This is a genomic window from Methyloceanibacter sp. (assembly GCF_050726195.1).
Lineage (GTDB): Bacteria > Pseudomonadota > Alphaproteobacteria > Rhizobiales > Methyloligellaceae > Methyloceanibacter.
Genome location: NZ_JBOHJC010000013.1, coordinates 54,202 through 103,474 on the forward strand (window position 1 = coordinate 54,202; position 49,273 = coordinate 103,474).

Below are 49,273 nucleotides of genomic sequence, written 5' to 3' on the forward strand. Positions count from 1 at the left end.
CGATGTCCTCCGCCGAGGGCCCAGCCGTCTCCATCGGCGCCCGGCCGGAGCGTCCACGCGGCAGCGCCACCACCGAGCCTTCCGGCGCGCCGGCCTGCTCGGCGTCGGGCCGCGTATAGGGGTCGTAGGGCGGACGCTCGCTGCCCGTGCGGCGGCCGAGCACGCCGCGCAGCCGGATGAAGATCACGACCGCGAGCACCAGGAACAACAGGGTATAGATATCGAAAACGTCACTCATGCCTTGCCGCCACCCGCGTCTGGGAGTTTGCCCGCGATCGATGCGGAATGCTCTGGGCCGAATATCGTTGCGCGGCCAGAGATTTGCCAGCGGGAGCCTTATGACCGCAGATAGAAATTTCGCATTCCCAGCCGCAGCATTTCCGGCCCAACTTAAGGCATTCCCGTTTTGGACGCCAACCCTAAACGGCTTTGCGCTTAATTTAGGCTCAAGCGAGGCGTGGCGAGCCGAATTGCGGCCATGCTCCCGCCATGCTAGCCACGCTTCGAGAGTCATCGAGGACCCCGCCATGGCAAAGAAAGAGACCGACAAGCAGGCGAAAAAGACGAACGGCGACGGGCCAGTGCCCGAGCGCCCCGAGGAGGCCCCGGCAGCCGCCGCACCATCGCAGGCGGCGGGCACGGCCGCGCGGGCGCCCACCGAGGCACAGCTCGCGGTGCTCGCCCAATACGTCAAGGATCTGTCGTTCGAGAGCCCCGGCGCGCCCCAGACCCTGCAAGCGGCCGGTCAGAACCCGCAGCTCAAGGTCGGCGTCAATGTGAACGCGGGCCCTCGCGGCGAGGACGTCTACGAGGTCGCCCTCCACATCGAGGCGCATGCCAAGAGCGACGCCGGCGTGATCTACAACGTGGAGATCGCCTATGGCGGGCTGTTCCGCCTGCGCAACATCCCGCAGCACCTGCTCCAGCCGGTGCTGTTCGTCGACTGTCCGACGATCCTGTTTCCCTTCGTGCGGCGCGTGATCGCCGACGTGGTGCGCGATGGCGGCTTCCCGCCGCTGATGCTCGATCCCATCGATTTCGGACGGCTCTATACGCAGAATCTCGCGCGCGGCCAGCAGCCCGAGCAACCCCAAGCCAAGAACTAGACCCAATGGAGCAGCGCTCTCTTTTCACCTCCCCCCTTGAGGGGGCGGGGAGAGCGCGTGGCTGTCCTTGACCAGCAATATTGGCGTTACTCAAGCGTAGCGGTGCCACAACGCGCCGGTGCCGAGGCTCGCCACGAAGGCGCGATGCGCCTCGATCTCGACGGCGGTGAGTCGCGGGGCAAGTGCTTGCGGCCGCGGCCGGATGGCCAGCTCATGTCCGCGCAGCATCGCCGCCTGCACGCCGTTGGCGGCGAACTCGAGTCTGGCCTGATGGCCGCCCACCAGCTCCACATAGACCGAGGCCAGCAGCCGGCAATCGAGCAGCGCGTTGTGCGTCTCGCGCTCCGAAAGGTCGATGCCGTAACGCCGGCACAACGCATCGAGGCTGCACGGCGCGCCGGGATGCCGCCGTCGCGCCAAGGCCAAGGTGTCCACCACGCGGTCCCAGCGCAGCAATGGCCGCGCCACCCGCTCCAGCTCTGCATTGAGGAAGCCGAAATCGAAAGTGGCGTTGTGCATGACGAGCATGGCGCCTTCGATGAAGCCGAGCATGTCGTCGGCAAGTTCTAAGAAGCGCGGCTTGTCGCGGAGGAACTCGGTGGAGAGGCCGTGCACCTCGAACGCCTGGTAGGGTACGTCGCGCTCCGGGTTCACATGGCAATGCCAGGTCCGCCCCGTCGGGATGCAGTTTAATAGCTCGACGCAGCCGATCTCGACGATGCGATGACCGTCGAACGGATCGAGTCCCGTGGTCTCCGTATCGAGAATGATCTCGCGCAAAGATTGCCTCGACTAATCTGTGTCGTCATGCCCGGCCCTGTGCCGGGCAATGAGGCATTCCTATTTCTACTCTTGGTGACGCAACCGCTCCATCGCGCGGCCCTCGCGCGTTTTGAGCGACTCAATGAGTCTATCGATCTGCGCGTACATGTCCTCCAAAGTGGTTCCGCTGTCCACAACGTAGTCGGCGCGCGCGCGGCGTTCCGCGTCCGTCGCCTGCCGCGCCCGCAACGCCTCGAACTTCTCCGCCGTCATGCCGGGTCGCGCCAGCACCCGCGCCCGCTGCACCGCCTCCGGCGCGCTGAGCGCAATCGTGACGTCGGTGCGCGCTTCCGCGCCTGTCTCGAACAGGAGCGGGATGTCGAGCACCGCGAGCTTGGCGCCCTTCTTTTCCTCGGCGAGCAGGAAGTCGATCTCGGCCTTGATTACCAAGGGGTGCACGATGGCCTCGAGCGCGCGCAAGCGTTCCGGCGACACCGCCACCTGCTTGGCAAGGAGTGCGCGGTCCACCCGGCCCTCGCGCGCAACGCCCGGAAACGCCGCCTCGATCGCCGCGACCGCGTCCCCGTCATAGAGGCGATGCACGTAGGCGTCGGCGTCGAACATCGGGACGCCGCGGCGCGCGAAATGCACCGCCGCCGCCGACTTGCCCATGCCGATCCCGCCGGTAAGCCCGATGACCAGCATCAGCCGCTCCCAAGCGTTTTCACCACATACGCCCTAAGCTCCGGCGTCACATCCGGGCGCACGCCAAACCAGCGCTCGAATCCCGGGACCGCCTGATGCAGCAGCATGCCGAGTCCGTCGACGGTGACGTTGCCCCGTTTCGCCGCGGCGATTAGGAGCGGCGTCAACAGCGGGTTGTAGACGAGGTCGGCGACCACGGCGTCTCCGGGCAGCGCCGAAAGGTCGATATCGAGCGGTTCTTGGCCGGTCATGCCGAGGCTCGTGGTGTTGACGATGAGGCTGCAAGCTCCGAGCGCGCGGCTCCGCGTCTCCCAGCCGATGACCTCGATACGCGGGCCGAACGCCTGGGCCAAGGTCTCGGCGCGGCCGCGCGTGCGGTTGGCGAGGAGGATCTTGGCGGCGCCGGCGCGGATCAAGCCGTAGAGAATGGCGCGCGCCGCGCCGCCCGCACCGAGCACCACCACCGGCCCCAGTCCCTCGCTCCAGTGTGGGGCTTCCGCATCGAGATTGGTCACGAAGCCGTAGGCGTCCGTATTGCCGGCGTGGAGGCGCCCGTCAGGGTCGAGCCACAACGTGTTGGCCGCGCCGATGACGGCCGCGGCCTCGTCGGCGGACTCCGCGGCCCTCAGCGCCGCCTCCTTGTGGGGCAAGGTCACGTTGGCCCCCACATATCCCTTCGCCGCGAGAGAGCCGACGAACGCGGCGAAATCTTCCGGCCTCACCGCCTCCTTCTCGTAGGCACCGTCGATCCCGTATTTCTCGAGCCAGTAGCGGTGGATCACGGGCGAGCGCGAATGCTCCACCGGACAGCCGATGACGCAGGCACGTCTCATGGCGCTAGCTCTCGATCACGCCCTCGCGCCGCAACGTATCGAGCAGCGGCAGGAGGGGCAGGCCGAGAATGGAGAAGTAGTCGCCCTCGATCTTGTCGAAGAGCTGGATGCCGACCGACTCGATCTGGTAGGCGCCGACCGAGGTAAGCGCCGCTCCGCCTGCTGCCGCCAGATAGTGGCCGATGAATTCCGGCGACATCTTGCGCATCGTGAGCGTGGCGGTCTCGGTCATGGCCCAGATCGTCTCGCCGCCCGTGGCGACGGCCACCGCGGTATGGAGCGTGTGCGCCTTGCCGTTGAGGTCGAGCAGCTGGCGCCGCGCCGCCTCCATGCTGTCCGGCTTGGTCTCGATCTTGCCCGCGAAGGCGAGCACCTGGTCGGCACCGATGACATAGGCCTCGGCGGATGTATCGCTGATCGCTTCCGCCTTGGCGCGGGCCAGCACCTCGGCCACGTCGTGAGGATCGAGCGCCTTCTCGCCGCTGATCGCCTCGCGCATCGTGCCCTCGTCGAGCCCTGGTGCTTCGGTGGTGAAGCTGACCCCCGCCGCTTCGAGCAGCTTCGCCCGGATCTTGCTGGTGGAGGCGAGGACGAGCGGCGGGCGCCCGGATTGCAGCACACCGGTCATGCTTCGAGCGCCGGCGCTTCGCGGTCGTGATAGAGGCGGAGGATGGCCGCTGCGGTTTCCTCGATGGACCTTCGGGTCACGTCGATGATCGGCCAGCCATGCCGGGCGCAGAGCTGCCGCGTCTGCGCGATCTCGGCGGCGATGGCGTCGCGGTCGACATATTCCTCGAGATGGCCGTGTGCCTGCTCGATAACGCGATTCTGCCGGACCTGGGCGATGCGCTCCGGGCTTGCCACGAGTGCCACCACGAACGCATTGGTCTGCTGCTCGACCTGTGGGGGCAGCTTCATTCCGGGCACCAGCGGCACGTTGGCGGTCTTGAAGCCGCGATTGGCGAGATAGATGCTGGTCGGCGTCTTCGACGTCCGGCTGATGCCGACCAGGATGATATCGGCATCGTTCAGATTCTCAGGCAGATGCCCGTCGTCGTGCACCATGGTGAAGTTCAGCGCCTCGATACGGCGGAAATACTCGGCGTCGAGCACGTGCTGCCCGCCCACGGTCGGCGTCGCCGGCGTGCCGAGATAGGACTCGAACACCTGAAGAATCGGCTTCAGCGCCGCCACGCATGGCAGATTGAGTCGCTTGCAGGATTGCTCCAGCGCATCGGCCAGCTCACGATTGAACAGCGTGTAGAGCACGATGCCGGGCGCTGCCTCGACATCCTTTACCACCCGGTCGAGCTCGCGACGGCTGCGCACCAGCGGGTGGAGGTGCTCGATGGCGCGCACCTGCGCGTACTGCACTCCTACGGCCTTGGCGATCGTCGACAGCGTCTCGCCGGTGGCGTCGGAGATCATGTGCAGGTGAAACGTGCGCTGCTGGATATCCATGTATGGCCTTTGGATAACTGCCCTGGGTTAACGGAACAAGATCGCGAGCGCCCGCGGCGCTCCCCACTGACCCAAAAAAGCCAGTCCGGTTCTTCACAGATTCGCCTGTGTCGAAAAAATGACGCCAGGCGATAACAGCCCGACAATAGCTTTTTTGATCCCCAACTCCGAGGGGCAGATGCCAACAGGCCATTCCCGGCTTCGTCCAAAGCCCGGCAGGCTCCCGGGATGCCGTATTAAACAGGATTCCTTTGTCTTTTCGCGGGTGAACTGACCACAGCCCATCCGGTTTATCGTCAAAGTGTCAAACAGGCTGCGCAGACCCCTGTAGACAGGCTGGTGATGAGAAGGAATGTCCGCTATTCACGCTCCAATAGAAACAACAGAAACCTCTTTAGAGATTCTCTCTATTAGTAGTTAGAGAGCCCATGTTGCGGACCCCCTCCTCTCCAAGCCCCCTGCTTCAAGCCCTCGGCGGACACGTTACCTCGCCACCACCCGTCTGGCTGATGCGCCAGGCTGGGCGGTATTTGCCGGAATACCGCAGCGTGCGAAACCGGGTGCCGTCTTTCCTCGATCTTTGCCTCAACCCGGCGCTCGCCGCGGAGGTGACGCTTCAGCCGTTGCGGCGCTTCGCTTTCGACGCGGCCATTGTGTTCTCCGACATTCTCATCGTCCCCTACGCCTTGGGCCAGAAGGTCGAATTCAAGGAGGGTGAAGGTCCAAAGCTCGAGGCCATACGTGATGCTGATGCGGTCGCGAAGCTCGATACGGAAGGCGCCGGCGCCCGCCTCGCACCGGTCTACGAGACCGTAGAGCGTGCGACCGCCGAACTGCCAGAGACCGTTCCGCTCATCGGCTTCTGCGGCGCGCCATGGACGGTGGCCACCTACATGGTGGAGGGCGGCGGCAGCAAGGAGCATCTCGCGGCGCGGTTTCTCGCCTATCACCAGCCCGAGACGTTCCAGCGCCTGATTGATATCCTCGTCGAGATATCGGCGCACTATCTCGCCGGCCAAGCGAAGGCTGGCGCGCGTGTGTTGCAGATATTCGATAGCTGGGCAGGCGTCTTGTCAGAGGACGAGTTCACACGCTGGTGCATCGCCCCCACCAGACAGATCGTGCAACGGGTCAAGGCGGAAGTTCCCGGCACCCCCATCATCGGCTTCCCGCGCGGCGCCGGACTGCTTGCTGAACGCTATGCCAGAGACACGGGCATCGATGCGATCGGCTGCGATACGGCCATGCCTGTCGGCTGGATGCAAAGACTGCAGGTGCATATACCGGTGCAGGGCAATCTCGATCCGGTTCTACTCCTCGCCGGTGGCGCCGCGTTCGATGCCCGCGTCGAGGCGATTCTCGGCACGCTCGGTGCCGGCCCCTTCATCTTCAATCTCGGCCATGGCATCCTGCCCGACACACCTGTCGAAAATGTCGAGCGGCTGGTCAGCCTGGTGACGACCTGGCAGGCCTGACGCCCCGCCCCTGGCACTTTCCATGCTCCTCGCCTACATCAAGGCCTTCCACATCATCGCCGTGATCGCCTGGATGGCGGGGTTGCTCTATTTGCCGCGGCTTTTTGTCTACCATGCGGGAAGCAAGCCCGGCTCCGAGCAGTCGAAGACCTTCAAGGTCATGGAGCGGCGGCTGCTCCGGTTCATCACCACGCCGGCGATGCTGGCGGCCTGGGCTTTCGGGCTGATTCTCGCATTTTCCGGTGCGATCGACTGGTCCCGGGACGGCTGGTTTCACCTGAAGCTCGCCCTGGTCGTCCTGTTGTCGGGCTACAACGGCCTGCTTGCCATGTGGACAAAGGACTTCGCGATCGATCGGAACACGCGATCGCCGCGTTTCTACCGTATTGCCAACGAGGTCCCCACGCTTTTGATGATCGCCATCGTCATTCTCGCCGTCGTCCGCCCCTTCTAGAGGGCGAGTTCAAACCTGTTCCGCCCGCCGAAATGGTCTGCTATAAGATGAGTCGCATCCAATCCGGGACGCTGTCGCGGTCCGGCTTTTCCCCCAAAAAGATCGGGCACCCGGACTGGAGCAGGCGTCGCACTTCGCCTTCCCGCCAAGGCATATCCCTTCCCATCTGATGAACCCGCGCCTCCCAAGCGCGACAATCGAAACATTCAGGTTCATCCATTTCCGTTTGGAGTAGCAGCGCATGCAGGAAATGAAGCTGCAAGATTTGAAGACCAAGTCGCCGACGGAGCTGTTGAGCTTCGCCGAGGAGGTCGAGGTCGAGAACGCGAGCGCCATGCGCAAGCAGGAGCTCATGTTCGCGATCCTGAAACAACTCGCCGCCCGCGATGTCGACATCACGGGCACCGGCGTGGTCGAGGTGCTGCAAGACGGCTTCGGCTTCTTGCGCTCCCCCGACTCGAACTATCTCGCCGGCCCCGACGACATCTACGTCTCGCCGTCGCAGATCAGGCGCTTCGGCCTCAGGACCGGCGACACCGTCGAAGGCCAGATCCGGAGCCCGAAAGAGGGCGAGCGCTATTTCGCGCTCCTCAAGGTCAACACTATCAATTTCGAGGATCCGGAGAAGCAGCGCCACAAGATCCATTTCGACAATCTCACGCCGCTCTATCCCGACGAGTGGCTCGAGATGGAGACCGCCGATCCCACCCGCAAGGACAACACCGGCCGGGTCATCGACATCGTGTCGCCCATTGGCAAGGGCCAGCGCGGCCTCATCGTCGCCCAGCCGCGCACCGGCAAGACCGTCATCCTCCAGAACATCGCCCATGCGGTCACCGCCAATCATCCGGAGTGCTATCTCATCGTGCTGCTCATCGACGAGCGCCCCGAGGAGGTGACCGACATGCAGCGCTCGGTGAAGGGCGAGGTCGTGTCCTCGACCTTCGACGAGCCGGCGTCGCGCCATGTGCAGGTGGCCGAGATGGTCATCGAGAAGGCGAAGCGCCTCGTCGAGCACGGCCGCGACGTGGTGATCCTGCTCGATTCGATCACCCGGCTCGGCCGCGCCTACAACACCGTGGTGCCGTCCTCCGGCAAGGTGTTGACCGGCGGCGTGGACGCCAACGCGCTGCAGCGCCCGAAACGCTTCTTCGGCGCCGCGCGCAACATCGAGGAAGGCGGTTCGCTCACCATCATCGCCACCGCGCTGATCGACACCGGCAGCCGCATGGACGAGGTGATCTTCGAGGAGTTCAAGGGCACCGGTAACTCGGAGATCGTGCTCGACCGCAAGGTGGCCGACAAGCGCGTGTTCCCGGCCATCGACATCGCGCGGTCCGGCACCCGCAAGGAGGAACTCCTGGTTGCCGGCGATCAGCTCAAGAAGATGTACGTGCTCCGCCGCATCCTGAACCCCATGGGCACCATGGACGCCATCGAGTTCCTGATCGACAAGCTGAAGCAGACCAAGACCAATTCCGACTTCTTCGACTCGATGAACACGTAAACATTCATCATTTTCGAAGCAAGCCGGAGTCCGGACATTCCTCAATTCACTCCGTCATGGCCGGGCTTGTCCCGCCTGCGCGGGCCGAAGCTCAATGGCCGGACCTAGACCAATCGCTTCGGCGGGCGAAGGCCCGGCCATCAACGATTTGACGGGCGCATGGAGACCGCGGCCGCCTCATCGGCCGTCGCCCCTGTGCAAGGCCCGTTGGGGTCGAACGGCGCCATGAGCTGCTTCGCGTAGACTTGCGGGTAGTGCGGGCAGTCTTGAATGCCGACGTCTCCGCTGCGGGGCCTTCGCTCGCCCGGCAGCTTGAAGGTGCCGAGCAGCCGGTCCCACACAGTGAAGAACAGGCCGAAATTCACGTCGCCGTCGCCCGCCCAATTCACGTGGTGCAGCCGGTGCACCGGGCCGATGGCAAGCAGCTTCTGGAACGGCCCGAGCGTGTAGTCGACGTTGGAGTGCTGCACCATGAGCTGCACGGCGATGGCGAAGCCGAGTAGCACGGCGACGTCGACGGGCAAACCGATCAACACGAGCGGCAAAGTGCCGACGACGATGTCGAGCGCCTGGTGCAGAGGGTGGCGAACGAAACCGTTGAAGCCGTAAAGCCGCTGCATCCCGTGATGGATGGCGTGTAGGCGCCACAGCCAGTCCACCCGGTGGCTGAAATAATGCACAATCGTCATCGCGCAATCGACGACGACCACGGCAAGCAGGAACTGCAAGACGATCGGCAGCGATTGTGGCCAGAGCTTCCATTCGGGCAGGAGCAGTGCGCTGATGACGATGAAGACGAACAACGCGACGAGATTGGCGATCTCGTAGACGATGCCGTGGGCGAGATCCTTGGCCCCGTCGTCATGTGTCTGGTTCCAGTCATATTCGTACGGCAACACCCGCTCCATGACGAAGGAAAGGCCGATCGCGAGGCCCAGCAGGAGGCCGAGCCAAGCGTAGTAGTAGCCGGACGCGACGAGTAGGACGGCGAGCGCGTTGAGCCCAAGCAACATGGCCGGGACATAGAAGACGCGGGCGAAGACACGTAAGCCCCACATTGCCCTCTCCTGCGGGATGCTGGCACAGGCAGCTTGTGGCTTTGCAACGCAGACGGCCCACGCAGGGTTGCGCCGCGCGCTCGTTCTTCGACAGAGCCCCTGTTCCCTCAAGGGGTTGCATTTCAGGCGCAGACTTTCGGGGAGCCAGCGGCCCCAACCGGCGCTCGTAAACCCGCGATTTCAAGGGACAACTCCCTCACCTCAACATCGTCATTTCGGCGAAAGCCGGAATCCAGACAACAAGCTCGGAGCAAGTGACTCTGGATACCGGCTTCCGCCGGTATGACGAGTCCTAAGCCACCGTCACCTCCCTTGCCCCCCTCACCGTCTCGGCCAGTGCTGCGGCCTCCGTCACCGGCGGCGCGCATTGCGGCCCGAGGCACACATAGGCCGTCGGCTTCCCCGCGACTGCCGTCTTGCCGTAGACGATCGACGAGGCGGGCAGCGCCTCGCCTTGCGTGATCTCCACCACCACGGCGTTCGGCAAGGACACGTCGCGCAAGCCGGCGCGCAAAGCGCCCGCGTCGCTCCCGCGCGGCACGATCAGCACGATGAGAGACGGCGCGAGGCCGTCGAGCGCCGCGGCGAGCAGGCCCGCGTGCCCCACCGGATTTGTCGCGATGGCCGGCGCGAACGCGCGCAAGATTTCCTCGGCCCGCCGCGCATAGCGCTCCTCGCCGGTCCACAGCGATAGCTGCACCAGGTTCGACACCATGATCGCGTTCGCATTCGGCGTCGCGTCGTCGAGACCGCTGAACGGACGCACGATGAGATCACTCGTGTCGTCCGCGGCGAGGAGATAGCCGCCGAGCTCGCGCGACAGGTAATGCTTATCGAGCACGTCGGTCCACGCCAGCGCCTGCTCGATATAGTCGCGCCTGCCCGCGGCATTGGCGAGCGCGAGCGCGGCGCGGATCATGTCGGCGTAGTCGTTCGCGGTCGCCGGCGCCTTGGCCTCGCCGCCGCGATAGGCGTGGAACAGGCGCCCGTTCGACATCATCCTGGTACGGATGAAATTGAAGGCGCCTTGCGCCGCCTCGAGCCAGTCGGGCCGGTCGAAGGCTTGGCTCGCATTGGCGAGCGCGGCGATCATCAGCCCGTTCCAGTCGGCGAGGATCTTGTCGTCGAACCCTGGTCGCACGCGGCTGCCGCGCCGCGCCAGCAGTGTGGCACGCATCTCGCCGAGCGGCATTTCCGTCTCGGCATCGCGCAGGTCGATCGCGTCGAGCCGGTTGAGAATGTTGTGGCCTTCGAAATTGCCGGCCGCGGTCACGCCATAGACTTCGGCGAACAGCTTGGCCTCGTCAGTGCCGAGCGCGTCTTCGATCTCGGCAAGCGACCACACATAGAACTTGCCCTCCTCGCCTTCGCTGTCGGCGTCGAGCGAGGCGGCGAACGCGCCTTCGCTGCGCATCTCGCGCAACACCCAGTCGATGGTCTCGGCGATGCGTTGCGCGTAGAGCGGCGATTTCGTCTCGCGCCACGCCTCGGTCATCAGCTCGATGAGCAGCGCGTTGTCGTAGAGCATCTTCTCGAAATGCGGCACGAGCCAGCGCTCGTCGACGCTGTAGCGCGCGAAGCCGCCCCCGAGATGATCGTAGATGCCGCCTTGCGCGATCTGCGTGAGCGTAAGGGCGACCGCCTCGCGCGGATTGGCGAGGCCGTAGCGCAGTCCTGCGCGCCACAAAAATCCAAAGAACTGCGTTTGCGGAAATTTCGGTGCGCCGCGAATCCCGCCCTGCACGGGATCGACGGCGGCCAGAAAGCGCCGCGCGAGATTGGACAGGGTGGCATCGTTGAGCTGCGCGGCGGCGCCTTCGTGCCGCGCCGGCGTGAGCCGCTCTTTCAACGCGTTGGCGTTCTGCCGCACCTTGGCGGGCTCGTCGCGGTAGATGCGGGCGATTTCATTCAGCACACGGACGAAGGACGGCCGGCCGTAGCGCTCCTCGCGTGGGAAGTAGGTGCCGCCCCAGAACGGCTCGGCGTCGGGGGTAAGGAACATGGTAAGCGGCCAGCCGCCCTGCTCGCCGATCTGGTGCAGCGCGTTCATGTAGATCGCGTCGACGTCCGGGCGCTCCTCGCGGTCGACCTTGATGTTGACGAAGAGGTCGTTCATCACCGCTGCCGTCGCTTCGTCCTCGAAGCTCTCGTGCGCCATGACGTGGCACCAATGACAGGCGGCATAGCCGACCGAGAGCAGGATCGGCTTGCCCGTTGCCTTGGCCTCTGCCAGCGCCTCGGCCCCCCAGGGACGCCAATGGACCGGGTTGTCCTTGTGCTGGAGGAGGTAGGGGCTGGTCTCGCCCCCGAGCTGGTTTCCCGGCCTGTCCTGCATGTCCCTTCCGATCCTGCTGCGCTCCCGCCTAGGATAACGCATGAGCCCCAACTTCGCCGCAAACTCCATCCCTCCCCCAATGTGGGGAGGGCGGCGCGCCCGGCCCAGCGAAGCTGGGACGGTTTGGCGCGCCGGGTGGGGGGATCGTGACCTAGGGGTTATCACCCCACCCGGCTCATCCGGCCGCGGGCCGGCCGAGCCACCCTCCCCATCAAGGGGAGGGATGGGAACCCGCGGCACATCTCTGCGCCAACTAGGCGGAGTGTCATTGGGGTGATCCAGCCAGACACCATCGTCGCGCCGGCGTCAGGCGCTGGCCCCTCGGCCATCGCCGTGGTCCGCATCTCCGGCCCGCGCACCCTCGCCGTGCTCGAGGCGCTTGCCGGCGGCGTGCCCCCTCCCCGGCGCGCGTCCTTGCGCGACTTGGGCGATCCCATGATCGACCGCGGTCTCGTGCTGTGGTTCCCGGCGCCGCAGAGCTTCACCGGCGAGGACATGGCCGAGCTTCAGGTGCATGGCAGCCGCGCCGTGATTCAGGCGCTCGTCGATGCGGTGCTTGCAATCGAAGGCACGCGTCTCGCCGAGCCAGGCGAGTTCGCGCGCCGCGCCTTCGAGAACGGCAGACTCGATCTCACCGAGGTCGAAGGCCTGGCCGATCTCATCGCCGCCGAGACCGAGGCGCAGCGCCGCCAGGCGCTGGCGCAAGCCGAAGGCTCGCTCCGCCGTCTCTACGAAGGCTGGCGCGCCGAGCTTGTGAAGGCGCTCGGCTTGATGGAGGCGGGACTCGACTTCGCCGACGAGGCCGACGTCACTGCCGACGTGAGCGCCAAGGCCGAGGCGATCGTCGTGAAGCTGCTTCAGTCCATCGACCGGCACCTCGCCGACCGCAGCGGCGAGCGACTGCGCGATGGGCTGCGCATCGTCATCGCCGGACCGCCCAATGTCGGCAAGTCATCCCTGATGAATGCGCTCGCCAAGCGCGACGTCGCCATCGTGTCGGAGGAGGCCGGCACCACGCGCGACGTGATCGAGGTCCATCTCGATCTCGGCGGCCTGCCGGTGATCCTGTCCGACACTGCCGGCATCAGGGAGGGCACCGGCAAGGTCGAGGCGGAAGGGGTGCGGCGCGCGCTGACCAGAGCCGAGGATGCCGACGTGATTCTGTGGGTGGTCGACGCCACGAGTCCGGTCTGGGACCCGCCAGCGCGGCTCGCAGAGCGGCAGGTCGTTCGTGCGCTCAATAAGGCCGATATCAGCCCGCAATCCGCCCATAATAAACCCATCGCGATCGATGCAGTCGTGTCGGCTAAATCGGGTGAGGGGCTCGATACCCTCATTGCCCGCCTGGCGGCGGTCGCCGCCAAGCACGCCACGCCTGCCGCCGGCACCGCCGCCCTCACCAGAACCCGCCACAGGATCGAGCTCGTCTCAGCCCGGGACGCTTTGCAACGCTTTGTTAACCATGATCTTTCGGCCGAGCTGAAGGCCGAGGAATTGCGCATCGCCGCCCGCCATCTCGGCCGCCTCACCGGCGCCATCGACGTGGAAGAGGTTCTAGCCGCGATTTTCGCCGAGTTCTGCATCGGCAAATGAGCGCTCCGCCAAAATGATTCACGTGAAACACTGGTCCGCCAACGCTTTGACGGGGGCCGGGAAACTGACTACTTACCGGCCATGACCAAGGATTTCAGCGGACGATTCGACGTCATCGTCATCGGCGGCGGCCATGCGGGCTGTGAGGCCGCTTCGGCCTCCGCGCGCATGGGCGCCCGCACCGCCTTGATCACCCATAGCTTTTCCACCATCGGCGAGATGTCCTGCAATCCGGCCATCGGCGGCCTCGGCAAGGGCCATCTCGTCCGCGAGATCGACGCCCTCGATGGTCTCATGGGCCGAATCGCCGATGAAGCCGGCATCCAGTTCCGCGTCCTCAACAAGAGCAAAGGGCCAGCCGTGCAGGGCCCCCGCGCCCAGGCCGACCGCAAGCTCTATCGGCAAGCTATGCAGGCGGCGATCCGCGTGACCCCAGACCTCGACGTCGTCGAGGCGGCTGTAGAGGACCTTACCGTCGACGGCGACTGCGCGATGGGCGTCCTCACCGTCGACGGCCGGCGCTTCTCGGCTGGTGCCGTCGTCCTCACCACCGGCACGTTTCTGCGCGGCCTCATCCATATCGGCGAGCGCAAGATTCCGGCCGGCCGCATGGGCGAGGCCCCTGCCCTCGGCCTCTCCGACCGGCTCTATGGGCTCGGGCTCCGCATGGGGCGCCTCAAGACCGGCACGCCACCCCGGCTTGACGGCCGTACCATCCAATGGGACCGCCTTCAGGTTCAGCCTGGTGACCACCCGCCCGTCCCCTTCTCATTCCTCACCGAAAAGATCACGACGCCGCAGGTTCCCTGCCACATCACCCACTCGACGCAAGCGACCCACGCCATCATCGCGGCGAACCTCGCCCGCGCGCCCATGTATTCGGGCGCCATCGAGAGCGTCGGCCCGCGCTATTGCCCGTCCATCGAGGACAAGGTCGTCCGCTTCAAGGAGCGCGGCAGCCATCAGATCTTCCTCGAGCCGGAAGGCCTCGACGACGACACGGTCTACCCCAATGGCATCTCGACGTCGTTGCCCGAGGACGTGCAGCACGCCTTCCTCAAGACAATCCCAGGGCTTGGGGCGGCGCATGTGAAGCGCCCGGGCTACGCCATCGAGTACGACTACGTGGACCCGCGGGAGCTTCATCAGAGCCTTGAGACGAAGGCGGTCCAGGGCTTGTTCCTGGCGGGCCAGATCAACGGCACCACTGGCTACGAGGAAGCAGCCGGGCAGGGCGTGATTGCCGGCATCAATGCTGTCCTTGCCGCGTCGGGCGCGCACGAGCGCTTCGCCGTCACGCGCGCCGACGGCTATCTCGGCGTGATGATCGACGATCTCGTCACCCGCGGGGTGACCGAGCCTTACCGCATGTTCACCTCGCGCGCCGAGTATCGCCTCACACTTCGCGCTGACAATGCCGACCAGCGGCTCACGCCGCTTGGGCTCGCGATCGGCTGCGTTAGCGAAGGGCGCCGCGCCGCGTTCGCAGCGAAGGCGAAGCAGCTCGAAGACGGCGCGGCGCTGTTGCGGAACCTGACCTTGACGCCGGACCAGGCGGCAAAGTTCGGCCTTGCCATCAATCGCGACGGGCGCAAGCGAACTGCCTTCGAGCTTTTGAGCTATCCCGAAATCGACTACGCCCGGCTCGCGAGCATCTGGCCTGAGATTGCGGGCCTCGACTCGAAGATTGCGAACCAGCTCGCCGTCGATGCGCGCTACGCCGTCTACATCGCGCGCCAGGAAATGGACATCGCCACTTTCCGCAAGGACGAGGGCATCACCATTCCGGACGGGTTCGCCTTCGCGGCGCTTCCCGGGCTCTCCACCGAGATTCGACAGAAACTCGAGCGCCATCGCCCGGCGAGTCTTGGGCAGGCCGCGCGCCTCGACGGCATGACGCCGGCCGCGTTGATGCTCCTGATGGCGCACCTCAAGAAGGGCGTGGCGGCGAAGAGCGCCTAGATATGGCGAGCGCCCGTGGGCTCCCCACAATAGATGGTCCGAAGACGTTCGCCGAAGTCTTTAGAGTTCCACGTGAAACAATTCTCAAGCTGGTCCGGTACGCGGACCTCCTCGGCCATTGGCAAAAATCGACCAACCTCGTCGCCCCCTCCACTTTGCCTAAGCTCTGGTCGCGCCACTTTGCCGACTCGGCACAACTGCGTACTCTTGCTCCCGATTCGCGACTCTGGCTGGATCTCGGGTCGGGGGCGGGCTTTCCCGGGCTCGTCGTCGCCATTCTGCAAACCGGCAAGGCGGAATTCCGCATGCACCTCGTGGAGTCGAACCGCAAGAAGTGCGCGTTTCTCGCCGAGGTGGCCCGCATCGTCGAGGCCCCTGTGGACATCCACGCCATGCGTATTGAAGAGCTTGCCGAAAGGGATCAAAGCCTAAATCCGGACGTGGTGAGCGCCCGCGCTCTAGCGCCGCTCCCGCGTCTCTTCGAACTCGCTAGCCCGTTCTTCGGAGAAGGAACCAGGGGGCTTTTCCTGAAAGGTCGCGAGGCAGAGGCGGAGATCGATGCCGCAAGGGAGCGGTGGCAGTTCGTGTGCCGCCTGCATCCAAGCCTGACTGCCAAGGACGCAAGCATTGTCGAAGTTGCAGGCTTGCGGGAGCGAACGCCATGAGCCGCCACCGCACCCGTGTTCTTGCCCTTGCCAATCAGAAGGGTGGCGTCGGCAAGACCACGACGGCCATCAATCTCGGCACGGCGCTCGCGGCGGTCGGCGAGCGCGTGCTGATTATCGACCTCGATCCGCAGGGCAACGCCTCGACCGGCCTCGGCATCGACAACCGGGAGCGCTCGACCTTCGACGTGCTTGCGGGACAGATCTCTCTATCCGAGGCAAAGGTTGCCACCCACGTGCCGCGGCTTTTCATCGTGCCCGCCACCATCGACCTCATGGCCTTCGAGCGCGAGGCGGCAGCGGCGAACGGCAAGCATTATCGCTTGCGCGATTGCCTGGCGGCGATGATGGCGGCGGAGGAGCACGAGGCGGGAACCACCTATGTCCTTATCGATTGTCCGCCGTCACTCAATCTTTTGACTCTCAACGCGCTTGCCGCCGCGGACGCCGTGCTTGTGCCCCTTCAATGCGAATTCTTCGCGCTCGAAGGCCTCGCCCAGCTGCTCAGCACCGTGGAGGAAATCAGGGTGCGGCTCAATCCGAAGCTCCAGATCCACGGTGTCGTGCTCACCATGTACGACCAGCGCACCAGCCTTTCGGATCAGGTGGTGGAGGACGTGCGCGCGGTGCTCGGCGAGAAGGTCTACACCACGGTGATCCCGCGCAATGTACGCGTTGCGGAATCGCCCTCTCACGGCAAGCCGGTGCTGCTTTACGATTACCGGTGCTCAGGGAGCCAAGCCTATATCCAGCTCGCATCGGAAGTGATCGAGCGGGAGCGGCGGATGCGGGCGGCGTGATGCGGAAGTTCGGCCCGGAAGGGCCCAAGCTTGGAGATAAGCGATGGCGGTAAGCGCGCAGAAGAAGCGGTTGGGGCGAAGCTTGGCCTCGCTCATCGGCGAAGGCTTCGATGAGGCGGCTGGCGCCGCCGAGGACCAGCGCAGCGTTCCCTTGTCGTCGCTCAAGGCGGGCCGCTTCAATCCGCGGCGGAACTTCTCGGAGGCGCAGCTCGAGGAGCTCGCCGCGTCGATCCGCGAGCGCGGTCTCGTGCAGCCGCTCGTGGTGCGGCCGCTCGGAGGCGGCGACCGCTACGAGATCGTCGCCGGCGAGCGCCGCTGGCGTGCGGCGCAGCGCGCCAACTTGCATGAAGTCCCTGTCGTCATCCGCGCGCTCTCGGACCAGGAGGCGATCGAGATCGCCATCATCGAGAACGTCCAGCGCGAGGACCTGAACGCGATCGAGGAGGGGGAGGGTTATCACGCGCTGATGCAGGGCCACGGCTACACGCAAGAAGATCTGGCGAAGGTCATCGGCAAGAGCCGCAGCCACCTCGCCAACACGCTCCGCCTCTTGAAGCTGCCGAAGTCGGTGCAGGATCTGGTGCGCGCCGGCGATGTCAGTGCCGGTCATGCGCGCGCGCTCGTCGGCCGCCCTGACGCCGCGGCCCTTGCAGCCCGTATCGTTAAGGAAGGGTTAACGGTGCGCCAAGTCGAGGCGCTCGCGCAAGAAGAGAGCGACAAGCCGAAGAAGCGGAAGGGCCGCAGCAAGGATGCCAACACGAGGGCGGTGGAGTCCGAGCTTCACGAAGCCCTCGGTCTCAACGTGGAGATCAGGCCCGGCCGCGGCGAGAAGGGCGAGCTGAGGATTCGCTATACGAGCCTCGATCAGTTCGAGGACGTCCGCCACCGCCTCATGCGCCGCCCCGGCAGGTCCTAGCCGCCGGCGAGAAACTCTTCTGCTTTGAACAGCGATTTGAACGGCACGCCGTTTTGCGCGTAAAGCTCGGCTGCACCCTCGCCCCGGTCGAGGATCGAGATGACCAGCGCGACCTTGGCGCCTGCCTCTTCGACCGCCTTGACCGCCTCCATGGCCGAGCCGCCAGTCGTCGTCACGTCCTCCAGGATCACCACTGTCTTCCCCGCAATGTCGACGCCGTCGATACGCTTCTTCGTGCCGTGGTCCTTCACTGCTTTGCGCACGAAAAAACCCGGGAGGTAGCGCCCAAAGGAAGTGCTTCGCATGGCGACCGGTGCGATGAGCGGCACAGCGCCCATCTCGATGCCGCCCACGGCGTCAGCGCTAATACCTTGAATTTCATGAAGAAATAGGTCTGCCATGAGCCCGGCCCCGTCGGGATCGAGCATGGCCGGCTTCATATCGAAGTAGTAGTCGCTCTCACGCCCCGAGGCGAGCACGACCTTGCCGCGGCGGAACGCGCGCTCGCGGAGCAACATGAAGAGCTTGTTGCGGAGTTCGGCGGTTCCGTCGGTCTGATGCATCTGGCACCTGCGGCTAGGCCGGACATGCATAGGAACGCGGATGGCCCGCGTCAAATCTTCGACGTGAGTGCGAGCAGTAGGCGTTCGGCGAACGCGCTTTCGAGATCGGGCGCGCGGCGGGACCGCGAGACGGCATCCTGAATGAGGGGGAGTGCATGGGCGAGTCGTGTTGCGCCCCAGCGCCGGCAATGGGCAAGAAACATCGGCTCGCGCTTGAAGTGCGGCCGCGGCTTCAGCGCCCTCACCGCCTCATCGAGGCTGCCGCCGGCGGCCTGCGCCGCAACGCGGTGCATCTGAGCGAAGTGACGCGCCAGTGCCGAGAGCGCCGAAGCCCGGTCCGTGCCTGCGGCGGCGAGGCGCTGCAGTTCACGGAGTGCCTGGTGCGGATCGCCGCTGCTCGCGGCATAGACGAAGTTCTCAAGTGCGATCTCCGCAGCGTCGCCGACGATCGCCTCGATGTCTTCGTGGCTGATGCTCCCGCCGCCTTGTGCATAGAGCGCGAGCTTGACGATCTCGGCGCGCGAGAGCGCTTGGTCCGCGCCGAGCCGGGCCATGAGATCGGACCTGGTCTCAGGATCGATGCGCAAACCCATCTCGGCGAGCTCGGCGTCGATGATGCCGGCAAGGTCGCGTTCGTCGCTGTAGCAAGGCAGCGCCGCGGCGTCGGCGAGCTTTTCGAACAATTTGCGCAAGCCGGAGTCCGGCCTGAGATTGCCGGCCTCGACGATGAGCGCGTTGTCCGAGGGTTCAGTCAAAAGCGCCTTTAGCGCCGGCACATCGAGCCGGCTGCCGGCCGAGACCCGCACGACCTTGTTCGCCGCGAACATCGGCCGGGTGCGAAGTTCGATCTCGAGCCGCCCCGGTTCCTCGGCAAGGTCGCGATCATCGAGACGAATGACTTCTGTCTCGCCCCTCTGTCGGCGCGCGAAGGTCTCGGCGAGCGCTGCGGCCCGTTCCGTAACGAGACCTGCGTCGGGTCCATAGGCGAGCGCCGCGCGACAGCTTGAATCGGGCGACTTCAAGAAGCGCGCAACGGCCGAGGCTTTGTAGGCGACCATGGCGGCGTGAGACTTACGAGGTTTCGAATTGCTTGCCTAGGCGGGGCGAGCGGCTAGGCCGACGTTGCGAGAAACGCCGCCAATTGCGTCCTGATGCTCTCCGCAATCGTGCGCGCCGCGCGATTCTCCGCGTCGTAGCGCGCCCGCACGTTGGCGAAGATCTCCTGGAAGCGATTGTAGGGGGCCCGCGAGATCGCCGAGCCATGATAGATCACCTTGCCATCCGCGCCGACGAGCTTGTAGCTCGCCTCGAGCTGATAGACCTGCCCTCGCGCATCGCCCGTGATCCGCACGAGCTGGTCGATGACCCGCTCCCTGATCGCGATCTTGAGTGTGTAGCGGGGCTCGGGCGCATAGCCGCCGCCGGTGTTGGCGAAGATCAGCTCGTTGCGAAGCTTTTGGCCGACGCGTCCGGGAATCGGCGTGACGTCGACTGAGGCCATGGCCTCGGACAACCTGGCGCCGCTCGCCGTGGTGGTGTTGGACCCGTATAGCGGCTGGAATCCGCACCCTGCGAGGCCGAGGGCGGCCACGGCCACGAGCGCCGCCGCGGACAGGGCAGGGCTACGCCACCACATTGACGATCCTCCGCGGCACGACCACCACCTTCTTGATTTTGCGTCCCCCTATGGCGCGCACGACATTGTCGAGCTTTAGCGCCGCTGCTTCAATATCTTCCCTCGCGGCGTCCCGCGCAATCGTCAATTCGTCCCGCCTTTTGCCGTTTACCTGTACCGCAATTGTCACAGTCTCCTCGGCCAAAAGGGCCGGATCGGCTTGTGGCCAGGGCTCTTCGGCCACCAAGGTCTTGTGGCCGAGGATTGCCCAGCCCTCCTCGGCGAGGTGCGGCATCATGGGAGCGGAGACCCTCACCAGCGCCTCGGCCGCCTCCCTCAAGGCGAATCGCAGATCGCCCTCAGGTTGTGCTCCAGCCCCCTGCAAGCTGGCCGAGAGCACGTTAGCGAGCTCGTAGATCTGCGCCACCGCGGCGTTGAAACGGAGCCTTTCGATGGCCGTGGTGACGGCCGCAACGGTCTTGTGTGCTGCGCGGCGAAGCGATTCGGCTTCGGGGCCGATCTGGGAGGGCGGCGCTGCAGCGAGCGGCGCGCCTTTCGCCGCGATTTCGCGGACCAGCCGCCAGACCCGCTGCAAGAAGCGGTACGCACCCTCCACCCCAGCGGCCGTCCACTCGATGTCGCGCTCGGGCGGCGTGTCCGACAGCATGAACCAGCGCGCCGTGTCGGCCCCGTAGGCGCCGATGATACTGTCGGGATCGACCACGTTCTTCTTCGACTTCGACATCGACTCGACCGCGCCGACGATGACCGGCTCGCCAGTCCTCGCAAGCACAGCCTTGCCGTCGCGTGTCGTTACCTCATCGGGCTGCACCCACTTGCCGTGCGCGTCCTTGTAGGTTTCGTGCGTGACCATGCCTTGGGTGAAGAGACCCCGGAACGGCTCGTCCACCGCAAGGTGCCCGGTCTTGTGCATCGCGCGCGCAAAGAAGCGCGAGTAGAGCAGATGCAGGATAGCGTGCTCGACGCCGCCGATATACTGATCGACTGGAAGCCAATAGCCGACCGCGTTGGTGTCGGTCGGCGACGGGGCGCGTGGTGCGCAAAAGCGCGCGTAGTACCAGGACGAATCGACGAACGTGTCCATGGTGTCGGTTTCGCGCGTCGCCGGCGCCCCGCATTTGGGACACGCGACGTGTTTCCATGTCGGATGGCGGTCGAGTGGGTTGCCCGGCACGTCGAAGCTCACGTCGTCGGGCAGCTTCACCGGCAAGTCCTCGGCCGGCACCGGTACGATGCCGCAACGCTCGCAGTGGATCATGGGGATCGGACACCCCCAATAGCGCTGCCGCGAGATGCCCCAGTCTCGCAAACGAAACTCGGTCTTGCGCACGCCTTGCGGTCTGCCGGCGACAGTCCGTGCCGCGAGCCGGTCGGCCATTGCGTTCTTGGCATCGGCCACTGCGAGGCCGTCGAGAAAGCCGGAATTGATCAGCACGCCGTCGCCCGTATAGGCCTCCTCTCCGATCGCAAAAGTCTTGGCATCCTCGCCAGGCGGCAGCACGACGGGCACGACAGGGAGTCCATAGGCGCGTGCAAATTCGAGGTCGCGCTGATCGTGCGCGGGGCAACCGAAGATCGCCCCGGTGCCATACTCCATCAGAATGAAGTTGGCGATGTAGACGGGAAGCGTGGCGCCCTCGATGACGGGATGGGCGACGCGCACGCCGGTGTCGAAACCCTTCTTCTCTTGCGTCTCGAGCTCCGCCGCGCTCGTGCCGTGGTGTTGGCACGCCTCGATGAAGGCCCTCGCCTCGGCGTTCCCCTCCGCCACGGCCTTGGCAAGCGCGTGATCCGGCGCGATCGCCATGAACGCCGCGCCGAACAGCGTGTCGGGCCGCGTGCTGAACACCTCGATGACGTCGTGACCCTGCGGCGCGGTCCCGTGCACCATCTCGAAGCGGACCAGGAGACCGTCTGATCGGCCGATCCAGTTCGCCTGCATCAGGCGCACCTTCTCCGGCCAGCGGTCGAGGCTATCGAGCGCCTGCAACAGATCGTCGGCGCAGGCCGTGATCTTGAACACCCACTCCGGCTGCTCGCGTTGCTCCACCAGCGCGCCGGATCGCCAGCCGCGGCCGTCGATCACCTGCTCGTTGGCAAGCACGGTGCGATCGACCGGGTCCCAGTTCACCTTGCGCGTCTTACGGTCAACGAGGCCGGCCTCCAGCATGTCGAGAAACAGCTTCTGCTGCTGGTGGTAGTAGTCGAGGTCGCAGGTGGCGAGCTCGCGGCTCCAATCGAGGGAAAGCCCCATGCTCTTGAGTTGGCCGCGCATGGTGGCGATGTTGTCGTAGGTCCACTTGGCCGGGTGGATGCCGCGCTCGATGGCGGCATTCTCGGCCGGCAGCCCGAAGGCGTCCCAGCCCATGGGATGGAGCACGTTGTGGCCGCGCGCCCGCATGTAGCGGGCGACGACATCGCCCATGGTGTAGTTCCGCACGTGGCCCATATGGATGCGGCCGGACGGGTATGGGAACATTTCTAGAACATAATATTTCGGCCGCGCATCATCCTCGCGGGCCTGGAAAATGCCCCTTTCCTCCCAGGCCTGCTGCCAATGCTTCTCGCGTTTCGGCGCGTCGTAGCGGTCCGCGTCCATCGGCCCCTTTCCATCCGCTCACATCGATTCGGCGCGGCAATCGAACCTAAATGCCGGAAGCGGTCAAGTTGCACACCCGAAATCGCACATTGCGAAAGACGAGCCGCTGGCACGAAGATGCCGGCCAGGGGGAGGCCCCATGAGTCCTGAGCATCATGCTGCCGCGGAGATCCCGGCGCGGCTCCGGCTGATCAAGGAGGAGATCGCACTCGCTGCGGAGGCGGCCGGACGCGATCCGGCCGCGGTCAAGCTCATCGCCGTGACCAAGACGGTACCGGCAGCGGTGATCGAGGAGGCCATTGAAGCGGGCCAAGATCGCTTCGGCGAGAACCGGGTTCAGGAAGCACATGGCAAATGGCCCAGGCTGAAAGAGCTGCATCCCGACGTCGAGCTTCACCTTATCGGCCCACTCCAGACGAACAAAGTGCGCGACGCCGTCGCTCTGTTCGATGTCATCGAGACCGTCGACCGGCCGAAGCTCGCGCGCGCGCTCGCCGAGGAGATGGAGCGGCAAAGCGTCCGCCCCCGCCTGTTCGTGCAGGTCAACACCGGCGAGGAGCCGCAGAAGGCAGGTGTCGCACCCGACGAGGTCGCGAACTTCGTCGCGCTCTGCCGGGACACCTTCAACCTCAAGATCGATGGGCTCATGTGCATTCCGCCGCTCGACGAGGAGCCGTCGATGCACTTCGCGCTGCTCGCCAACCTTGCCGGCGAGCTTGGCATTGATGACCTCAGCATGGGCATGAGCGCCGACTTCGCCAAGGCGATCGGTTTCGGTGCGACCTATGTGCGCATCGGCACCGCCATCTTCGGCGAGCGGGTGCTGCTCGATTAGCGCGTAACAAGGATTGACGTTCTCGGGCGCAGCTGCGCAATCAGCGCCAAGAGGTCGCGTCGGTTGAGCGCGATGCAGCCCGCGGTCGGCAGGTAGTCCAGACGCGCGAGATGCACGAAGATGGCGCTGCCTTTGCCTCTCACCCGAGGCCGGTCGTTATAGCCGAGCACGAGCACGAGATCGTAGAGATGGTCCTCGCGCATGAGGCGATCGCCATCCAGCGAGTGTCTCACCAGCCGATTGTAGTTCCGGTCGGTGGGATCTTCGCACCAGCCATCATAGGCACGAATCGCACGGGCATGCAGCGCGGTGCGAGGCCGGCCAACCCGGTCGGCGCGGTAGAGGACGAGGCGCACCGCAAAGCGCCCTAGGGGCGTTCCGCCATCGCCCTCCCGCTTTAGCGCGCGAAGGCCCGAGCGGCCGATGGCGGCTCGGCACCCGCCATGGGCAAGCTGGACCCGCGCCTGTTGCGGCCGTCCGGGCGCGCGACGGACGACGATCGGCCTTGGCCGCTTAACCCTCATGCTTGGCAAGCCTTTTTTGGCCGTTTGTGACCCTCTCGTCATGCTTGTCGCCGGGCCGCGCCCCCCTTACAACCCTGGACAGGGAGTAGACCAGGGACCCGCCCATGAGCAACGCGCGCAAGATCCTCATCATCGACGATGACGACGAGCTTCGCGAGTCGCTGAGCGACCAGCTGTCGCTGCACGAGGAATTCGACACGGCCCTTGCCGCGACTGCGCAAGACGGGCTGAAGCAGGCCCGCAACGGCCACATCGATCTCGTGCTGCTCGACGTCGGCCTGCCCGATCTCGACGGCCGAGAGGCGTGCAAGCTGCTTCGTCGTGGCGGCTTCAAGGGTCCCGTCATCATGCTCACGGCGCAGACCTCCGATGCCGATACCATTCTCGGTCTCGAGTCGGGCGCAAACGACTATGTGACCAAGCCCTTCCGCCTCGGCGTGTTGCTCGCCCGCATTCGCGCCCAACTCCGGCAGCACGAGCAAAGCGAGGATGCTGTGTTCGCCATCGGGCCGTACACCTTCCGGCCGGCGTCGAAGCTGCTGGTGGACGGCGCCGGCAGCAAGATTAGGCTCACCGAGAAGGAGACCTCGATCCTGAAATACCTCTACCGCGCCGGCGAACGGGTCGTAACCCGGGATGTGCTGTTGCATGAAGTGTGGGGCTACAACGCCGGCGTCACCACCCACACACTCGAGACCCACATCTATCGCCTGCGCCAAAAGATCGAAAAAGATCCCTCGCAGGCTGAGCTGTTGATCACCGAGACCGGGGGCTACAAGCTGGTACCCTAACAGCAATCCGTCATACCGGCGAAGCCGGTATTCAGGGCCATATGCCGCGGAATTTGCTTGGCTGGACCCCGGCTCTCGCCGGGGTGACGAGGGCAGTCACTCCACGAAAAAATCCGCAATCACCGGCACATGGTCGGAGGTGCGCGGCCAGTCGCGCGCCTCATCGACGACGGTCATGGAAACGGCCGCGCCGTCTAGCGCGGGCGTGGTCCAAATATGGTCGAGACGCCGCCCCCGGTTGGAGGCTCGCCAGTCCCGGTTCCGGTAGCTCCACCAGGTGAAGAGTTTCTGCTCGGCTGGGACATGACGCCGCATCACGTCGATCCAGTCGTGGGAGGCCTGCACACGATCGAGCCGCTCCGTTTCGGCCGGTGTATGGCTCACCACCTTGAGGAGCTGCTTATGGGACCAGACATCGGTCGGCAGCGGCGCCACGTTGAGATCGCCGACCATGATCATGCGGTTCTTGGGCTTGGTCCGGAGACCGCCGAACCACGCGCTCATGGCCTCCAGGAAATCGAGCTTGTGGCGAAACTTCTGGTTGGTCTCGGGATCCGGCACGTCTCCGCCGGCAGGCACATAGACGTTGTGCAGCACGACCGGCTTCCTGCCGGGCCCCGCCTCGTCGAAAGCGATCGCCAAATGGCGGGCGTGGCCGCGGCCGCAAATGTCGCGGCTCTCGCCGAGCTTGAAGGGAATGCGCGAGAGCGTCGCCACGCCGTGATAGCCCTTCTGGCCGCACACCGCCACGTGCGAGAAGCCGAGCGCGCGGAGCGGCAGTTCAGGAAACTGTCCATCCTCGCATTTTATCTCTTGCAGGCAGAGCACGTCCGGCCGGAAGGCGCGCACGAAGCGCTCGATCAGGTCGAGCCTGAGCCGGACCGAGTTGATGTTCCAGGTGGCGAGGCGAAAGCGCATCTCAACCTGGTATGGCGCGAAGCTGAGGCGCGCTCAACTGGTCAGCTGCCATTGCGGCAGACTTATGCCGCCATTCAACAGCGGATAAGAAAAAGGCGTCCAACCGCTGCGCGTGGTTGGACGCCAGAAGCGCGTTATTTTTCGCGCGCGTGCCGGGAGGGAAGCCGGCACGAGCAGACCACATCTTCGGCTAGACGGGGGGCACTACCGATGAAAAACGATGTGGTCCGCTTCTAGAACCAACAAATATGTAGATTGGCGGGCGATTTCAACGCCCGTCGGCCGAAAAATTTAACGAGACGTAAAGAACGTCCAGATCTGACCCTAGTACGCTGATTTATAACGGCTTCTCTGGCCAGCAATCCAGCCGGCACGTTAACTTTTGGCCTACCGGAAGGGCGAGAACGAGTCCTTGGACTGGAAAAAGTCCGCGGCCACCTTCCGGCCGGAGACCATGTTGTTGATCGTGACCCTGGTGGTCAGACCCTGGGCGTCGGTAATCAGCCACTCTTTGAGTTCGAGGTCCGAACTGGATTCGAAATAGAGCTTTATGCGGCCGGCGGCATCGCCGTCCTTGTCTTCCAGCGAAATGGCAAGGCCGCCCTGATCCCGCTCAACTCCAACGATGCGGGCGTCGCGGTCAAGATCGACCGACTCGGTAAGGAGCAGGCGGAAAGGCGTCGACTTGATCGGGTATTTCTCCACCGTCTTCAGGTCGGAATCTTCAATGGCCAGCGAATGCCCGTCGGCCACGATACGCAGCGCGCTCGGCGGCGCGTAGTCGAAGCGAATCTTGCCTGGGCGCTGCACGTAGAAGCGGCCGGTCGACCGCTTGTTGTTGGGATCGATCTGCTCGAAGCCGCCCTGCAAATTGGTGATGGAGTTGAAATAGGCGTTGATGCGCTTCACTGCCTCGGCCTGCTCCTCGCCAATTAGCGGCGTTGGCGCGTTGGCGGCCTCGACGGCTGCCTCCCAACTTGCCCCTTCGTCGATTGCGGTCGGCGTGATCTCGCCAACCGGGGCCGCGCTGCCGGCCGGGACGACGTCCTGACCTATCGAGGGCCGTAGAGCGTCCTCAGGAGTGCCCTCCTCGCCGACCGACCCCGTGGTGAGGGGCGTCTTGGACACGGTCGTCGAGCTGTCTCCGGCCAAAGCGAGGCCCACGCCTATGCCAAGGACGATGGGCAGGCCAAAGAGAAACCCGGCGGCTCTGCGGATTGTCATAAACCCCCCTCCGTGAGACCGGCTTGGGCAAGAATAATAGACATTCGATAGATGATTCCGCCAAATCTGGTCAACTTCTTGGCGGCGGCAAGTTTGGCACACTAATAGGGCGCTGCGGCTTCGTCGCCCCCCACGAGAATTTCTCGTTTCCCGGCATGATTGGCCGGACCGATCAGCCCCTCGTTCTCCATGCGCTCGACCAGGGTCGCGGCGCGATTGTAACCGATTCCAAGCCGGCGCTGCACGTAGCTCGTGGAGGCCTTGCGGTCGCGCAGCACGATGGCCACGGCCTGGTCGTAGAGGTCGTCCCCGCTCTCGCCGTACTCCGAGCCGCCGTCACCGTCCTCGTCGTTCTCCTCCTCGTCGGTCACCGCATCGAGATAGGACGGCACACCCTGCTTCTTGAGATGCCGCACCACCTTCTCGACCTCCTCGTCGGCGACAAAGGGTCCGTGGACGCGGATGATGCGGCCGCCGCCGGCCATATACAGCATGTCGCCCTGGCCCAGCAGCTGCTCCGCGCCCTGCTCCCCGAGAATAGTACGGCTGTCGATCTTCGAAGTGACTTGGAAGCTGACCCGGGTCGGGAAGTTCGCCTTGATCGTGCCGGTGATGACGTCAACGCTCGGCCGCTGGGTCGCGGTGATGAGATGGATGCCGGCGGCGCGCGCCATCTGCGCCAGGCGCTGTACGGCCGCCTCGATGTCCTTGCCGGCGACCATCATGAGGTCGGCCATTTCGTCGACGATCACGACGATGTAGGGCATCGGATCGTAGTCCATCTCCTCCTGCTCGTAGATGGCCCGGCCGGTCGCGCGGTCGAAGCCCGTCTGCACGGTGCGGGTCAGCATCTCGCCCTTGGCTTCGGCATGCAGGACGCGGGCGTTGTAGCCCTTGATGTCGCGCACGCCGAGTTTCGACATGCGCTTGTAACGCTCCTCCATCTCGCGCACGGTCCATTTCAGGGCGACGACCGCCTTTTTCGGGTCGGTCACGACCGGCGCGAGAAGATGCGGGATACCGTCGTAGACGCTCAGCTCGAGCATCTTGGGGTCGATCATGATGAATTTGCACTGTTCGGGTGAGAGCCGGTAGAGCAGCGATAGGATCATGGTGTTGATGCCGACCGACTTGCCCGAGCCAGTGGTGCCGGCGATCAGGAGATGCGGCATGCGCGAGAGGTCGGCGATGATGGGCTCGCCGCCGATGGTCTTACCGAGGGCGAGGGCCAGCCGTGCGTCGGTATCCTGAAAGTCCTCCGATTCGAACAGCTGGCGCAGCATGACGATCTCGCGCCGGTCGTTGGGCAATTCGATGCCGATGGCGTTGCGGCCGGGCACCACGGCGACACGGGCTGCGATGGCGCTCATGGAGCGAGCGATGTCGTCGGCGAGCCCGATCACCCGGGACGACTTGGTACCTGGCGCCGGCTCGAGCTCGTAGAGCGTGACCACGGGGCCTGGCCGGACATTGGTGATCTCGCCTTTGACGCCGAAATCCTGCAGCACGCCTTCGAGCTCGCGCGCGTTCTCCTGGAGCACCTCATCGCTTATGCCGCGGCCGCGGGCCGCCCGCGGCGGCTGCTGCAAGAGCTTGAGCGAGGGCGGATCGTAAGGCGTATCGGCATGCTGCGCGCGCAGGCTCGTATGCCTTTTTCTCCCCTGCTTCGGGTCGAGACGTGTGATGCGATAATCTGGTGCGGTGACGTCGTCCTCGTCGAAGTCCTCATCGTCATCGACGAAAGGCGCCGGGCCGAACGACGGCTCGATGCGGCCGTCGGCGTCGATTGCCGGCCGCTCCTCCGCCCACTCCTCGACGTCCGACTCGTCCTCGTAGCCCTCGTCATCGTCCTCCGCGCGCGGCTTGCGGCGAAACATTCGGCGCACGGCGCCGGCGGTATGCATGACGAAGTGCATGGCGGCGCCGAGCCAGGCATTGGCCCATTCGCCCGCGACGCTTGAGCGCGGCGCCCAAAGCGCGATCAGCTGCGAGGTGCTCGTGCCGCAGGCGAAGAGGAGGAGGGCAATGCCGAGCATGAGGAACGCAAGGCCGGCGACGAACGACACGGCCGCCTCCGGCAGGAACGGGCCGATGATATGCGCGCCAGCCATGAAGAAGTCGCCGAAAATGCCGCCAAGGCCGTTGGGCAGCGGCCAGCTCTTGGGTTGCGGCAACGCGGACAGCGCCGCGGCGAGCAGGATGACGGAGGCCGGCCAGGCGAGCAGCCGGAACTTGCGGCGATTGGGGACGGTGCGGGCCATCAGGTGCCAGCCCCAGGCGGCAAGCGGCAGGAACAGCACGATCGAGGCAAGCCCCAAAGACTGGATGCCGAGGTCGGCGATCACCGCGCCCCAGCCGCCGAGCAGATTGCGCGGTGCGGCGCGGGTGGCGTTGTTGAGGCTTGGATCCGTCACCGACCAGGTGGCGAGGCTCGCCCAAACGGCGCAGGCGCCGGCGATGAGGACGAAGCCATAGGTGCCGAATACGAGCCGGCGTAGGCCGGACTCGATAGCGTCCGGCAGCAGCCGCCGCCGTCCCTTGGTTCTGCCTCTTGGTGCCATCCCTCTAACCCAGTGTGGCGGCGATGCGCGCTAGGGCCTCACGCGTTGTCTCCGCGTCGTGCACAAGCGCGACCCTGATGAAGTCCCGGCCGGGGTTGTCCCCATCGGGTTGCGGCTGCGCGAGATAGGCCCCCGGCAGAACTCTGACACCACACCCTTTCCAAAGGGTTGTCGCCGCCGCCTCTCCGCCCCCGAAACCCGCCATATTCAGCCACAAAAAGAAGCCGCCTCCAGGCCGCCGGTAGCCGTAGCGGCTACCCAGAATCGCGTCCGCCGAATCGAAATTGGCCCGGTAGAGAGTCCGGCCCTCCTGGGCATGGCTCTCGTCGGCCCAAGCTGCCGCCGACACGTGCTGGATGGGGAGTGGCACCTGCGGGCACGCCACGTTGCGGAAGCGGCCGAACGGGCAATGAACTCCGGGTCGCCCGCAACAAAGCCGGACCTGAGCCCGGGAAGCCCCGAGCGCTTGGAGAGTGATTGGAACACCAACACATTGGCGAGGCTTCCCGTCAGACCCTGCGCCACCTCGAGCACGCCGGGAGGAGGTTCCCCTGAGTAGATCTCCGAGTAGCACTCGTCGGCGAAGAGCATGAAGTCGTAGCGGCGGGCCAGCGCGATAGCGCGGGCGAGATACTCTCGGCTCGCCACGGCGCCTTCGGGGTTCGAGGGCGAGCACAGATAGAATGCGGCCGCGCGCGCGAAGAGCGCCTCGTCGATCTCCTCGAGTGCCGGCAGGAAGCGGTTCTCTACGTGGCACGGGAGAAACGCAGGCGTAACCCCCGCGCCCCCCGCCGCTGCGGCGTAGACCTGGTAGAACGGATTGGGGATGAGGACGGCCGGGTGCGCCACCCCCGGCTTCCGCGCAAGGGCCGGAAAGATCGCCGAGAACAATCCTTCGCGCGAGCCATTGAGCGGCAGGACATGGCGCTCTGGATCGATCGCGCCGTGCAGCGCGGGATAGCGTCGTCCTATCCAACCGGCGATTGCCTCCCGCAGCGTTGGAATGCCCCTGATGGGCGGGTACCGGCCAAACTCAGCAAGGTGCTGCGCGATCACCGGCCCCAAGAATGGCGGCATGAGCGCGTGCGGCTCGCCGAGCGAGAGGTTGATTGGCGGCAGGCCCGGCTCCGAGCCGGTAAGCAAACCGGCGAGCCGGGTGAACGGCGAGCGGACGAGCTCATCGAGATTGGGTGTCGGCGCGTCGTTTGGCATGGAGCGGTGTTAGGCGATGATGTCGCCCGCGGCAATGCCGTCGACATGCGCCAAAGCAAAGGGCCCCGGCAACGCGCCGAGGCCCAAGGTGAGAGCTAGAAGTCAAGGGAGGAGGAGACCTAGCTCTAATTCTCCAACGTTCTTGTCCCTCTTTGCCTTCACGCGAAGGTCTACTGAACCACCTCGCCATGCAGGTTGATGTCGAGACCTTCGACCTCGACGGCCTGGCTCACTCTGACGCCGACAAGGATGTTGGTGATGATCAGGATCACAAAGCTAGCCACGGCACACCAAACAATCGTGGCGATGATGCCGTAGAGCTGGGTAATCACCTGACCGGGATTGCCTTCCAACAGTCCGCCGGTTCCACCGATAGCTTCGACCGCAAACACGCCGGTGAGGAGAGCGCCGACGATGCCGCCCACGGCGTGAATGCCGAACACATCGAGCGAGTCGTCGTAGCCGAGGGCTTTCTTGACCGTGGTCGACATGAAGAAGCAGATGATGCCTGCCGCGATGCCAATCCACAGCGCCCCCATCGGACCGACGAAGCCCGAGGCCGGGGTGATTGCCACCAGGCCCGCGACGGCGCCGGAGATAATACCCAGAACGCTAGGCTTCTTATGCACGAGCCACTCGACGAACATCCAGGCGAGCGCCGCAGCTGCAGTGGCAATCTGCGTCACGAGCATGGCCATGCCGGCCCTGTCGCCTGCGGCCAACGCCGATCCCGCGTTGAAGCCAAACCAGCCGACCCACAGCAAGGAAGCGCCGATCACGCTGTACACCAGGTTATGTGGCGCCATGTTCTCGGTGCCGTAACCGGTACGTTTGCCGAGGAACAGTGCGCAAACCAAGCCGGCGATACCGGCGTTGATATGCACAACCGTGCCGCCGGCGAAGTCGAGCACGCCGGCATCGAACAGGTAGCCGCCAGAGGCCCACACCCAATGCGTGATGGGAGCGTAGACTATGAGCGACCACAGGATCATGAAGATCACCACGGCGGAGAACTTCATGCGGTCGACAAAGGCGCCGATGATAAGAACCGGCGTGATGATGGCGAAGGTCAGCTGGAACGTGACGAACACGCTCTCCGGAATCGTGCCGCTCGCCGCCGTCAGGTCAACTCCCGACAGGAATGCCTTGCCGAGACCGCCAAAGTAGGCGTTGAGAGAACCGCCATCGCCAAAGGCAATCGAATAGCCTGCAACCAGCCAGACGATCGTGATGAGGCAGGTGATCGCAAAGGCCTGCATCACCACCGACAACACGTTCTTCTTGCGGACCATGCCGCCGTAGAACAGGGCGAGGCCTGGGATCGTCATCATCAGGACGATCGCCGTGGAGGTCATCATCCACGCGGTATCGCCGGAATTGAGCGGCGATGCTTCCGCCGCCGCCTCCTCGATTCCTTCGGCAGCCTCTTGAGCGAGCGCCGGATCGATGTGGTACAGCGCGAGCAATACGAGCGCTGCGACCACGCCGAATAGATATTTGGCAAGGGTCGTCATCTTCAAATCTCCCCCTCTCACAGTGCTGATTCGTTGGTTTCGCCGGTGCGGATGCGCACCGTCTGCTCGACGGGGACGACGAATATCTTGCCGTCGCCGATCTGCCCGGTCTTGGCCGCGGCGACGATAGCGTCCACGGCTTTGTCGACCATTTTGGCAGGCACCACGACTTCGATCTTGATCTTCGGCAGGAAGTTCACGGCGTATTCCGCGCCGCGATAGATCTCAGTGTGGCCTTTCTGTCTCCCGTACCCCTTGACCTCGGTAACGGTCATGCCTTGCAACCCAAGCTCGGTGAGGGCTTGACGCACCTCGTCGAGCTTGAATGGCTTGATGATTGCCATCACCAGCTTCATCTGTTTAAGCCCTCCATGATTTACGGCCGTGCAGGCTCGTTGCCTCTCAGCCTCGGCCGTGCGAACCCGAAAGCAGAGTCAAGCCCCGTGCCAACTCAGCGCTGGAGGCGGCAAGTCCTTGGCTTTAGGGATTCTTTTACGCTTTGGGCAGCCGTGGAAGCGGCCCAAGATCGGGTCACTGAGCACAGAAATTAGGCAAATCGGCCCAATTGCTCGCAAATTAGGCGGGCGCTGATGGCGTGCGCTCGCGAACCAGGCCCTCTTGGGCCGTGGAGGCGACGAGCCGGCCCTCGCGCGTGAACAAAGTGCCGCGGCAAAATGCCCGTCCCCCGCCGGAGGTCGGGCTGTCCTGGGCGTAGAGAAGCCACTCGTCCGCTCTGAAAGTGCGGTGGAACCAGATGGCGTGATCGAGGCTCGCCAGCATCAGGTTCGGGTCGAATACGAAGCGCCCATGGGCGATCAACGCCGTGTCGAGCAACGTGAAGTCGGAGGCATAAGCGAGCACGCATTGGTGCAAGGCGAGGTCGTCGCCGAGGTCCCCTGTGGCTTTGATCCAGACCTGCTGGCTCGCGGCGCGGCTGCCTGGAGAGAAGTAGCGCGAAAGGTCCACTGGCCTGATCTCGATTGGCCGCTCGTGCTTCCAATAGGCCCTAACCGGCTCCGGGACCCGGTCGATGAGCTTGTCCCTGAGTTCCGCTTCGCTCGGCAGGTCCTCGGGCGGGGGCACCCTGGGCATGGCCATCTGGTGGTCCAGGCCCACCTCCTCCTTGTGGAACGAGGCGGCCATGGAAAAGATCGCATGCCCGTGCTGGATCGCCACCACTCGGCGGGTCGAAAAGCTTCCGCCGTCCCGGATGCGGTCCACCTCGTAGATGATCGGCACGGCCGGATCGCCGGCGCGCAAAAAATAGGCATGGAGCGAGTGGGCCATGCGGCCGTTCACCGTCCGGTTGGCGGCAACGAGCGCTTGGCCGATCACCTGCCCGCCGAACACGCGTTGCCAGCCCACCTGCGGGCTCAAGCCGCGGAAGAGATTGTGCTCGAGCGTCTCGATATCGAGGATCGCCAGCAGTTGATCGAGGGCGCGGCTCATTGGACGGTCTAGGACAAGTTCCGTGTCCGGGCCGTTTATCAGGTTCGCCGCCCGTGTGAAACGTGTCCGTTTGCCGGCGTGAAGGCCGCCAAGTAGCGTCAATCTCGGCTCTCGCCTATACGAGGCGCATGAAGACTGTCGGAATTCCACATGACTTGATCATCGCCGGCGGTGGCTTCGTCGGCGGAATCTTGGCGCTCACTCTCGCCAAGCTCGCGCCCACGGGACTCCGGGTCGCCCTTGTCGATGGCGCGGCGGGCAAGTCAGGCGTCCCGGCGCCGAAGGACCCGCGTGGCCTCGCTCTGTCGGCGGCGAGCAAGAGTGTGCTCGAAGCGGTCGGTCTGTGGTCCTTGCTTGCGCCGCACGCGGAGCCGATTCGCGCCATCGAGATTACGGATAGTCCGCTGCACGCAGATTTGCGGCCGCACTTCCTCGGCTTCGACGAAGAGATGAGGTCGGGCGAGCCCCGCGCCTATCTCGTCGAGGCCGGAGATCTCCTTCGCGTGGTCTCGGATGCGGTTGCGGGAGACACCTCGATTGAGACAATTCCGGACAGCGCCAACGACTACGAGACGGACGCATTTTGCGTTCGCGCGAAATTCTTGAGCGGCGGAACGCTCGAAGGTCGGCTCCTCGTTGCCGCGGACGGCAAGCGCTCGCGGCTCAGAGACGGCGCCGGCATAAAGTGCGTCGGCTGGTCGTATCCACAAGTTGGCATCGTCACCACCGTCGTTCACGAGCGGCCGCATCACGGGCGCGCGATGCAGCACTTCTTGCCGGCAGGCCCGTTCGCCATCCTGCCGCTCAGGGGCAATCGCTGTTCCATCGTGTGGACCGAGGAAAAGGAGCGGGGGCGCGCGCTGATGGAAGCAAGCGAGGAGGAGTTCACCGCCGAGCTCAGCCGGCGTTTCGGCCACCGCCTCGGGGCGATTTCGCTCGAAGGCCCGCGCCAATCCTTTCCCCTCGAGTTTCAGATCGCCCGGTCCTTCATCGCCGATCGGCTCGTACTGATCGGCGACGCCGCCCATGTCGTGCATCCGCTCGCTGGCCAAGGTCTCAATATCGGCCTGCGCGACGTGGCAGCGCTTGCCGAAACGATCGTCGAAACGGTACGGCTCGGCCTCGACATCGGCGCAAGCCCGACCCTGGAGCGCTATCAGCGCTGGCGGCGCTTCGACAGCGCCTTCTCGGCCACGGTCATGGACGGACTCAACCAACTGTTCTCCAACGACAATAGGCCATTGCGCGCGATCCGCGATCTCGGGCTTGGTCTCGTCGACCGGACGCCGCCGCTGAAGCGCTTCCTTGTGAGCGAGGCGGCCGGTTCGACCGGCGCCGTTCCGCGTTTGCTGAAGGGGGAGGCGCTGTAGCCACGTGGTGCGCGACCACACGATGTCGGGGAGCTTCGTCACCCGTTTCGCCCCGTCGCCGACCGGGCTTCTCCACCTGGGCCATGCCTTTTCTGCCTTAACGGCTTGGCAGGCAGCGAAGGCGGCGGCTGGGGAATTCCTCTTGCGGATCGAGGATATCGACCGGACGCGCACGCGGCCAGAATACGAGGCGGCCATCTACGAGGATCTGACCTGGTTGGGCGTGACATGGTCCGAGCCGGTCTGGCGGCAATCGGAACGGCTCGGCGTCTACGCGGCGGCATTGGAGCGGCTTGCAAGTTTGAGGGTGACTTATCCCTGCTGCTGCACGCGCGCCGACATCCGCGCCGCGCTTTCGGCGCCACAGGAAGGGACGACGCCTTTCCCACCCGACGACACAGTCTATCCCGGTACTTGCCGCGGCCGCGACATGGCAGAGTGCGGGCCCGGCGACGCGATACGGCTTGATGTTGGCCGGGCGCTGGCGGTCCTGGGGGGCCGGAAGCTCACCTGGCGCGAGACTGGGCCGGCCCGCGGCGGGACGCATGTAGTGGACCTGGAGGTCATGCGGCGGATCGGCGACGTGGTGCTGGCGCGCAAGGATATCGGTGCCGCTGCCTATCACCTCGCCGTCGTGGTGGACGACGCGGCGCAAGGCGTCACCCATGTCATCCGGGGCGAGGACCTATTGGAGTCGACGCCGGTGCACCGGCTCTTGCAGGCGCTCCTCGATCTGCCAGTGCCGGTCTGGCACCATCATCGTTTGGTTCGCGACGAGACGGGGAAGCGGCTGGCCAAACGCAACGACACCTGCGCGATCCGGACCTATCGCAAAGCGGGGCGGACGCCAGAGGAGGTGCTGCGTATTGCTAGGTGCGCAGCTCAGAGAGTCGCAGTCCTAACGCTCGTCCAGCTTGCGCGCCTCTTCGGGCAGCATGATGGGAATACCGTCGCGGATCGGATAGGCGAGGCCCGCCGCGCGGCTGATGAGTTCTTGCCGCTCGGCGTCATAGTCGAGCGAGGTCTTGGTCAGCGGACAAACTAAGCTCTCCAGCAGCTTGGGGTCGACCCGTCGCTCAGGCCCGCCCGGCTTCTTGTCGTCGCTGGTCATTGTATGGATGTCCCCGAACCGTCGTCCCGTGTGGCAAGCTCCATCTCGGCGAGTGCCACAAGCGCCTCGGCCCGGGCGCGCAAGTCCTTGGCCTCGAGCAGCGCCTGTTTCTCCTCCGGCCCGTAGGGACTGAGAATCGCCAATGTGTTGACCAGCCGCTCGGTGCTCGCGCTGTTGATGCGGTCCCAGTCGGCGCTGAGATTATTGGCGGCAAGATAACATCTAAGCGTCTCGATCAGGCGCGGCCGGTCGACCTCGTCCTCGCCATGGCCGCAGAGGAAGTCCATCGCGTACGGCGAAAAATCGACCGCGCACATCCGGAACGGCGCGTCCGAGGCAATATCCGCGCCGAGACGGAAGCGCGCGATGCCAGCGAGCGTGATGATCATGCGTCCGTCGTCGCTCTCGCTGAACGCGGTGATGCGTCCGGCGCAGCCGACGCGCCGCAGGGGAAAGTCTTTGCCTTCGGGCGACTCGGTCGCGCCACCATCCGGCCCGGGTTGCACCACGCCGAGCAGACGGTCGTTGCCAAGCGCACGATCGACAAGCGCAAGATAGCGCGGCTCGAATACGTTGAGCGTCAGGTTGGCGCGCGGCAACAGGATGGCGCCCCGCAACGGGAACACCGGCAAGGCGTCGGGCAGGTCGGCGGCGTTGCGATAGCGTTCGGTCACCCCAAGGAGAAGCTCCTAGCGCTCTTAGGCGAAGAGCAGCGACGACAGCCTTTGGCGTCCGGCGACCGTGGCGGGGTCGCTCGGTCCCCAGGCGTCGAACAATTGCACAAGCTGCTTCCGCGCCGCGTCGTCGTTCCAGGCGCGATGCTTGGCGACCAAGGTCAAGAGTTCATCGAGCGCGCCCTGGCGGTCGCCTTTGGCGTTGAGCGCCAGCGCCAAGTCGAATCGGGCTTGGACGTCATTCGGATCGGCGGCGAGCTTGGCACGCAAGCTCTCGACGTCGCCCGCCTCACCCGCCTTGCGAGCGAGTTCGAGCGCGGCACGCGCGCTCGCCACCGGCGCACTGTCGGCCTTGGTAGGTGGCACGAGCGCCAAGGTCTGCTCCGCGCGCACAAGGTCGCCGGTCTTGATGTAGCACTTGGCAAGCCCCGCGGCCGCTTGCGCGTTCTCAGCGTCCGATTGCAGGATTGTGCCGAAGGCCTGCGCCGCCGTATTCACGTCGCCCGCCGCAAGCGCCGCCTCCGCGGCTTCGATATCGGCGCTCTGGTCGGCGGTCTCGCCGATCAGCCGGGCGATGAAGGCATTGACCCGCGACTCCGGCAGCGCGCCCATGAACCCGTCGACCGGCCTGCCGCCCTGAAAGGCGAACACCGCCGGGATCGACTGCACCCCCATCTGGCCCGGGATCTGCGGATGCTCGTCGATGTTGAGCTTCACCAGCCGGATCGCACCCTTGGCGGCGCGCACGGCCTTCTCCAGGACCGGCGTCAGCTGGCGGCATGGGCCGCACCACGGCGCCCAGAAGTCGACTAAAACCGGCACTTCGCGCGAGGCTTCCACCACGTCGCGCATGAAGTCCTGAGTGGTCGTGTCTTTGATGAGGTCGGCGACCGGGCTTCCGGCGCCACCCTCGCTGAGGATCGGAGTGTCCACGCTCATGCTCGCTCTTTGGCTAGCAGCCTACATCCCGCCACCAGCCCGAGGAAGATGGGCCGCCCGACGGGGTTTGGCAACCTTGCGCGGGCGACGGGGAATGTCGCTTTAGCCGAGCGGCAGCACGAGGGGCTCGTGGCCGCAGGCCTCGATAAAGCGCATCAGGTCCATCGTGGCGAGCCGCGTCGTGGCGCTGTTGTCGAGGGGGTGGCAATTAACCTGTCCGTGCTCCATCAGCGCCTGGTCGACCACGACCGAGAGCCTTCGCGCCGTGTCGTTGATTAGCGCGAACGGCGTCACCGAGCCCGGCTCGATGCCGAGCACCGCCTTGAGGAGGTCCGGCTTAGCGAAGCTGTAGCGGCCATGTCCGAGCCGCACCGCGAGCGCTTTGAGGTCGACCTTCGTGTCTTCCTTCGCGACTACCAGCACCATGTTGCCGTCCTTGTCAGCCAGAAACAGGTTCTTGGTGTGGGCGCCGGGAATCGTCTCGCGCAAGTCCCGCGACTGCGCCACGGTGAACATCGGCGCGTGCTCGACGGTGATCGAGGCGATGCCGAGTTCCTCGAGCCTGGCGAACAGCGTGGCGCGGTCTGAGTGCATTGCCTTCGGGCTGCGCTTCGGCTAAGGGGGCCCTTGATGCGGCGCTGGCCGGCTCATAACTGACCGGAAAGGCCGCGAGGTAGACAGCGCCAAGGTGATCAACTACAACCGAAATGACCACCCCGAGGCGCCAAAGACAAGGCTTTGCCTTCGCCGGGGAGGCTTGGAGTCGCGGGTGTAGCTCAGGGGTAGAGCACAACCTTGCCAAGGTTGGGGTCGTGGGTTCGAATCCCATCGCCCGCTCCAATTTTCTTGAAAACAACGCGTTGCGTCCCCCGGATCGTCCGGAATGGAGACGCGAGCGCTCGCTGTCGGCGCGTGAACTGCAACGCTGCTGCTGGAAGGCGAACCGTCCGGCTAGAACGGCCAGCCGCGATAGGGTCGCGTCGTGTTGCGATTATAGGTAACCGTCGGGGTACGCCGCCGCGTAGTGGTGACCCGGCGCTTCTTCTTGGGACGCGGCTCGACCACGCCCTCCGACAAGCTCGCCTTTTGCACCGTGGCCGACTTGCTCGTATCCCATACGAGAAAGTCTGCGCCCTTCGGCAAGGTTGCCGAGTTGATGGCGGTGTCGGCGATGATCAACGACGAGCCGGGCGTCAACCGCTCCGAGAGGTTTTGGCGGATGTCGTCGGGGATCTCGATGCGGTCGAGCACGGCCGCAGGATCGTCGCCGTCTTGCAGACTGACCGCCATCCACTGTGCCTTGGTGTCGCCCGGCTCGAACTTCATCACCGTGAACAGGTGCGTGCCGAGCGGCTCGTCCGGGTTGCGGAAGCGGATCGCCGTGTCGAACACGCTGGCGAACTGCTGACGCACGAACAGATGCCCGGCTGGCGGCTCCTCCTTGCCGGCGACCTCATAGATCTTCTTCACCACGTCGTCGGTGAAGGCGCCGGTTTCCGGCATGCCGTTGTCTTTCTGGAAGGCCTTGATGGCCCTCGACGTCAGCGTGCCGAACGTGCCGTCAAAGTCCTGAGTCTCCAGATAGCCCAGGGACGCCAAGGCATGTTGCACGTCGATCATGCGGTCGCGCTGGGTGCGCCGGGTTAGGAGAATACGCAATGGCGCCGTCGAGCGCGGCTCGGCGGCCTCGACACCGGCGGCAACGACGCCGGCGATGAGCTTGGCAGCCATGGCGGACGGCTTTGCCAATGGCACCGGCGGATGGGCGTCGGGCACCAGCATCGCCAGCACGCCGGAGACGGGCGCGGACACCGGTTGCGCTAGGGCGGTCGCCAACACCGTCAGGATCGGCCCGGCCTGCGGCTCGGCCAGTGCGACGGCAGCAACCGTTTGGCCTGGAGTCGATTCGCCCTTGGCGGCCTCCGTCTCACCGGAGTTCGGCAGCGCGGCACTCGGCACTGGCAGGGCATCTCCGCCAAGGCGCTCCTGATCCTTCGTGAGATCCTGGGAGGCTTCAAACCCAGCGTGCTGCGCGGGGGATACGGGCGGCGTGGCGACGGCGTGCATGCTGCCGCCGGCCGAAGGGCCTGCGTTGGGGTCGATGGCATGGACACGGGTGTCCTCGAAGATCGCCTGGGAAACGGAGGCCTGCGTCGGCGGCGGCGTCTCGACCGCCGCGTGCTTCTCCGACTTAGCCGCAGAGAGCGGCTCAGGCGTCACCTCGGGCTGGGGTGGGTCCGCGATCAAATCGTCTGTCTGGGCCTTGGCCAAAATCACGGGGAGGGTCGCGCCGAGAGTGGGCTCGGTCTCGTTGCTCGACTGGCGCTTCAGATGCAGCCCGTCCTGCTCTACCAGCACCGGCGGGGCGGGCGGCGGGAGCGGCTGGAACAGCGCGGTATGCTCGATCAGCTTGGGCGCAACCCGGCTGCGCGCCACGACGACGTGCTCGCCGACAGTGGTCATGGAGAACAGCTTGGGGGCAAAGGAATGGGGCAGCCGGACACAGCCATGGGAGGCCGGGTAGCCGGGCACCACGCCGGCATGCAGCGCCGTGCCGGACCACGTCAGCCGCTGCATCCACGGCATCGGCGCACCGGCATAGAGGTTCGAGTAATGGTGCCTCTTCTTCTCCAGGATGCTGAACACGCCGGCCTTGGTGGCGTAGCCGCGCATTCCGCTCGAGACTGATGAACTCGTGACGAGCGTCGTGCCCCGGTAGATGTCGACCTTTTGATTGGCGAGAGAGACGATCAGCGTCATCGGCTGGCCGGCATCGGCCTCAGGAATCGCTTCCTCGACCGGGGCGCTTTTCTGGCTCCTTTTCGCGTCGGCAGGCGCAACACCAATCGTCGTCGCGAAGGCAGCGGCGCCGAGGCAGACAGCAATGGTCGAGAGAGCCCTCTTGGCGGCCGTGGCCGCCTCGTTCCCTGTCATACGCATACGCAAACCCACTCGCTCCCCGTTAAGGGCCGGTCCATAGCGAGCCTCCGCGAGTCCCCCAAAATCGACTCACGAATCACACTAAAAGAGGCCCCAGAATTTGACCAGTAAAGCCTTCCGATTGCCTAACGCACTGCGAAAACTGTGGGAATCCGTTCCAGGTTCGCGCGGCACGGAAAAAAATCTCGCTACTGCCAGTACTTAGTTGGGACGCATCACCTGACAAGTGTCCTGCGCGGAAGACGGCGCCGGGCACCCATCTCCGAAGAAACTTTGCCGTTGTTTCATTCTCGCAACACTCGGGCCGACCGGATCGTTCCCTTAGAGGGGTGGTCAAGCCCGAACGAGCCTCTAGGCTAGGCGGAAGCCCACATCGCAAGGACCAGTCATGCCGGAATTCTTGGAAAGCGAGCTCTACGGCAACGAACTGACGGATTGGGGGCTCGCAGCCCTCCTCACTGCGGGTGTGTTGGCCCTCGCCCTTGTGGCAAAGCTGGTCCTGCTACACCGGCTGCCCGCCGCCGCGCCGACGGACGAGTTGCGCTGGCCCACAGTTCTGTACGAACTCGTCCAAAGAACCTCCACGCTGTTTCTGATTATCTCTGCCGTCTACGCCGGCACGACGTTTCTAACGCTGCCTGAGGCATTCCACCGCCTCGTCTTCTCGGTCTTCATCGTCGCGCTCTTCATCCAGATCGCGCTTTGGGCCGACCGCCTTGCAAGGGCCTTGTTGATTTGGCGGCTCGCGCCCGTCAAGACCAAGACGGCAATGCGCAATGCGCTGACGCTGATCGAATTCTTCGTGCGCGTCGCGGTGTGGTCGGTCGCGCTTCTTTTGATCTTCGAGAATCTCGGATTTGACGTCACGGCGCTGGTCGCCGGCCTTGGCATCGGCGGTATCGCTGTGGCGCTCGCCGCCCAGAGCGTGCTCGGCGATCTCTTTTCATCGCTCGCCATCGTGCTCGACCGTCCCTTCGAAGTCGGCGATTTCATCGCGTTCGGCGATCAGAAGGGCACGGTAGAGCGCATAGGAATCAAGACCACGCGCATTCGCAGCTTGTCTGGCGAGCAGATTTCCTGCTCGAACACCGATCTCATGAACTCGCGCGTCCACAACTACAAGCGCATGGCCGAACGGCGCGTGCTGTTCGTCGTCGGCGCCGCCTACGAGACGCCGCAGGCCAAACTTGAAAAGATCCCCGCGTTCATCAGAGAGATCATCGAAGCTCAGGAGTTGACCCGCTTCGAGCGGGCGCATTTCCGCAGCTTCGGCGACTCGGCCCTGGAGTTCGAGACGGTCTATTGGGTGCTGAGCCCCGACCAAAGCACGTATATGGACATCCAGCAGGCGATCAATTTCGCGATCTTCCGCGCCTTCGAGCAGGAGAGCATCGACTTCGCATTCCCCAGCCAGACAATCTATATGCCCGAATTGAAGGAGGCGTTGGGGACGATCGTTGCGAGACAGTAAATCTCGCCCGGCACGACCTCCTTAGCCCAGAAGCCGAAACCGCTTGCCACAGTGCCGGGCGCTCAATACACGGGTTGCGGCCAAAGCTCTCAGGGAGGAAGCCATGCTCGCATTGGCGCGTGTCCGTCCGGGCGGTGTATCCCGCGCAATCTGCCTCGTGCTCGTCGGGTTGGCCGTCGCCGGCTGCGGCATCAACACTATTCCCACTCTCGACGAGCGCGCCAAGGCTGCGTGGAGCGAGGTGTTGAACCAATATCAGCGCCGCGCCGACCTCATCCCCAATCTCGTCGAGACGGTGAAGGGCTTCGCCGAGCAGGAGAGTAAGGTGCTCACTGATGTTGTCGAGGCGCGTGCCAAGGCGACGCAGATGCAGATTCCGCCGGACATCCTCACCAATAAGGAAGCCTTCGAGAAATTCCAGGACGCGCAGAACAATCTCTCCGGCGCGCTGGGCCGGCTGCTCGTGGTCGTCGAGCGTTATCCCGACCTCAAGTCGAATCAGAACTTCCTCGCCCTACAGTCGCAGCTCGAAGGCACCGAGAACCGTATCGCCATCTCCAGGCGCGACTACATCACTGCGGTGAAGGACTACAACACCGAGCTTAGGACGATTCCCGGGCGGTGGTGGCGTGCGCTGCTCTACCCGGATGCCGAGCCGATGGAGAATTTCTCCGTGGCGGAAGAGACGACCAAGGTGCCGGAGGTGAAGTTCTAGCGCCGGGTCGAGCCGCCGGCTTCTGGCGAGGGCCACATGGCCTCCATGCTCTTGCGCATCTCCGTATTGGCGTCGGCTCTGGCGCTCTGCCTTGCGCTCCTGCCCGTATTCGCCGCCCCGACCTTTCCCGAGCTCACCGGCCGCGTCGTCGACGGCGCGGACCTCTTGAGCCCGGAGGATGAGGTCGCGTTCACGGCCGAACTTGAGGCACTCGAGGACAAGAGCTCCGACCAGCTCGTGGTCGTCACACTTCCGTCCTTGCAAGGCTACGAGATCGAGGATTTCGGCTATCAGCTTGGCCGCCACTGGGGGATCGGCACCGCCAAGCTCAGCAACGGCGCGCTGCTCATCGTCGCCCCCAACGAGCGCAAGGTGCGCATCGAGGTGGGCTACGGGCTCGAGCCGATCCTCACCGACGCACTCACCAAGATCATCATCGACAACGCAATCCTGCCGCGCTTCCGCGCCGGCGATTTCGTCGGCGGCATCAAGGACGGCGTGCGAGACATCGCGCTCGTGCTGCTGGGCGATGCCGCCGAGGTCGAGGAACGCGCCAAAGCGCGGCCCGACGCCGACGAGCCGGCCATCGACTGGTTCACCATCATCTTCTGGATCATCATCATTCTGTGGGTGACGTACAGCATCTACAACAGTACGCAGTACGCCGGCACCACCTCCGGACGGCGGAGCGGCGGCTCGAGCTGGAGTAGTGGCGGCTCTGGCGGCTGGAGCGGCGGCGGCGGTGGCGGGGGCGGCGGGTTCTCCGGTGGCGGCGGCTCATTCGGCGGCGGCGGTTCGTCGGGCAGCTGGTAGGAACGAGCAGCCATGCGCCCCTTCACCCCGGAAGAGCACGCCAGGATCAGCGAGGCCATCGCGAACGCTGAGAAGAACACGAGCGGCGAGATCGTCGTGGTTGTGGCCCGCGCTTCCGCCGGCTATCGCGCCTTTGCCCTGATGTGTGCCGCGCTCATCGCGCTCGCCGTGCCGCTGCCCTTCATTCACTTCACCAAATGGCCGGTGGAGTACATCTATCTCGTGCAGCTCATCGTATTCCTGGTCGCCGCCGCGGTGTCGCAATGGGAGCCGCTGCGCATCGCCATCGCGCCCGGCGTGGTGAAACGCGCCCGCGCCCATCAGCGTGCCGTCGAGCAGTTCCTTGCCCAGAACCTGCACACCACCAAAGGGCGCACCGGTGTGCTCATCTATGTGTCTGCCGCAGAGCGCTATGCCGAGGTGATCGCCGACGAGGGCATCTACCGCAAGGTGAAGCCGGAAGTGTGGAACAAGGTCATTGCAACGCTGACCGCGCATATCGGCGAGGGGACACGCACCGAAGGCTTCATCGACGCCATCGAAATTTGCGGCAAGGTTCTCGCCCAGCATTTCCCGCCGGGCGTCGGCGATCGCGACGAGTTGCCGAACCATCTGATCGTGCTCGATGTCCCCTGACCCGCGGAGGCGCGAACCGGCGACGGCTGGCAAGCGGGGCCTTCTCGGCTGGGTCCTGTTCGACTGGGCGGCGCAGCCCTTCTACACCCTCGTCGTCACCTTCCTGTTCGCGCCCTATTTCGTGAACGGCTTCATGGCCGATCCGGCGCACGGCCAGTCGGTGTGGGCCTACGCCACCGGCATCGCCCAGCTCATCGCCGCGATCTCCGCGCCCGTGCTCGGCGCCATCGCCGACGCCGGCCTGCCGCGCAAGCCGTGGATCGCCGCGTTCTCGTTGCTGCTGGTCCTCGGCATGTCCGGGCTATGGTTCGCCGTTCCCCACGACACCTCGCTCGTGCCGCTCGTGCTCGTCTCGTTCGGCATCGCGCTGATCGGCGCCGAGCTTGCCACCGTGTTCACCAACGCCATGATGCCGGGGCTCATCTCGGGGAGGAGGCTCGGCACTCTGTCGGGCGTCGGCTGGGCCACCGGCTATGTCGGCGGCATGGTCAGCCTCGTGCTGGTCGCCGGCCTCATCGTCGCCGATCCCGCCACCGGCAAGACCCTGCTGGGTTTGAAACCGCTTATGCCGCTCGACCACGCGGCCCGCGAAGGCGATCGCCTGGTCGGGCCGTTCTCGGCGCTGTGGTATTTCGTGTTCGTCCTGCCGCTCTTTCTCTTCACGCCGGACCGGCCCGACCATTCTGCCGCCCCCCATCCGGTACGCGCCGGCCTCACGCATCTCGTCCGCTCGGTGAAGGACCTCGTGCGCAACCACTTCCAGATCGCGCTCTTTCTCTTGGCGCGCATGCTCTATGCCGACGGGCTCGGCGCCGTGTTCGCCTTCGGCGGCATCTATGCGGCGAGCGTGTTCGGCTGGGGCGCGACCGAACTCGGCCTGTTCGGCATCGTGCTCACCACCGCCGGCACGTTCGGCGCCGCGCTTGGCGGCGTGCTCGACGACCGCTTGGGTTCGAAGACGGTGATCGCCGGCACGCTGCTCCTGTTCATTGCCGCCTCGATCGGCGTTCTTTCCATCGACCAGGACGAGGTGCTGTTCTTCATTCCCGTCGCGCCGAAGGTGACCGGCAGCGCGATCTTCGGGTCCACCGGCGAGCAAGCCTATCTCGCCTTCGCCGTTTTCATCGGGCTTGCCTCAGGTCCGATCCAGGCGTCGAGCCGCACGCTCCTTGCGCGCATGTGCCCGCCCGACAAGACCACCGAGTTCTTCGGCTTCTTCGCCTTTTCCGGCAAGGTTACGGCATTCGCCGCGCCGCTCGCCATCGGCGCTGTAACCGCGGCGAGCGGCAGCCAGCGCCTCGGTATCTCCATGGCGCTTCTCTTCCTCGTCGCCGGGCTGCTGTTGCTGCTGCGTGTGCGCCCGCAGCGGTGATGCGGAACCCTCCGGGAGATCGCCGTCTCTCAATGTCGCACGGCAGGAACCGAGGGAGCGGCTCTGCGTTGGCCCCTAGTATTGCCGAAACCGTGGCATTAGCGCGGAAAGGTTGAAGGACAGCAGGTACGTGCAATGACAGTCGAGACGACACCGCACGACGACGCAATGCAGACGACAGATTTTCGCTTTGTTGTCGGAGACGGCTCCGACCATGTCGTGTTGGAGTTCGATACGCCGGCGGAGCAGACAGAGGTCTATCTCACCAAGGGACAACTCGAACGCCTCCTCTTGGAGGCCGACACTGCGGTGGAAAAGCTGAAATGCCGGGAGAAGCTGGGTGAGAGCGGCAGCTAAACGCGCCACCCGCCATTCCGTATTCAGGCATTATGAGCCTCACGGATCCGGCCTACGTCATGGTAATGCGGCGGCGTTGGCGTTAAAGTCGTAGGGGCTGGGCGAAGAGCCTACTGAGATCGGGGGGCGATCATGAGAAAAGTTGCAGCTGTGGCAGCTGTGCTGTCGGCCTGCCTGTTGGCGGCCTGCGAGCAGCCGGCCGAGGAAAAAGCCGAGGAACCGACCGAACAGCCCGCTGCCGAGGAGCCGGCCGCTGAGGCGCCGGCCGAAGAGGAAGCGGCTCCCGCCGAGGAGCCCGCAGCCGATGAGCCTGCCGCGACTATGGACGAAGGGGTGCCCGAGGAGCCATCGGTCACCCATGAGCCGGCGGCCGACGAGGTGATGGAGGAGGGCCGGGAAGAGATCGTCGTCAACCCGCCAACCGTCGCGGACGATGCGCCGTCGGAGCCGTCCACGGGCGAACCGCCGTCGGAGTCGCAGCCGCAGCCGGTCGTTCCTGAGGAGGGCGCGATGGACGAAGGGGTGCCCGAGGAGCCATCGGTCACCCATGAGCCGGCGGCCGACGAGGTGATGGAGGAGGGCCGGGAAGAGATCATCGTCAACCCGCCAACCGTCGCAGACGATGCGCCGTCGCAGCCGTCCACGGGCGAGCCGCCATCGGAGTCGCAGCCGCAGCCGGTCGTTCCAGACGACGAGCCTGCGGACGACACCGACGATACCGGCTCGATCGCCCCTCCGGACGACGGCCTTTCGTCCCAGCCGCAGCCGGAATATCCCGACGGCAAGCCTGAAGGGCTGTAGGCGGCCGTCCGTCAGCCGCTGACCTCAACAGGGGAAGAAGGCGGATGGCGACATGTTCTGGCGCGGGGTGGGCGGTTGCGCTACCTTCGCTGCCTCTAGAACAGGTGGCACCGAACAGGGCCACAACGGGAGGGGGGACTCATGGATATCGTTGGCGTGCTCGTTGCACTGATCATCGGCGCGATTGCCGGTTGGCTCGCAGGCGTCATCGTCGAAGGCGCAGGATTCGGCCTTCTGTGGAACATCATCATCGGCATCGCCGGCGCGTTCATAGCGGCGCTGCTGTTCCCGCGGCTCGGGCTGGGGCTCACCCTTGGCGGCGGGATTGTCGGCGCCATCGTCACCTCGACCCTTGGCGCGGTCATCCTGCTTCTGATCGTGAACCTGATCCAGCGCCTCGCGGCTTGAGGCTTTAGTCCCTCGCAAGCGTGGCAGCGGCGGCGCGTGCGGGCGTTGCCGCCCAATCAGGCACGTCTAAAGCGGCGCCTGGCGGGGAACGCCATGGCGCGGACTACCGCTGCCCGAACAGCCGTTTTAGCAACCCGCCGCGCCGCTTCGGTTGAACCTCCTCGGCGGGCGACACACGCACATAGCTTGTGTTGGAGCTCGCCGCAGGCGAGACATGTTCACCCCCTGGGGTCAGTCCGGCCAGCACGACCTTGGTACGATCGAGGCCGTTCTCCTCGACGAGCTGATAGAGCGTCTCGGCATTTTCTGGCGAGATGCGCACGCAGCCATGGGACGCGGGCCTGCCGAGATGCTTGACCTCCAAGCTGCCGTGGATCGCATGGCCCTTCTTCGTGAAGAAGATGGCATGGGGCATGGGCGCGTTGTCCCATTGCCTGGAGTACCAAATCTCGTTCATGGAGCCCGGCGTGAAGCTCCCCGACGGCGTTGAATAGCCTGCACGCCCGGTCGAAACCGGCCAAGTATATGTCTCGGTGCCGTCGACCCACACCACCATCTTCTGCTTGGCCTTGTCGATATCGATAAGGATCTCGGACGGAGCAGGCACCGCCACATCGACCGGGATCGCTTCCAGTGCTGCGTCGCACACATTGGCGTTGTCGTCCCACGTCAGACTGGCCTGTTCGCAACCCGCTCTGGTCAATGGCTGCCGGGCGCTGGGCGGCGTTGCCGCCAAGTCGGGCGTGCCGCCCGCAACCTTCGGCGCCGTCGTGCACACATTGGCATTTTCGTCCCAAGCCAATTGGGCCTGATCGCAGCCGGCCCGGGTCAAAGGCTGCGGACCATCATACGCAAGCGCCGGCGTTACGGCGCAGCCGCAGATAATTGCGAATGTGGCGGCAAGGATTCTCACGTCTCATCTCCTCTCTAGAGTACGCGCAGAGAAGACTTCTCGTCCCCTCGGTATGTAACGGCGCGGGCTCGAAAGAGTTGCATTGCCTCTGTGACATGCGACCCCACGCAGCGACGAGACCTGAATCTACCTGGCCAGAGTTAAGGCAATCTGATCGCCGCGTGTCACAAAGCCGACATACGCCGCGCTACCCACGCGTGATGTCTGCCGGCGCTCTCGTTAAAGCAGCGTGGACTTCGAGAACAGGTTCATGACGATCACGCCGGCGGTGATGAGGGCGACGCCGATGAGCGCCGGCGCGTCCAGCGCCTGCTTGGACCAGACCCAGGCGGCGACCGTGATCAGCACGATCGCAAACCCCGACCAGATGGCATAGACGATGCCGGCCGGCATCGCGCGGAGCGGAAACGACAGCAGCCAGAACGCGGCGATGAAACAGACCACCGCAATGATGCTGGGGACGAACTTCGTCAGGCTTTCCGATTCCGCGAGCGCGATGGTGGCGATCACTTCGGTGAGGATCGCCGCGGCCAGGCACATATAGATCGTCCCTTGAGTCATCAATTCCTCCCGATAGGCGCGTCGCCATCAATGCCGGAAATGGCGCATGCCGGTGAACACCATGGCGAGGCCGGCGGCGTCGGCGGCGGCGATCACCTCGTCGTCGCGCATCGAGCCGCCCGGCTGGATCACCGCGGTGGCGCCCGCCTCCGCCACCACTTTCAGGCCGTCGGCGAACGGGAAGAACGCGTCGGACGCCGCCACCGAGCCGACCGTTAGCGGCTGCGCTAGACCAAGCGCTTGCGCCGCGTCCTGGGCTTTCCGCGCGGCGATGCGCGCGGCGTCGACGCGTGACATCTGGCCTGCGCCGATGCCGACCGTGGCGCCGTCCTTTGCATAGACGATGGTGTTCGACTTGACGTGCTTCGCCACGGTGAAGGCGAAGATGAGGTCGGCGAACTCCTGGTCGCTCGGCGCGCGGCTGGTCACCACCTTGAGGTCTGCGCCCGATACCATGCCGTTGTCTCTGCTTTGCACGAGGAAGCCGCCGGCGAGCGAGCGGAAGGTGAGGCCCGCGGCGTGCGGGTTTGGCAGTCCGCCCGCAAGCAGGAGCCGCAGATTCTTCTTCGCGGCTACGATGGCGATCGCCTCCTCGCTCGCCTCAGGCGCGATGATCACCTCGGTGAAGATCTTGACCATCTCGCGCGCCGCCTCGGCGTCGAGGGGGCGGTTCAGGGCCACGATGCCGCCGAACGCGCTCACCTGGTCGCAGGCGAACGCCTTCTCGTAAGCCT

General features: G+C 65.1%; 47 protein-coding genes, 1 tRNA gene and 2 pseudogenes (1 of these 50 cut by a window edge). 22 read left to right on the forward strand and 28 right to left on the reverse strand.

The annotated features are described in order from the left end of the window. On the reverse strand, positions 1-238 hold the 5' end (the start) of the coding sequence (locus tag ACRECX_RS10525; protein ID WP_431558791.1) for a Tim44/TimA family putative adaptor protein. Its footprint begins 488 nt before the window's first position; 238 of the gene's 726 nt are visible here — the first part of the coding sequence; the start codon lies at positions 236-238; the stop codon falls past the left edge of the window. A 289-nt stretch (positions 239-527) separates the two neighbouring features. On the opposite strand from ACRECX_RS10525, the gene secB reads away from it, so the two are divergent. Next, positions 528-1,106, forward strand: a complete 579-nt coding sequence (gene secB, locus ACRECX_RS10530; protein ID WP_431558792.1) for a protein-export chaperone SecB — start codon at positions 528-530, stop codon at positions 1,104-1,106. Between the two features lie 90 nt (positions 1,107-1,196). Here the strand turns inward: secB and dnaQ are convergent, their stop codons facing one another. The 5 genes from dnaQ to ACRECX_RS10555 all read right to left on the reverse strand — a co-directional run bounded on the left by dnaQ (position 1,197) and on the right by ACRECX_RS10555 (position 4,867). Continuing rightward, a complete protein-coding gene (dnaQ, locus tag ACRECX_RS10535; protein ID WP_431558793.1) occupies positions 1,197-1,886 on the reverse strand; it encodes a DNA polymerase III subunit epsilon in 690 nt (229 codons plus the stop codon). A gap of 66 nt (positions 1,887-1,952) precedes the next feature. Beyond that, the gene (gene coaE / locus ACRECX_RS10540; protein WP_431558794.1) at positions 1,953-2,573 is read right to left on the reverse strand and encodes a dephospho-CoA kinase; all 621 of its coding nucleotides are present in this window, start codon (positions 2,571-2,573) and stop codon (positions 1,953-1,955) included. Beyond that, positions 2,573-3,406 carry a shikimate dehydrogenase gene (locus ACRECX_RS10545; protein WP_431558795.1) on the reverse strand — a complete coding sequence of 278 codons (834 nt, stop codon included), beginning with the start codon at positions 3,404-3,406 and terminating at the stop codon, positions 2,573-2,575. Before ACRECX_RS10545 ends, coaE begins: the two co-directional genes overlap by 1 nt. 4 nt (positions 3,407-3,410) lie before the next feature. After that, positions 3,411-4,034: a Maf family protein gene (locus ACRECX_RS10550; RefSeq protein ID WP_431558796.1), complete on the reverse strand. Its 624-nt coding sequence runs from the start codon at positions 4,032-4,034 to the stop codon at positions 3,411-3,413. Beyond that, on the reverse strand, positions 4,031-4,867 hold the full coding sequence (locus ACRECX_RS10555; RefSeq protein ID WP_431558797.1) for a pyruvate, water dikinase regulatory protein: 837 nt from the start codon (positions 4,865-4,867) through the stop codon (positions 4,031-4,033). The genes ACRECX_RS10550 and ACRECX_RS10555 overlap by 4 nt, the downstream gene beginning before the upstream one ends. Positions 4,868-5,295: 428 nt before the next feature. On the opposite strand from ACRECX_RS10555, the gene hemE reads away from it, so the two are divergent. The 3 genes from hemE (at position 5,296) to rho (ending at position 8,303) form a co-directional block, all read left to right on the forward strand. Next, the gene (hemE, locus tag ACRECX_RS10560; protein ID WP_431558798.1) at positions 5,296-6,342 is read left to right on the forward strand and encodes a uroporphyrinogen decarboxylase; all 1,047 of its coding nucleotides are present in this window, start codon (positions 5,296-5,298) and stop codon (positions 6,340-6,342) included. 22 nt (positions 6,343-6,364) lie between these two features. Further along, positions 6,365-6,796 (forward strand): protoporphyrinogen oxidase HemJ, encoded by a 432-nt coding sequence (hemJ, locus tag ACRECX_RS10565; protein ID WP_431558799.1) that lies wholly within the window; start codon positions 6,365-6,367, stop codon positions 6,794-6,796. 241 nt (positions 6,797-7,037) lie between these two features. Beyond that, entirely contained in the window at positions 7,038-8,303 is a 1,266-nt protein-coding gene (gene rho / locus ACRECX_RS10570) for a transcription termination factor Rho (protein ID WP_431558800.1), read from the forward strand. Between the two features lie 140 nt (positions 8,304-8,443). Here the strand turns inward: rho and ACRECX_RS10575 are convergent, their stop codons facing one another. Further along, entirely contained in the window at positions 8,444-9,361 is a 918-nt protein-coding gene (locus ACRECX_RS10575; protein ID WP_431558801.1) for a sterol desaturase family protein, read from the reverse strand. A 292-nt stretch (positions 9,362-9,653) separates the two neighbouring features. Then, the gene (locus ACRECX_RS10580) at positions 9,654-11,696 is read right to left on the reverse strand and encodes a thioredoxin domain-containing protein (RefSeq protein WP_431558802.1); all 2,043 of its coding nucleotides are present in this window, start codon (positions 11,694-11,696) and stop codon (positions 9,654-9,656) included. A 273-nt stretch (positions 11,697-11,969) separates the two neighbouring features. Here ACRECX_RS10580 and mnmE point away from each other — a divergent pair, with 273 nt between their 5' ends. The 5 genes from mnmE to ACRECX_RS10605 all read left to right on the forward strand — a co-directional run bounded on the left by mnmE (position 11,970) and on the right by ACRECX_RS10605 (position 17,632). Continuing rightward, positions 11,970-13,289, forward strand: a complete 1,320-nt coding sequence (gene mnmE, locus ACRECX_RS10585; protein ID WP_431558803.1) for a tRNA uridine-5-carboxymethylaminomethyl(34) synthesis GTPase MnmE — start codon at positions 11,970-11,972, stop codon at positions 13,287-13,289. An 81-nt stretch (positions 13,290-13,370) separates the two neighbouring features. Continuing rightward, on the forward strand, positions 13,371-15,251 hold the full coding sequence (gene mnmG, locus ACRECX_RS10590) for a tRNA uridine-5-carboxymethylaminomethyl(34) synthesis enzyme MnmG (protein WP_431558804.1): 1,881 nt from the start codon (positions 13,371-13,373) through the stop codon (positions 15,249-15,251). Positions 15,252-15,253: 2 nt separating this feature from the next. Next, on the forward strand, positions 15,254-15,916 hold the full coding sequence (gene rsmG / locus ACRECX_RS10595) for a 16S rRNA (guanine(527)-N(7))-methyltransferase RsmG (protein WP_431558805.1): 663 nt from the start codon (positions 15,254-15,256) through the stop codon (positions 15,914-15,916). Then, positions 15,913-16,716 (forward strand): ParA family protein, encoded by an 804-nt coding sequence (locus tag ACRECX_RS10600; RefSeq protein ID WP_431558806.1) that lies wholly within the window; start codon positions 15,913-15,915, stop codon positions 16,714-16,716. Before rsmG ends, ACRECX_RS10600 begins: the two co-directional genes overlap by 4 nt. 43 nt (positions 16,717-16,759) lie before the next feature. Then, positions 16,760-17,632, forward strand: a complete 873-nt coding sequence (locus ACRECX_RS10605) for a ParB/RepB/Spo0J family partition protein (RefSeq protein WP_431558807.1) — start codon at positions 16,760-16,762, stop codon at positions 17,630-17,632. On the opposite strand, the gene pyrE is transcribed toward ACRECX_RS10605, so the two are convergent. From pyrE to leuS, 4 genes are read right to left on the reverse strand one after another with little or no spacing between them, the layout of a single operon-like run. Beyond that, on the reverse strand, positions 17,629-18,195 hold the full coding sequence (gene pyrE, locus ACRECX_RS10610) for an orotate phosphoribosyltransferase (RefSeq protein WP_431558808.1): 567 nt from the start codon (positions 18,193-18,195) through the stop codon (positions 17,629-17,631). The two genes, ACRECX_RS10605 and pyrE, sit on opposite strands and share 4 nt — an antisense overlap. 50 nt (positions 18,196-18,245) lie before the next feature. Next, complete coding sequence (gene holA / locus ACRECX_RS10615; RefSeq protein WP_431558809.1) at positions 18,246-19,253, reverse strand: DNA polymerase III subunit delta; 1,008 nt, start codon at positions 19,251-19,253, stop codon at positions 18,246-18,248. Positions 19,254-19,306: 53 nt separating this feature from the next. Continuing rightward, positions 19,307-19,831, reverse strand: a complete 525-nt coding sequence (gene lptE, locus ACRECX_RS10620; protein ID WP_431558810.1) for an LPS assembly lipoprotein LptE — start codon at positions 19,829-19,831, stop codon at positions 19,307-19,309. Further along, positions 19,818-22,430 carry a leucine--tRNA ligase gene (gene leuS / locus ACRECX_RS10625; protein ID WP_431558811.1) on the reverse strand — a complete coding sequence of 871 codons (2,613 nt, stop codon included), beginning with the start codon at positions 22,428-22,430 and terminating at the stop codon, positions 19,818-19,820. The genes lptE and leuS overlap by 14 nt, the downstream gene beginning before the upstream one ends. Positions 22,431-22,569: 139 nt before the next feature. Between leuS and ACRECX_RS10630 the strand changes: the two genes are divergently transcribed. Further along, the gene (locus ACRECX_RS10630) at positions 22,570-23,265 is read left to right on the forward strand and encodes a YggS family pyridoxal phosphate-dependent enzyme (protein ID WP_431558812.1); all 696 of its coding nucleotides are present in this window, start codon (positions 22,570-22,572) and stop codon (positions 23,263-23,265) included. Here the strand turns inward: ACRECX_RS10630 and ACRECX_RS10635 are convergent. After that, positions 23,262-23,789, reverse strand: coding sequence for a L,D-transpeptidase family protein (locus ACRECX_RS10635; RefSeq protein WP_431558813.1), 528 nt, complete (start codon positions 23,787-23,789; stop codon positions 23,262-23,264). The two genes, ACRECX_RS10630 and ACRECX_RS10635, sit on opposite strands and share 4 nt — an antisense overlap. Positions 23,790-23,893: 104 nt before the next feature. Here ACRECX_RS10635 and ACRECX_RS10640 point away from each other — a divergent pair, with 104 nt between their 5' ends. Next, positions 23,894-24,580: a response regulator transcription factor gene (locus tag ACRECX_RS10640; protein ID WP_431558814.1), complete on the forward strand. Its 687-nt coding sequence runs from the start codon at positions 23,894-23,896 to the stop codon at positions 24,578-24,580. A gap of 96 nt (positions 24,581-24,676) precedes the next feature. On the opposite strand, the gene ACRECX_RS10645 is transcribed toward ACRECX_RS10640, so the two are convergent. The 7 genes from ACRECX_RS10645 to tesB all read right to left on the reverse strand — a co-directional run bounded on the left by ACRECX_RS10645 (position 24,677) and on the right by tesB (position 33,458). Next, on the reverse strand, positions 24,677-25,498 hold the full coding sequence (locus ACRECX_RS10645) for an exodeoxyribonuclease III (protein WP_431558815.1): 822 nt from the start codon (positions 25,496-25,498) through the stop codon (positions 24,677-24,679). Between the two features lie 387 nt (positions 25,499-25,885). Further along, positions 25,886-26,722 carry a LolA family protein gene (locus ACRECX_RS10650; RefSeq protein ID WP_431558816.1) on the reverse strand — a complete coding sequence of 279 codons (837 nt, stop codon included), beginning with the start codon at positions 26,720-26,722 and terminating at the stop codon, positions 25,886-25,888. 101 nt (positions 26,723-26,823) lie between these two features. Then, complete coding sequence (locus ACRECX_RS10655; protein ID WP_431558817.1) at positions 26,824-29,283, reverse strand: DNA translocase FtsK 4TM domain-containing protein; 2,460 nt, start codon at positions 29,281-29,283, stop codon at positions 26,824-26,826. Positions 29,284-29,490: 207 nt separating this feature from the next. After that, positions 29,491-30,495 (reverse strand): aminotransferase class I/II-fold pyridoxal phosphate-dependent enzyme, encoded by a 1,005-nt coding sequence (locus ACRECX_RS10660; RefSeq protein ID WP_431558818.1) that lies wholly within the window; start codon positions 30,493-30,495, stop codon positions 29,491-29,493. A 170-nt stretch (positions 30,496-30,665) separates the two neighbouring features. Then, complete coding sequence (locus ACRECX_RS10665) at positions 30,666-32,009, reverse strand: ammonium transporter (protein WP_431558819.1); 1,344 nt, start codon at positions 32,007-32,009, stop codon at positions 30,666-30,668. 17 nt (positions 32,010-32,026) lie between these two features. Further along, entirely contained in the window at positions 32,027-32,365 is a 339-nt protein-coding gene (locus ACRECX_RS10670; RefSeq protein WP_069441861.1) for a P-II family nitrogen regulator, read from the reverse strand. A 220-nt stretch (positions 32,366-32,585) separates the two neighbouring features. Next, entirely contained in the window at positions 32,586-33,458 is an 873-nt protein-coding gene (tesB, locus tag ACRECX_RS10675; RefSeq protein ID WP_431558820.1) for an acyl-CoA thioesterase II, read from the reverse strand. Positions 33,459-33,586: 128 nt separating this feature from the next. On the opposite strand from tesB, the gene ACRECX_RS10680 reads away from it, so the two are divergent. Together ACRECX_RS10680 and gluQRS are read left to right on the forward strand one after the other, a co-directional pair. Continuing rightward, on the forward strand, positions 33,587-34,828 hold the full coding sequence (locus ACRECX_RS10680) for an FAD-dependent monooxygenase (protein WP_431558821.1): 1,242 nt from the start codon (positions 33,587-33,589) through the stop codon (positions 34,826-34,828). Between the two features lie 22 nt (positions 34,829-34,850). After that, positions 34,851-35,684: pseudogene (gene gluQRS, locus ACRECX_RS10685) on the forward strand (tRNA glutamyl-Q(34) synthetase GluQRS); the annotation flags it as partial. A gap of 42 nt (positions 35,685-35,726) precedes the next feature. Here the strand turns inward: gluQRS and ACRECX_RS10690 are convergent. The 4 genes from ACRECX_RS10690 to ACRECX_RS10705 all read right to left on the reverse strand — a co-directional run bounded on the left by ACRECX_RS10690 (position 35,727) and on the right by ACRECX_RS10705 (position 38,146). Then, a complete protein-coding gene (locus ACRECX_RS10690; RefSeq protein WP_431558822.1) occupies positions 35,727-35,939 on the reverse strand; it encodes a Trm112 family protein in 213 nt (70 codons plus the stop codon). Beyond that, on the reverse strand, positions 35,936-36,613 hold the full coding sequence (locus tag ACRECX_RS10695; protein WP_431558823.1) for an LON peptidase substrate-binding domain-containing protein: 678 nt from the start codon (positions 36,611-36,613) through the stop codon (positions 35,936-35,938). Before ACRECX_RS10695 ends, ACRECX_RS10690 begins: the two co-directional genes overlap by 4 nt. A 24-nt stretch (positions 36,614-36,637) precedes the next feature. After that, positions 36,638-37,552, reverse strand: a complete 915-nt coding sequence (locus ACRECX_RS10700) for a tetratricopeptide repeat protein (RefSeq protein WP_431558824.1) — start codon at positions 37,550-37,552, stop codon at positions 36,638-36,640. Positions 37,553-37,654: 102 nt separating this feature from the next. After that, positions 37,655-38,146 (reverse strand): prolyl-tRNA synthetase associated domain-containing protein, encoded by a 492-nt coding sequence (locus ACRECX_RS10705; protein ID WP_431558825.1) that lies wholly within the window; start codon positions 38,144-38,146, stop codon positions 37,655-37,657. A gap of 171 nt (positions 38,147-38,317) precedes the next feature. Here ACRECX_RS10705 and ACRECX_RS10710 point away from each other — a divergent pair. After that, positions 38,318-38,392, forward strand: a tRNA-Gly gene (locus tag ACRECX_RS10710). Between the two features lie 111 nt (positions 38,393-38,503). On the opposite strand, the gene ACRECX_RS10715 is transcribed toward ACRECX_RS10710, so the two are convergent. Then, entirely contained in the window at positions 38,504-40,492 is a 1,989-nt protein-coding gene (locus tag ACRECX_RS10715; RefSeq protein WP_431558826.1) for a L,D-transpeptidase family protein, read from the reverse strand. A gap of 388 nt (positions 40,493-40,880) precedes the next feature. Between ACRECX_RS10715 and ACRECX_RS10720 the strand changes: the two genes are divergently transcribed. From ACRECX_RS10720 to ACRECX_RS10755, 8 genes are all read left to right on the forward strand, one after another. After that, positions 40,881-41,963 carry a mechanosensitive ion channel family protein gene (locus ACRECX_RS10720; protein ID WP_431558827.1) on the forward strand — a complete coding sequence of 361 codons (1,083 nt, stop codon included), beginning with the start codon at positions 40,881-40,883 and terminating at the stop codon, positions 41,961-41,963. A gap of 103 nt (positions 41,964-42,066) precedes the next feature. Continuing rightward, positions 42,067-42,678, forward strand: a complete 612-nt coding sequence (locus ACRECX_RS10725; RefSeq protein WP_431558828.1) for a LemA family protein — start codon at positions 42,067-42,069, stop codon at positions 42,676-42,678. Positions 42,679-42,714: 36 nt separating this feature from the next. After that, a complete protein-coding gene (locus tag ACRECX_RS10730; protein WP_431558829.1) occupies positions 42,715-43,491 on the forward strand; it encodes a TPM domain-containing protein in 777 nt (258 codons plus the stop codon). 12 nt (positions 43,492-43,503) lie between these two features. Next, entirely contained in the window at positions 43,504-44,127 is a 624-nt protein-coding gene (locus ACRECX_RS10735) for a TPM domain-containing protein (protein WP_431558830.1), read from the forward strand. Then, complete coding sequence (locus tag ACRECX_RS10740) at positions 44,117-45,499, forward strand: MFS transporter (protein WP_431558831.1); 1,383 nt, start codon at positions 44,117-44,119, stop codon at positions 45,497-45,499. The genes ACRECX_RS10735 and ACRECX_RS10740 overlap by 11 nt, the downstream gene beginning before the upstream one ends. A gap of 135 nt (positions 45,500-45,634) precedes the next feature. After that, complete coding sequence (locus ACRECX_RS10745) at positions 45,635-45,856, forward strand: hypothetical protein (protein ID WP_431558832.1); 222 nt, start codon at positions 45,635-45,637, stop codon at positions 45,854-45,856. 132 nt (positions 45,857-45,988) lie between these two features. Further along, positions 45,989-46,657 carry a hypothetical protein gene (locus tag ACRECX_RS10750; protein WP_431558833.1) on the forward strand — a complete coding sequence of 223 codons (669 nt, stop codon included), beginning with the start codon at positions 45,989-45,991 and terminating at the stop codon, positions 46,655-46,657. Between the two features lie 141 nt (positions 46,658-46,798). After that, entirely contained in the window at positions 46,799-47,065 is a 267-nt protein-coding gene (locus tag ACRECX_RS10755; RefSeq protein WP_431558834.1) for a GlsB/YeaQ/YmgE family stress response membrane protein, read from the forward strand. Positions 47,066-47,168: 103 nt separating this feature from the next. Here ACRECX_RS10755 and ACRECX_RS10760 read toward each other — a convergent pair whose 3' ends face one another. The 3 genes and pseudogenes from ACRECX_RS10760 to purH all read right to left on the reverse strand — a co-directional run. Beyond that, on the reverse strand, positions 47,169-47,978 hold the full coding sequence (locus tag ACRECX_RS10760) for a L,D-transpeptidase (protein WP_431558835.1): 810 nt from the start codon (positions 47,976-47,978) through the stop codon (positions 47,169-47,171). A gap of 219 nt (positions 47,979-48,197) precedes the next feature. Then, the gene (locus ACRECX_RS10765) at positions 48,198-48,539 is read right to left on the reverse strand and encodes an SMR family transporter (RefSeq protein ID WP_431558836.1); all 342 of its coding nucleotides are present in this window, start codon (positions 48,537-48,539) and stop codon (positions 48,198-48,200) included. A gap of 27 nt (positions 48,540-48,566) precedes the next feature. Beyond that, positions 48,567-49,273, reverse strand: a pseudogene (gene purH, locus ACRECX_RS10770) (bifunctional phosphoribosylaminoimidazolecarboxamide formyltransferase/IMP cyclohydrolase); the annotation flags it as partial.

What these genes read in the sequence shown, in the direction of transcription:
- coaE (WP_431558794.1), bottom strand. Translation starts at nt 2,573, where the DNA reads ATGCTGGTCATCGGGCTTACCGGCGGGATCGGCATGGGCAAGTCGGCG.
- ACRECX_RS10720 (WP_431558827.1), top strand. Translation starts at nt 40,881, where the DNA reads ATGCCGGAATTCTTGGAAAGCGAGCTCTACGGCAACGAACTGACGGAT.
- ACRECX_RS10705 (WP_431558825.1), bottom strand. Translation starts at nt 38,146, where the DNA reads ATGCACTCAGACCGCGCCACGCTGTTCGCCAGGCTCGAGGAACTCGGC.
- ACRECX_RS10575 (WP_431558801.1), bottom strand. Translation starts at nt 9,361, where the DNA reads ATGTGGGGCTTACGTGTCTTCGCCCGCGTCTTCTATGTCCCGGCCATG.
- lptE (WP_431558810.1), bottom strand. Translation starts at nt 19,831, where the DNA reads ATGTGGTGGCGTAGCCCTGCCCTGTCCGCGGCGGCGCTCGTGGCCGTG.
- ACRECX_RS10645 (WP_431558815.1), bottom strand. Translation starts at nt 25,498, where the DNA reads ATGCGCTTTCGCCTCGCCACCTGGAACATCAACTCGGTCCGGCTCAGG.
- ACRECX_RS10630 (WP_431558812.1), top strand. Translation starts at nt 22,570, where the DNA reads ATGAGTCCTGAGCATCATGCTGCCGCGGAGATCCCGGCGCGGCTCCGG.
- holA (WP_431558809.1), bottom strand. Translation starts at nt 19,253, where the DNA reads ATGGTCGCCTACAAAGCCTCGGCCGTTGCGCGCTTCTTGAAGTCGCCC.
- pyrE (WP_431558808.1), bottom strand. Translation starts at nt 18,195, where the DNA reads ATGCATCAGACCGACGGAACCGCCGAACTCCGCAACAAGCTCTTCATG.
- ACRECX_RS10700 (WP_431558824.1), bottom strand. Translation starts at nt 37,552, where the DNA reads ATGAGCGTGGACACTCCGATCCTCAGCGAGGGTGGCGCCGGAAGCCCG.
- rho (WP_431558800.1), top strand. Translation starts at nt 7,038, where the DNA reads ATGCAGGAAATGAAGCTGCAAGATTTGAAGACCAAGTCGCCGACGGAG.
- ACRECX_RS10545 (WP_431558795.1), bottom strand. Translation starts at nt 3,406, where the DNA reads ATGAGACGTGCCTGCGTCATCGGCTGTCCGGTGGAGCATTCGCGCTCG.
- secB (WP_431558792.1), top strand. Translation starts at nt 528, where the DNA reads ATGGCAAAGAAAGAGACCGACAAGCAGGCGAAAAAGACGAACGGCGAC.
- ACRECX_RS10670 (WP_069441861.1), bottom strand. Translation starts at nt 32,365, where the DNA reads ATGAAGCTGGTGATGGCAATCATCAAGCCATTCAAGCTCGACGAGGTG.
- ACRECX_RS10765 (WP_431558836.1), bottom strand. Translation starts at nt 48,539, where the DNA reads ATGACTCAAGGGACGATCTATATGTGCCTGGCCGCGGCGATCCTCACC.
- ACRECX_RS10750 (WP_431558833.1), top strand. Translation starts at nt 45,989, where the DNA reads ATGAGAAAAGTTGCAGCTGTGGCAGCTGTGCTGTCGGCCTGCCTGTTG.
- ACRECX_RS10740 (WP_431558831.1), top strand. Translation starts at nt 44,117, where the DNA reads ATGTCCCCTGACCCGCGGAGGCGCGAACCGGCGACGGCTGGCAAGCGG.
- ACRECX_RS10600 (WP_431558806.1), top strand. Translation starts at nt 15,913, where the DNA reads ATGAGCCGCCACCGCACCCGTGTTCTTGCCCTTGCCAATCAGAAGGGT.
- ACRECX_RS10640 (WP_431558814.1), top strand. Translation starts at nt 23,894, where the DNA reads ATGAGCAACGCGCGCAAGATCCTCATCATCGACGATGACGACGAGCTT.
- tesB (WP_431558820.1), bottom strand. Translation starts at nt 33,458, where the DNA reads ATGAGCCGCGCCCTCGATCAACTGCTGGCGATCCTCGATATCGAGACG.
- ACRECX_RS10745 (WP_431558832.1), top strand. Translation starts at nt 45,635, where the DNA reads ATGACAGTCGAGACGACACCGCACGACGACGCAATGCAGACGACAGAT.
- rsmG (WP_431558805.1), top strand. Translation starts at nt 15,254, where the DNA reads ATGGCGAGCGCCCGTGGGCTCCCCACAATAGATGGTCCGAAGACGTTC.
- ACRECX_RS10635 (WP_431558813.1), bottom strand. Translation starts at nt 23,789, where the DNA reads ATGAGGGTTAAGCGGCCAAGGCCGATCGTCGTCCGTCGCGCGCCCGGA.
- hemE (WP_431558798.1), top strand. Translation starts at nt 5,296, where the DNA reads ATGTTGCGGACCCCCTCCTCTCCAAGCCCCCTGCTTCAAGCCCTCGGC.
- leuS (WP_431558811.1), bottom strand. Translation starts at nt 22,430, where the DNA reads ATGGACGCGGACCGCTACGACGCGCCGAAACGCGAGAAGCATTGGCAG.
- ACRECX_RS10555 (WP_431558797.1), bottom strand. Translation starts at nt 4,867, where the DNA reads ATGGATATCCAGCAGCGCACGTTTCACCTGCACATGATCTCCGACGCC.
- ACRECX_RS10580 (WP_431558802.1), bottom strand. Translation starts at nt 11,696, where the DNA reads ATGCAGGACAGGCCGGGAAACCAGCTCGGGGGCGAGACCAGCCCCTAC.
- ACRECX_RS10725 (WP_431558828.1), top strand. Translation starts at nt 42,067, where the DNA reads ATGCTCGCATTGGCGCGTGTCCGTCCGGGCGGTGTATCCCGCGCAATC.
- ACRECX_RS10665 (WP_431558819.1), bottom strand. Translation starts at nt 32,009, where the DNA reads ATGACGACCCTTGCCAAATATCTATTCGGCGTGGTCGCAGCGCTCGTA.
- ACRECX_RS10680 (WP_431558821.1), top strand. Translation starts at nt 33,587, where the DNA reads ATGAAGACTGTCGGAATTCCACATGACTTGATCATCGCCGGCGGTGGC.
- ACRECX_RS10550 (WP_431558796.1), bottom strand. Translation starts at nt 4,034, where the DNA reads ATGACCGGTGTGCTGCAATCCGGGCGCCCGCCGCTCGTCCTCGCCTCC.
- ACRECX_RS10655 (WP_431558817.1), bottom strand. Translation starts at nt 29,283, where the DNA reads ATGGCACCAAGAGGCAGAACCAAGGGACGGCGGCGGCTGCTGCCGGAC.
- hemJ (WP_431558799.1), top strand. Translation starts at nt 6,365, where the DNA reads ATGCTCCTCGCCTACATCAAGGCCTTCCACATCATCGCCGTGATCGCC.
- ACRECX_RS10660 (WP_431558818.1), bottom strand. Translation starts at nt 30,495, where the DNA reads ATGCCAAACGACGCGCCGACACCCAATCTCGATGAGCTCGTCCGCTCG.
- ACRECX_RS10690 (WP_431558822.1), bottom strand. Translation starts at nt 35,939, where the DNA reads ATGACCAGCGACGACAAGAAGCCGGGCGGGCCTGAGCGACGGGTCGAC.
- ACRECX_RS10605 (WP_431558807.1), top strand. Translation starts at nt 16,760, where the DNA reads ATGGCGGTAAGCGCGCAGAAGAAGCGGTTGGGGCGAAGCTTGGCCTCG.
- ACRECX_RS10755 (WP_431558834.1), top strand. Translation starts at nt 46,799, where the DNA reads ATGGATATCGTTGGCGTGCTCGTTGCACTGATCATCGGCGCGATTGCC.
- ACRECX_RS10650 (WP_431558816.1), bottom strand. Translation starts at nt 26,722, where the DNA reads ATGACAATCCGCAGAGCCGCCGGGTTTCTCTTTGGCCTGCCCATCGTC.
- ACRECX_RS10715 (WP_431558826.1), bottom strand. Translation starts at nt 40,492, where the DNA reads ATGCGTATGACAGGGAACGAGGCGGCCACGGCCGCCAAGAGGGCTCTC.
- ACRECX_RS10730 (WP_431558829.1), top strand. Translation starts at nt 42,715, where the DNA reads ATGGCCTCCATGCTCTTGCGCATCTCCGTATTGGCGTCGGCTCTGGCG.
- ACRECX_RS10735 (WP_431558830.1), top strand. Translation starts at nt 43,504, where the DNA reads ATGCGCCCCTTCACCCCGGAAGAGCACGCCAGGATCAGCGAGGCCATC.
- mnmG (WP_431558804.1), top strand. Translation starts at nt 13,371, where the DNA reads ATGACCAAGGATTTCAGCGGACGATTCGACGTCATCGTCATCGGCGGC.